This is a genomic window from Streptomyces sp. NPDC057428, from assembly GCF_042803195.1.
Classification (GTDB): domain Bacteria; phylum Actinomycetota; class Actinomycetes; order Streptomycetales; family Streptomycetaceae; genus Streptomyces.
On record NZ_JBHVCT010000056.1, the window covers coordinates 1 to 45,651 of the forward strand.

Annotated in this window: 49 protein-coding genes, 1 pseudogene and 1 riboswitch; of the genes and pseudogenes, 28 read left to right on the forward strand and 22 right to left on the reverse strand. The window is 72.1% G+C overall.

The features are described 5' to 3' along the window. Positions 1-275: 275 nt before the first annotated feature. The 8 genes and pseudogenes from ACFU5K_RS21130 (at position 276) to ACFU5K_RS21165 (ending at position 5,243) form a co-directional block, all read left to right on the forward strand. Positions 276-1,235, forward strand: coding sequence for a 5-dehydro-4-deoxyglucarate dehydratase (locus ACFU5K_RS21130; RefSeq protein WP_384063879.1), 960 nt, complete (start codon positions 276-278; stop codon positions 1,233-1,235). Continuing rightward, entirely contained in the window at positions 1,232-2,416 is a 1,185-nt protein-coding gene (locus ACFU5K_RS21135) for a hypothetical protein (RefSeq protein WP_384063882.1), read from the forward strand. The genes ACFU5K_RS21130 and ACFU5K_RS21135 overlap by 4 nt, the downstream gene beginning before the upstream one ends. A 283-nt stretch (positions 2,417-2,699) precedes the next feature. Continuing rightward, positions 2,700-3,193, forward strand: a pseudogene (locus ACFU5K_RS21140) (dihydrodipicolinate synthase family protein); the annotation flags it as partial. A gap of 27 nt (positions 3,194-3,220) precedes the next feature. Then, complete coding sequence (locus ACFU5K_RS21145; protein ID WP_384063990.1) at positions 3,221-3,364, forward strand: hypothetical protein; 144 nt, start codon at positions 3,221-3,223, stop codon at positions 3,362-3,364. Positions 3,365-3,463: 99 nt separating this feature from the next. Next, entirely contained in the window at positions 3,464-3,595 is a 132-nt protein-coding gene (locus ACFU5K_RS21150; RefSeq protein ID WP_384063982.1) for a Hint domain-containing homing endonuclease, read from the forward strand. Positions 3,596-4,034: 439 nt separating this feature from the next. Continuing rightward, positions 4,035-4,256 (forward strand): hypothetical protein, encoded by a 222-nt coding sequence (locus ACFU5K_RS21155; protein WP_384063993.1) that lies wholly within the window; start codon positions 4,035-4,037, stop codon positions 4,254-4,256. A gap of 304 nt (positions 4,257-4,560) precedes the next feature. Continuing rightward, a complete protein-coding gene (locus tag ACFU5K_RS21160) occupies positions 4,561-4,836 on the forward strand; it encodes a hypothetical protein (protein WP_384063884.1) in 276 nt (91 codons plus the stop codon). Continuing rightward, positions 4,833-5,243: a type II toxin-antitoxin system VapC family toxin gene (locus ACFU5K_RS21165; RefSeq protein ID WP_189897941.1), complete on the forward strand. Its 411-nt coding sequence runs from the start codon at positions 4,833-4,835 to the stop codon at positions 5,241-5,243. The genes ACFU5K_RS21160 and ACFU5K_RS21165 overlap by 4 nt, the downstream gene beginning before the upstream one ends. Positions 5,244-5,438: 195 nt before the next feature. Here ACFU5K_RS21165 and ACFU5K_RS21170 read toward each other — a convergent pair whose 3' ends face one another. The 3 genes from ACFU5K_RS21170 to ACFU5K_RS21180 form a co-directional block, all read right to left on the reverse strand. Further along, positions 5,439-6,890, reverse strand: coding sequence for a peptidoglycan D,D-transpeptidase FtsI family protein (locus ACFU5K_RS21170; RefSeq protein WP_384063888.1), 1,452 nt, complete (start codon positions 6,888-6,890; stop codon positions 5,439-5,441). A 99-nt stretch (positions 6,891-6,989) separates the two neighbouring features. After that, complete coding sequence (locus tag ACFU5K_RS21175) at positions 6,990-7,463, reverse strand: GNAT family N-acetyltransferase (protein WP_384063891.1); 474 nt, start codon at positions 7,461-7,463, stop codon at positions 6,990-6,992. 4 nt (positions 7,464-7,467) lie between these two features. Continuing rightward, positions 7,468-8,238, reverse strand: a complete 771-nt coding sequence (locus ACFU5K_RS21180) for an IclR family transcriptional regulator (protein WP_384063894.1) — start codon at positions 8,236-8,238, stop codon at positions 7,468-7,470. Between the two features lie 168 nt (positions 8,239-8,406). On the opposite strand from ACFU5K_RS21180, the gene ACFU5K_RS21185 reads away from it, so the two are divergent. Both ACFU5K_RS21185 and ACFU5K_RS21190 read left to right on the forward strand, forming a co-directional pair. Further along, positions 8,407-9,927, forward strand: coding sequence for an aldehyde dehydrogenase (NADP(+)) (locus tag ACFU5K_RS21185; RefSeq protein ID WP_384063897.1), 1,521 nt, complete (start codon positions 8,407-8,409; stop codon positions 9,925-9,927). Beyond that, on the forward strand, positions 9,924-10,538 hold the full coding sequence (locus tag ACFU5K_RS21190; protein ID WP_384063899.1) for a DUF1349 domain-containing protein: 615 nt from the start codon (positions 9,924-9,926) through the stop codon (positions 10,536-10,538). Before ACFU5K_RS21185 ends, ACFU5K_RS21190 begins: the two co-directional genes overlap by 4 nt. 81 nt (positions 10,539-10,619) lie before the next feature. Here the strand turns inward: ACFU5K_RS21190 and ACFU5K_RS21195 are convergent, their stop codons facing one another. Beyond that, positions 10,620-10,829 carry a DUF397 domain-containing protein gene (locus ACFU5K_RS21195; RefSeq protein WP_384063902.1) on the reverse strand — a complete coding sequence of 70 codons (210 nt, stop codon included), beginning with the start codon at positions 10,827-10,829 and terminating at the stop codon, positions 10,620-10,622. Beyond that, on the reverse strand, positions 10,826-11,686 hold the full coding sequence (locus ACFU5K_RS21200; RefSeq protein WP_384063905.1) for a Scr1 family TA system antitoxin-like transcriptional regulator: 861 nt from the start codon (positions 11,684-11,686) through the stop codon (positions 10,826-10,828). Before ACFU5K_RS21200 ends, ACFU5K_RS21195 begins: the two co-directional genes overlap by 4 nt. Before the next feature lie 100 nt (positions 11,687-11,786). On the opposite strand from ACFU5K_RS21200, the gene ACFU5K_RS21205 reads away from it, so the two are divergent. After that, positions 11,787-12,251 (forward strand): ATP-binding protein, encoded by a 465-nt coding sequence (locus ACFU5K_RS21205; protein WP_384063908.1) that lies wholly within the window; start codon positions 11,787-11,789, stop codon positions 12,249-12,251. An 8-nt stretch (positions 12,252-12,259) separates the two neighbouring features. Here the strand turns inward: ACFU5K_RS21205 and ACFU5K_RS21210 are convergent, their stop codons facing one another. Continuing rightward, positions 12,260-12,733, reverse strand: coding sequence for an NUDIX hydrolase (locus ACFU5K_RS21210; RefSeq protein WP_384063911.1), 474 nt, complete (start codon positions 12,731-12,733; stop codon positions 12,260-12,262). 170 nt (positions 12,734-12,903) lie between these two features. On the opposite strand from ACFU5K_RS21210, the gene ACFU5K_RS21215 reads away from it, so the two are divergent. From ACFU5K_RS21215 to ACFU5K_RS21225, 3 genes are all read left to right on the forward strand, one after another. Next, positions 12,904-13,632, forward strand: coding sequence for a DsbA family oxidoreductase (locus ACFU5K_RS21215; RefSeq protein WP_384063914.1), 729 nt, complete (start codon positions 12,904-12,906; stop codon positions 13,630-13,632). Positions 13,633-13,701: 69 nt separating this feature from the next. Then, positions 13,702-14,763 (forward strand): aminotransferase class V-fold PLP-dependent enzyme, encoded by a 1,062-nt coding sequence (locus ACFU5K_RS21220; protein WP_384063916.1) that lies wholly within the window; start codon positions 13,702-13,704, stop codon positions 14,761-14,763. A 251-nt stretch (positions 14,764-15,014) separates the two neighbouring features. Further along, a complete protein-coding gene (locus ACFU5K_RS21225) occupies positions 15,015-15,476 on the forward strand; it encodes a GNAT family N-acetyltransferase (RefSeq protein ID WP_384063985.1) in 462 nt (153 codons plus the stop codon). 65 nt (positions 15,477-15,541) lie between these two features. Here ACFU5K_RS21225 and ACFU5K_RS21230 read toward each other — a convergent pair whose 3' ends face one another. The 6 genes from ACFU5K_RS21230 to ACFU5K_RS21255 form a co-directional block, all read right to left on the reverse strand. Further along, the gene (locus ACFU5K_RS21230) at positions 15,542-16,549 is read right to left on the reverse strand and encodes a VOC family protein (protein WP_384063918.1); all 1,008 of its coding nucleotides are present in this window, start codon (positions 16,547-16,549) and stop codon (positions 15,542-15,544) included. Between the two features lie 127 nt (positions 16,550-16,676). After that, positions 16,677-17,570: an ectoine hydroxylase gene (gene thpD, locus ACFU5K_RS21235; RefSeq protein ID WP_384063921.1), complete on the reverse strand. Its 894-nt coding sequence runs from the start codon at positions 17,568-17,570 to the stop codon at positions 16,677-16,679. A 3-nt stretch (positions 17,571-17,573) separates the two neighbouring features. Beyond that, positions 17,574-17,972 carry an ectoine synthase gene (locus ACFU5K_RS21240; RefSeq protein ID WP_327119886.1) on the reverse strand — a complete coding sequence of 133 codons (399 nt, stop codon included), beginning with the start codon at positions 17,970-17,972 and terminating at the stop codon, positions 17,574-17,576. Positions 17,973-18,035: 63 nt separating this feature from the next. Further along, a complete protein-coding gene (gene ectB / locus ACFU5K_RS21245; protein WP_384063923.1) occupies positions 18,036-19,298 on the reverse strand; it encodes a diaminobutyrate--2-oxoglutarate transaminase in 1,263 nt (420 codons plus the stop codon). A gap of 96 nt (positions 19,299-19,394) precedes the next feature. Beyond that, complete coding sequence (gene ectA, locus ACFU5K_RS21250) at positions 19,395-19,919, reverse strand: diaminobutyrate acetyltransferase (protein WP_384063925.1); 525 nt, start codon at positions 19,917-19,919, stop codon at positions 19,395-19,397. Positions 19,920-20,253: 334 nt separating this feature from the next. Further along, positions 20,254-21,360, reverse strand: coding sequence for a pyridoxal-phosphate-dependent aminotransferase family protein (locus ACFU5K_RS21255; protein WP_384063928.1), 1,107 nt, complete (start codon positions 21,358-21,360; stop codon positions 20,254-20,256). Positions 21,361-21,463: 103 nt separating this feature from the next. Here ACFU5K_RS21255 and ACFU5K_RS21260 point away from each other — a divergent pair, with 103 nt between their 5' ends. Then, the gene (locus ACFU5K_RS21260; protein WP_384063931.1) at positions 21,464-22,564 is read left to right on the forward strand and encodes an amidohydrolase family protein; all 1,101 of its coding nucleotides are present in this window, start codon (positions 21,464-21,466) and stop codon (positions 22,562-22,564) included. A gap of 320 nt (positions 22,565-22,884) precedes the next feature. Beyond that, positions 22,885-24,018 (forward strand): SCO1860 family LAETG-anchored protein, encoded by a 1,134-nt coding sequence (locus ACFU5K_RS21265; protein WP_384063933.1) that lies wholly within the window; start codon positions 22,885-22,887, stop codon positions 24,016-24,018. An 81-nt stretch (positions 24,019-24,099) separates the two neighbouring features. On the opposite strand, the gene cobC is transcribed toward ACFU5K_RS21265, so the two are convergent. Then, entirely contained in the window at positions 24,100-25,611 is a 1,512-nt protein-coding gene (gene cobC, locus ACFU5K_RS21270; RefSeq protein WP_384063936.1) for an Rv2231c family pyridoxal phosphate-dependent protein CobC, read from the reverse strand. A gap of 79 nt (positions 25,612-25,690) precedes the next feature. Here cobC and ACFU5K_RS21275 point away from each other — a divergent pair, with 79 nt between their 5' ends. Further along, positions 25,691-26,413, forward strand: coding sequence for a ZIP family metal transporter (locus ACFU5K_RS21275; RefSeq protein ID WP_384063939.1), 723 nt, complete (start codon positions 25,691-25,693; stop codon positions 26,411-26,413). 50 nt (positions 26,414-26,463) lie between these two features. On the opposite strand, the gene ACFU5K_RS21280 is transcribed toward ACFU5K_RS21275, so the two are convergent. The 7 genes from ACFU5K_RS21280 to ACFU5K_RS21310 all read right to left on the reverse strand — a co-directional run bounded on the left by ACFU5K_RS21280 (position 26,464) and on the right by ACFU5K_RS21310 (position 34,879). Further along, complete coding sequence (locus ACFU5K_RS21280) at positions 26,464-27,810, reverse strand: cobyrinate a,c-diamide synthase (protein WP_384063941.1); 1,347 nt, start codon at positions 27,808-27,810, stop codon at positions 26,464-26,466. Then, complete coding sequence (gene cobO / locus ACFU5K_RS21285; RefSeq protein WP_384063944.1) at positions 27,804-28,412, reverse strand: cob(I)yrinic acid a,c-diamide adenosyltransferase; 609 nt, start codon at positions 28,410-28,412, stop codon at positions 27,804-27,806. The genes ACFU5K_RS21280 and cobO overlap by 7 nt, the downstream gene beginning before the upstream one ends. Next, positions 28,412-30,433, reverse strand: a complete 2,022-nt coding sequence (locus ACFU5K_RS21290; protein ID WP_384063947.1) for a putative cobaltochelatase — start codon at positions 30,431-30,433, stop codon at positions 28,412-28,414. Before ACFU5K_RS21290 ends, cobO begins: the two co-directional genes overlap by 1 nt. Then, positions 30,430-32,043 carry a cobyric acid synthase gene (locus ACFU5K_RS21295; protein WP_384063948.1) on the reverse strand — a complete coding sequence of 538 codons (1,614 nt, stop codon included), beginning with the start codon at positions 32,041-32,043 and terminating at the stop codon, positions 30,430-30,432. Before ACFU5K_RS21295 ends, ACFU5K_RS21290 begins: the two co-directional genes overlap by 4 nt. Next, positions 32,040-32,984: a cobalamin biosynthesis protein gene (locus ACFU5K_RS21300; RefSeq protein ID WP_384063951.1), complete on the reverse strand. Its 945-nt coding sequence runs from the start codon at positions 32,982-32,984 to the stop codon at positions 32,040-32,042. Before ACFU5K_RS21300 ends, ACFU5K_RS21295 begins: the two co-directional genes overlap by 4 nt. A 128-nt stretch (positions 32,985-33,112) precedes the next feature. Continuing rightward, positions 33,113-33,243, reverse strand: a riboswitch (cobalamin riboswitch). A 148-nt stretch (positions 33,244-33,391) separates the two neighbouring features. Next, the gene (locus ACFU5K_RS21305; RefSeq protein ID WP_384063953.1) at positions 33,392-33,616 is read right to left on the reverse strand and encodes a hypothetical protein; all 225 of its coding nucleotides are present in this window, start codon (positions 33,614-33,616) and stop codon (positions 33,392-33,394) included. A gap of 12 nt (positions 33,617-33,628) precedes the next feature. Next, positions 33,629-34,879 (reverse strand): anion permease, encoded by a 1,251-nt coding sequence (locus ACFU5K_RS21310; protein WP_384063955.1) that lies wholly within the window; start codon positions 34,877-34,879, stop codon positions 33,629-33,631. Positions 34,880-35,134: 255 nt separating this feature from the next. Between ACFU5K_RS21310 and ACFU5K_RS21315 the strand changes: the two genes are divergently transcribed. From ACFU5K_RS21315 to ACFU5K_RS21325, 3 genes are all read left to right on the forward strand, one after another. Continuing rightward, positions 35,135-35,794, forward strand: coding sequence for a class II aldolase/adducin family protein (locus tag ACFU5K_RS21315; protein WP_384063958.1), 660 nt, complete (start codon positions 35,135-35,137; stop codon positions 35,792-35,794). A 67-nt stretch (positions 35,795-35,861) separates the two neighbouring features. After that, a complete protein-coding gene (locus tag ACFU5K_RS21320) occupies positions 35,862-36,995 on the forward strand; it encodes an alpha/beta hydrolase (RefSeq protein WP_384063961.1) in 1,134 nt (377 codons plus the stop codon). 185 nt (positions 36,996-37,180) lie between these two features. After that, a complete protein-coding gene (locus tag ACFU5K_RS21325; RefSeq protein ID WP_384063988.1) occupies positions 37,181-38,479 on the forward strand; it encodes a hypothetical protein in 1,299 nt (432 codons plus the stop codon). 28 nt (positions 38,480-38,507) lie between these two features. Here ACFU5K_RS21325 and ACFU5K_RS21330 read toward each other — a convergent pair whose 3' ends face one another. Beyond that, positions 38,508-38,918: a VOC family protein gene (locus ACFU5K_RS21330; RefSeq protein ID WP_384063963.1), complete on the reverse strand. Its 411-nt coding sequence runs from the start codon at positions 38,916-38,918 to the stop codon at positions 38,508-38,510. 410 nt (positions 38,919-39,328) lie between these two features. Here ACFU5K_RS21330 and ACFU5K_RS21335 point away from each other — a divergent pair, with 410 nt between their 5' ends. From ACFU5K_RS21335 to ACFU5K_RS21345, 3 genes are all read left to right on the forward strand, one after another. Then, the gene (locus ACFU5K_RS21335) at positions 39,329-40,927 is read left to right on the forward strand and encodes an ABC-F family ATP-binding cassette domain-containing protein (RefSeq protein ID WP_384063965.1); all 1,599 of its coding nucleotides are present in this window, start codon (positions 39,329-39,331) and stop codon (positions 40,925-40,927) included. 359 nt (positions 40,928-41,286) lie between these two features. Beyond that, the gene (locus tag ACFU5K_RS21340) at positions 41,287-41,508 is read left to right on the forward strand and encodes a helix-turn-helix domain-containing protein (RefSeq protein WP_006123601.1); all 222 of its coding nucleotides are present in this window, start codon (positions 41,287-41,289) and stop codon (positions 41,506-41,508) included. 149 nt (positions 41,509-41,657) lie between these two features. Beyond that, positions 41,658-42,449 carry an enoyl-CoA hydratase/isomerase family protein gene (locus ACFU5K_RS21345; protein WP_384063968.1) on the forward strand — a complete coding sequence of 264 codons (792 nt, stop codon included), beginning with the start codon at positions 41,658-41,660 and terminating at the stop codon, positions 42,447-42,449. Between the two features lie 45 nt (positions 42,450-42,494). On the opposite strand, the gene ACFU5K_RS21350 is transcribed toward ACFU5K_RS21345, so the two are convergent. Beyond that, the gene (locus ACFU5K_RS21350) at positions 42,495-43,196 is read right to left on the reverse strand and encodes a hypothetical protein (protein ID WP_384063970.1); all 702 of its coding nucleotides are present in this window, start codon (positions 43,194-43,196) and stop codon (positions 42,495-42,497) included. A 95-nt stretch (positions 43,197-43,291) separates the two neighbouring features. Between ACFU5K_RS21350 and ACFU5K_RS21355 the strand changes: the two genes are divergently transcribed. Genes ACFU5K_RS21355 through amaP form a run of 5 tightly spaced genes read left to right on the forward strand, consistent with a single transcriptional unit; the run spans position 43,292 to position 45,622 of the window. Then, positions 43,292-43,783 (forward strand): Asp23/Gls24 family envelope stress response protein, encoded by a 492-nt coding sequence (locus tag ACFU5K_RS21355; RefSeq protein ID WP_384063971.1) that lies wholly within the window; start codon positions 43,292-43,294, stop codon positions 43,781-43,783. A gap of 30 nt (positions 43,784-43,813) precedes the next feature. Further along, complete coding sequence (locus ACFU5K_RS21360) at positions 43,814-44,005, forward strand: hypothetical protein (RefSeq protein WP_329036125.1); 192 nt, start codon at positions 43,814-43,816, stop codon at positions 44,003-44,005. Then, on the forward strand, positions 44,002-44,355 hold the full coding sequence (locus tag ACFU5K_RS21365) for an Asp23/Gls24 family envelope stress response protein (protein WP_384063974.1): 354 nt from the start codon (positions 44,002-44,004) through the stop codon (positions 44,353-44,355). The genes ACFU5K_RS21360 and ACFU5K_RS21365 overlap by 4 nt, the downstream gene beginning before the upstream one ends. Then, positions 44,352-45,038 (forward strand): DUF6286 domain-containing protein, encoded by a 687-nt coding sequence (locus ACFU5K_RS21370; protein WP_384063976.1) that lies wholly within the window; start codon positions 44,352-44,354, stop codon positions 45,036-45,038. Before ACFU5K_RS21365 ends, ACFU5K_RS21370 begins: the two co-directional genes overlap by 4 nt. Before the next feature lie 5 nt (positions 45,039-45,043). Next, positions 45,044-45,622 (forward strand): alkaline shock response membrane anchor protein AmaP, encoded by a 579-nt coding sequence (amaP, locus tag ACFU5K_RS21375; RefSeq protein ID WP_384063979.1) that lies wholly within the window; start codon positions 45,044-45,046, stop codon positions 45,620-45,622. The last annotated feature ends 29 nt before the right edge of the window (positions 45,623-45,651 follow it).

A 45,651-nucleotide genomic window follows, 5' to 3' on the forward strand; every position in this document is an offset into this window, starting at 1 on the left:
CCGTGCTGCCGGGCGTACGGGCAGCACGACACGCCGTGGCACGCGGCATGACGCAACCGCTCGACGTATCTGATCCGTGGACGACATTCACATGCGTGGACACGCTAAGAAGTTTCGGCCGATCGCGTCAAGTGTCGCGCCGACTCCGCCGGTTCGCCCTGGGGTTGGGTGTTCCTGTCTTGACCTGCGCCGCGAGGCTGCCTTAGCGTGGCGGCGTTCAGAAATATGGACATCGATCATAGTTGTGCACGCCTGAATCTGCTCAGGGAGCGCCCGTGACCTCAGCCCCCCTCGCCGCCCGGCTCACCGACGCCGCCGGGCCGCTCTTCTTCCCCGTCACCGCGTACGGGCCGGACGGCTCCGTCGACCTCGACGTCTTCCGTGCGCACGTGCGCAAGGGCGTCGATGCCGGAGCGGCGGCCGTCTTCGCCTGCTGCGGTACGGGCGAGTTCCACGCGCTGACCCCCGAGGAGTTCCAGCTCGTCGTCGCCGCGGCCGTCGAGGAGACCGCTGGGCAGGTGCCCGTCGTCGCGGGGGCCGGCTACGGGACGGCGCTCGGGGTCCGCTACGCGAAGCTCGCCGAGGAGGCGGGCGCGGACGGGCTCCTGGCCATGCCCCCCTACCTCGTCGTCGCCGGTCAGGAGGGACTGCTGGCCCACTACGCCGCGCTCGCGGCCGCCACCTCCCTGGAGACGATCGTCTACCAGCGGGACAACGCCGTCTTCACCCCGGAGACCGTCGTCGCCCTGGCCCGGATCCCCGGGATCATCGGCCTCAAGGACGGCTGCGGCGACCTGGACCTGATGCAGCGCATCGTCAGCGCCGTACGCACGGGGCTGCCGGGCGAGGACTTCCTGTACTTCAACGGGCTGCCCACCGCGGAGCTGACCGGGCTCGCCTATCGGGGTATCGGCGTCACCCTCTACTCCTCCGCCGTCTTCGCCTTCGCCCCGGACATCGCACTCGCCTTCTACCGGGCGCTGGAATCGGGGGACGACGACCTGGCCGACGGACTCCTCGACCACTTCTACCGGCCGCTGGTCGAACTGCGGGCCAAAGGCCACGGTTACGCGGTGTCCCTCGTGAAGGCCGGCGTCCGGCTGGAGGGCCTGGACGTCGGGCCTGTGCGTACCCCGCTCACCGAACCCCCGGCCGCCCACGTCGGGGAGCTGGGCGCGATCATCGCGAACGGCCGCGCCCTGCTGGAGAAGTACTCGGCACGGGAGGCGAAGTGAGGGCCTCCGCCTTCGTCTACCCCTGGGACGTCGTCGGGGATCCGCGCGCCGGAGCCCGGCTGGCCGGGCTCGGCGTCGAGCAGGTGACTCTCGCCTCGGCCTACCACTCCACCAGGGCCCTGACGCCGCGGCATCCCGGGCGGAGGATCGTCACGGCCGAACACGCGGCGGTGCTCTACCGGCCCGACACGGCCCGCTGGGCGGGGCGCGAACTGCGCCCGTTCCCGCAGTCCTGGGTGCCGGGTGACGACCCGTACGCCGAGGCGGCCGAAGCCCTGACGGACGCCGGGCTCCAGGTGCACTCCTGGGTGGTCCTCGCCCACAACTCGCGGCTGGGGGCCGAGCACCCCGACACCTCGGTCGTCAACGCCTACGGGGACCGTTACCCCTGGGCCCCCTGCATCGCCCGGCCGGCCGTCCGCGACTACCTGGTGGAGCTGGCGGCGGAGGCCGCCGTACGCCCCGGGACGGCGGGCACCGAACTCGAGTCCTGCGGCTGGTACGGCTTCGCGCACCTGCACGCCCACGACAAGACCACCGGGGTCGCTCTCGGGGACGCCGCGCAGTACCTGATGTCCCTCTGCTTCTGCACCGACTGCCGGACCGGTTACGGCTCCGCCGGGCTGGACGCCGACGAGCTGCGGGCCGCGGTGCGACGGGCCATGGAACCGGTCTGGGCCGGCCCGGGGGCCGACGGGTCCGGATGGACGGCGGTCGAGAAGCTGCTCGGCCCCGCCCTCGCCGACGCCACCCTGCGGTGGCGCGGGCACGCCGCCCGGAGTCTCCAGGAGGCCGTCGTGGCAGCGGTGCGAAGCGCCGCGCCCGGACCCGGCTTCCAGGTCCTGCTGCACGCCGATCCGGCGCCGTACCGCACGGGCGCCAACGCCGGCACGGAGCCCTCGCACATCCTCTCCACGGCGGACGGCGTCGTGCTGCCCTGCACCGGCGGCGACGCGGCCCGCGAAGCGGTCCTGGCCCCCTTCACGGGACTGTCCGGAGTGCTGGCCGCGAACTTCAACGTGGTCACGGGCATGGGCGGCAGCCCCGGCACGCTGGCGGCCGACGCCGCCCACGCGGCCTCGCTCGGCGCGACCGAACTGCGGCTCTACCACGCGGGCCTGGCCTCCGGCCCGGACCTGGAGGCCGTCACAGGCGCCTTGTCCGCGGTTCGCGGCGGCTGATCGCCCGGACAGCCCGCCATCGGGCGCGGGACCCGCCGAGCGACCGGGGACCCGCGCCGCGCCGTTCCCGTGTCCACGGGGCGTCCGGAAGCCCGCCGTGAAGGGCCCGCAGGGAACTCTGACTCCCGTGCGCGAGGCGCTCAAGACGCTCGACGGTACGGGACTCGTCGTCATGAGCCGGTACAAGGGTGCGACCATTCCCCGACGACGAAGACGGGGGTGACGCGGCGTGAAGGACCGGCTGGACCTGACACACCAGCACCTCGACGAAAGGCCGGTCCGCATGGACCTCTCCCCGCTGAAATCGGCCTTCGCAGACGTTGTGGCGATCCCGGTGACCCCGTTCACCGAGGACGGGACCATCGACGTCCCGGCACACCGCGCGCTGCCGCGACGGCTTCTCGACGGCGGCGTCCGCGTCGTCACGCCGAACGGCAACACCGGTGAGTTCCACGCGCTCACCCCTGACGAGCGGCGCACTGTCACCGAGCTCACCATCGAGGAGGCGAGCGGGCGCGCCACCGTGCTGGTGGGCGTCGGCCACGACGTGCCTCCGGCCGTCGCCGCCGCCGAGCACGCCAGGGACACCGGGGCGCAGATGGTGATGGAGCATCAGCCGGTGCACCCGTACGTCTCGCAGGACGGCGGGGTCGACTACCACCGGCCGAGGCCGTGCCGGAACTCGGGGTCGTGCCGTACATCCGCAACCCGCTGCTCGCCGGTGAACGGCTCGCCGAACTCGCCGACAGCTGCCCCAACGTCATCGGCGTCAAGTACGCCGCTGGTCGTACACGTACGACCAGCGTGGCCGTAAAGCCAGCTCGACAGATCCGGACCTGCTTCACGACGGGCGCCCTGGGCTCCTGCGGTGCGACGGCACTCAACGTCGCGTCGAGTCTCGTCGGCGGTCTGGCCGGCAAGATGCTCAGCAAGTACGCCCTCAGGTGAAAGAAGGGCGCCTCTCTCGTCAAGAGGCTTTGGGGCCTCGGCGACAAGCTGATCAGCGGGCTCAAGGACTGGTACAGCAACTCGAAGCTGGCCCGGGCACTGGGCGGTTCCTGCAAGGTCGCCGACAGTTTCACCCCCGGAACACGGGTCCTGATGGCCGACGGCACCTCCAAAGCCATCGAGGACGTCGACATCGGTGATGAGGTCCTTGCCACGGATCCGGAGACGTGAAAGACCGTAGCCCGCAAGGTCACGCGACGGCCCCCGTCCGGACTGCACTGGTCAGCCGGTCAGTGCAGTGACCGGCCGGGTGACCGGCGCGGTCGCCGGAGCGCTTCGAGCGTCGGGTTCGGGTCGGTTGCTCGGGTCGGTCCGCCGAATCGCGGCCAGGAGGTCGGCAAGGTGTTCGAGTTCGGGCAGGAGGCCGGGCGGTCGAGGACCTCGCCCGTTGCGCTGTCGACGCTGGTGCGATGCCCGGTGAGCCTGGCGCGGCGCTCCAGCGTCGAACGTCCTGCCGCCGAGGCGGTGACGTCCGCTGGGCAGGTCGGGGTTGTGAACGCTGGCGACGGACGCGAAGCGGCTGGAACGGTTGCGGAGTACGGGAGTTGGAGCTGTGCGGGCATGCGGGACGGGGCCTTTCGGCAGGAGCGCGGATGCGGTACGGCTCGGGGTGGCGTGGGCAGGCCGAAGGGTCCGGCTCACAGGGGAACGGGGCGCCTCGTACGGGGACGTCCGGGGCGGCGACTGGGCGGCGTTCCTGCGGTGCACGCTGCTGCCTTACGCCTCACCGGGCGGCAGCGAGGTGGGCACGGCGGTGGCCCGGCAGGAGCTGGCCGACCTCCGCGCTCGCGTCGAGGTCCTGGAAGCAGGCACCGGCGAGCCCGCCCGCTGACCCGGCAGCCCAGGTGTGCGTTCAGATTTTCTCTACGAGGTTCAAGGCGGGTCCGCCCGCCAAGACTGGCCGCCGTCGCCGACAAGCCCCGCCGTTTACTCCCATGATCAGGCGCAACTGGAGGCACCAAGCTATCGCCTACGACCGTCCTACGGCCGGATCGCAGGCAAGGGTCGACCAGGGGGCCGACCCTTCACGTGCGTCGCGCAGGCTCACCGAGGGCGCTGGCCGGCACCACGCCAGCGGGGGTGAACCTCTGCCGATCCAGCTGCCCCAGGCCGCAGGGTCGTCCTACACTGCTGGCGTGACCGCTGCATACGACTACGAGGACATGCACCACCTGGTGGACCGGCTCACCCCGACCCAGGTGCGACGCCTGCGCCTGCTCGTCACCCAAGACGAGGAACTGTCCCAGGTCGCCCAGTCACTACCGGCGGTCGACGCGAACGAGGACGAGGAGTCGGTCCCGGCCGGGCTGCTGGCCCTGATCGGCAGCGTGAACGGCCCAGAGGATCTGGCTGAACGGCACGACGACTACATCCGCGAGCGGATGCGCAAGCGCTTCGGCGACTCGGCGTGATCGCCACGGTCCTGGACACCGGACCCCTGGCTGCGGCATTCAACGCGGCCGACCGGCGCCACCCGGAGTGCGCCTCCCTGCTGACGTCGCTGACCGGCCGCCGTCTGCTGCCCAGCCCGGTCATGACCGAGGTCTGCTGGCTCCTGGAGCGCTGGCCCCAGGTCGAAGCGGCGTTCCTCGCCGAGGTCGCACGGGGAACATTCGAGCTGGTCCACCTCACTCCCACCGACCTGACGCGCATGGGTGAGCTGGTCCTCCAGTACGCCGACTTCCCGCTCGGCGGGGTCGACGCCTCGGTCATCGCGGTGGCCGAGCGCTTCGGCGTGGACCGAGTAGCCACCCTCGACCGGCGGCACTTCAGCGTCGTCAAGCCCGCCCACGTCCCCGCGCTGACACTCCTGCCGTAGCTCGATCCGCGGTCTATACCGCTGACGGCAGTACTGACGGCAACAAGCGCGGACACCAGGCGTAGCACACGTACTGGTGTGCTGGCGGGCGCTACGCCGGTACTCGTTCCCAATTGCAATTGGGAAGCGTATAGCGACGCCAGCGCGGACGCGCACTACGACAAGCATGTCCTCCGGCGGGGGACAATGCCCGAGTCAGTCCTTCAGGGCCGCCTTCATCATCTTCTGGGCGATCGGCGCGGCCAGACCGTTGCCGCTGACCTCCGAGCGGGCCGAACCCGAGTCCTCCACGACCACCGCCACGGCGACCTGCTTGCCGGTGGAACGGTCCTTCGCGTACGAGGTGAACCAGGCGTACGGGGTGTTGCTGTTGTCCACGCCGTTCTGCGCGGTTCCCGTCTTGCCCCCCACCTCGGCGCCGGGGATCCGCGCGTTGGTGCCGGTGCCCTTCTCCACGACGGTGACCATGGCGCTGCGGAGCTGTTCGGCCGTGGACGCCTTCACGACCCGCTCGGTGTCGCCGTCGGCGAAGTCCTCCAGGGTGGAACCGTCGGCGTCCGTCACCTTGGAGACCATGTGCGGCGCGGCCAGCTCGCCGCCGTTGGCGAGGGCCGCCGAGACCATGGCCATCTGCATGGGGGTCGCGGTCACCTCGAACTGGCCGATGCCGGTCAGTGCCGTCTGCGCCTTGTCCATGCCGGTCGGGTACACGCTCTGCGCCGCCCGCACCGGCACGTCCAGCTTCTCGGTGTCGAAGCCGAAGGCGTCCGCCATCGCCTTGACCTTGTCCTGGCCGAGGTCGGCCGCAGCCTTCGCGAAGACGTTGTTGCAGGAGTACTGGAGAGCCGTCCGCAGCGTCGCGTTCTCGCAGGGGGCGGAGGCGCTCTCGTTCTTCAGGACCGTGGACGTGCCCGGCAGGGTGTACGGGTTCGGGCTGTCCGTCGGCTGGTCCACCGAGTCGTACAGGCCGTTCTCCAGCGCCGCCGAGGCCACCACCAGCTTGAACGTCGAGCCGGGGGCCAGCGGTTGCCGCAGTGCCCGGTTGACCAGCGGCTTGTCGTCGGCGTCCAGCAGCTTCTGCCAGGCGTCGCCGTCCGAAGTGCCGCTGATGTCGGAGGGGTCGTACGACGGTGAGGAGACCATCCCGAGGATCCGGCCGGACTCCGGGTCCATCGCGACGGCAGCCCCCCGGTCGTCGCCCAGCGCTTCGGCTGCGGCCTTCTGCACGCCGGGGTCGATGGTGGTCAGCACGTCACCCGGGGCCGTCCGCTTCCCGGTGATCAGATCGGTGGGATTCTTGAGCCGGTCGTCGGTGCCGTCGAGCACATGGCTGTAGATGCCCTCCAGTTGGGTCGCGCCGTACGTCTGCGAGCTGTAGCCGGTGACCGACGCGTACAGCTCACCCTCGTCGTAGGTGCGCTTGTAGCGGAGGTCGCCGCCGCTGGTCTCCTTCGAACCGGTGACCGGAGAACCGGCCACGATGATGTCGCCGAGCGGCTGCGCGTACCGCGCGATCGTGTTCCGCCGGTTGTGTTCGTCGTCTGCGAGCGCCTTGGCCTCGTATCCCTGCACCCAGGTCGCGCGCACCAGCAGTGCGAGAACCATGAGCAGGCAGAAGACCGAAGCGCGCCTGATCGTCTTGTTCATCCCGATGAGGGACGAACGAGGCCGTCGGGGCCGTTCCCGTTCGTGTCCCTTCTCACCGCTTTTTCACGTTCGGTCCCAGGACCCCGCAGGGGCCTCCGCTCAGGCGTCGAGCCGCAGGATCGCCTCGTCGGTCTCCTCGCCCCTGGCTTCGGCGTATCCCCGGTCCGTACCGGTCACGGCGAACCCGCACTTCTGCAGGACCCGCAGCGAACCGGCGTTGTCGGCCGCGGCCCGCGCGTGCAGCGGTCGCTCCGGTACGAGGTCGAGCAGCGCCCGCAGCGCGGCGGTCGCCAGCCCGCGGCCCCAGTGCGCCCGGTCGATCCAGAAGGTGACCTCGCGCTCGTCCGGCGGTCCGTACACGCCGGCGCTGCCCACGACCGCTCCGTCGGCGAGCACGGTGCGGATGGTCACGGTGTCGGCGGATCGGATGCGCTGCCAGTGGGCGTTGAACATCGCCCGGTCCGACGGGTCGGCACTGGTGAAGGCGGCCATGCGGACCGCCTCGGGGTCGCTCGTGAACTCGAAGAACAGGGGCAGATCGCCGTCCCGCACCTCGCGCAGGGTGACATGCATGTCGTCAGAGCCTCCGGGTGGCGAGGGTGAGCCGGTCGCGGGCGTCGAAGAGGGCGTCCTTGACCATCTGCTCGTGGGCGGGCGTGAGCCTGGCGACCGGCACCGAGCAGCTGATCGCGTCGCGTGCGGGTGTGCGGTAGGGGATCGCGACGCCGAAGCAGCGCAGTCCGAGGGTGTTCTCCTCGCGGTCCACCGCGTAGCCCTGCTCGCGGACGACGTGCAGCTCCTCGATCAGCTTCTCGCGGTCGGTGAGGGTGTGCTCGGTCAGGGCCGGCAGCGTCTCGGGGAGCATCTTGCGGACCTGCTCGTCGCTGTGGGTGGCCAGCAGGGCCTTGCCGAGCGAGGTGGAGTGGGCGGGCAGCCGGCGGCCGACGCGGGTGAAGGGGCGTAGGTAGTGCTGGGACTGCCGGGTGGCGAGGTAGACCACGTTCGTGCCGTCCAGCCGTGCCAGGTGGATGGTCTCCGTGGTGTCGTCCGAGAGCCGGTCCAGGGTGGGGCGGGCGGAGGCGACGACCTCGTCGCCGTCGATGTACGACGTCCCCACGAGCAGGGCGCGCACGCCGATGCCGTAGCGCGTGCCCGTCGCGTCTGTCTCCACCCAGCCGAGCTCCACGAGCGTGCGCAGGAGCATGTAGAGGCTGGACTTGGGGTAGCCCACGGCCTCCTGCACGGCGGCCAGCGAGTGCATACCGGGGCGCCCCGCGAAGTATTCGAGGAGCTCCACCGTCCGAACAGCGGACTTGACCTGTGCTCCACCAGACTCGGCAACCGACATGCCTCATGCCCCTTCCAGCCGTCCTGTACGGCCTCGCTTGTACGACCCTGCGACTTCTTGCCAACACCGAAGACCCGGAAATAGAGTTCCCGTGTATTCACGATCAGGAACGCTGTTCAGAATACCGAACAACTTCCCTCGTGTGGCAGTGGACCGGAAGGAAACACGGTGGCAGCAGCACCAGTCTGGAGCGTCGACCCCCGTACGGGGAACCCGCGCGAGCAGGTCGCGGTGGAGGCTACAGCGGAGGAGGTCGACCGTGCCGTCCGGGCGGCGCACGCCGTGCGCGGCACGCTGGCCGACCGCACCGTGCGCGCCGCCTTCCTGCGCACCGCAGCGGATCTCCTCGCGGAGGCCCAGGAGCACGTCGTCGAGGCCGCCGACGCGGAGACCGCGCTCGGGCCGGCCCGGCTGACCGGCGAACTCGCCCGCACGGCGGCGCAGTTGCGAGCCTTCGCGGAGGTCGTCGAAGAAGGCGCCTTCCTCGACATCCACATCGACCACGAGGACGGCAGCAGGACCCCGCCCTGGCCGGACCTGCGCCGCTACAAGATCCCGCTCGGCGTCGTCGCCGTCTACGCGGCCAGCAACTTCCCGCTCGCCTTCTCCGTCCCCGGCGGCGACACCGCGAGCGCGCTCGCCGCGGGCTGCCCGGTCGTCGTCAAGGCACACCCCGACCACCCGGCCACCTCCGAGCTCTGCGCGTCGATCCTGCGCAGGGCGGCGGCACGCCACGGCCTGCCCGAGGACGTCCTGACCGTGGTGCACGGCTTCGACGCGGGCGTCGAGCTGGTCAAGCACCCGCTCGTCTCCGCCGCCGGCTTCACCGGCTCGATCCGCGGCGGCCGGGCCCTCTTCGACGCGGCCGCCGCCCGCCCCGCCCCGATCCCCTTCCACGGTGAGCTCGGCTCCCTCAACCCCGTCGTCGTCACCGAGGCCGCCGCCGCCGAGCGCGCGGAGCAGATCGGTGCCGGCCTCGGCGGCTCGATGACCATGGGCGCGGGGCAGTTCTGCACCAAGCCCGGATTCGTGTTCGCACCGTCCGGAGCGGCGGGCGACCAGCTGCTCAAGTCCCTGACCGAGACGGTCAGCTCCACCGGCGCCGGGGTCATGCTCGACCACCGGATGCGCGACGCCTTCGTCCACGGTGTGGCCGAGCGGGCCGCCCTCCCGGACGTCGAGGCCCCGGTCACCCCGGGCGCGGGCGGCGAACACACCGTCTCCCCGGGCTTCCTCACCGTCCCGGCGCAGCGGCTCGCCCAGGAGGGCCCGCACGACGCGCTGCTGGAGGAGTGCTTCGGCCCCGTCACGGTCGTCGCGCGTTACGACTCGGCCGACGAGATCACCTCCGTGCTCTCCCGCCTGCCGGGCAACCTCACGGCCACCCTCCACATCGCCACGGAGGAGGCCGACGGGAGCGCGGCCGCACTGCTGGCCGAGCTCACCCCACTGGCCGGGCGCGTCCTGGTCAACGGCTGGCCGACGGGCGTCGCCGTCGCCCCCGCCCAGCACCACGGCGGCCCCTATCCGGCCACCACGTCCACCTCCACCTCGGTGGGCGCCACCGCGATCGAGCGCTGGCTGCGCCCGGTCAGCTACCAGACGACGCCCGAGGCCCTGCTGCCCCCGGAGCTGCGCGAGGACAACCCGCTGGGGCTGCCGCGCCGGGTGGACGGGCGGAGCGCATGACCACCGTCGAGATCCCCGAACTGCCCTTCGGTCTGGAGCCCTACGGCCCCGACGGCGGCTGGATCTACGAGAACGGCGTGCTGAGCGGCTCCGCCGGCGCGAAGCAGGACCGTTTCGTCCCGCCGGGTGGCGAAACTCTGGAGCCCGCCTCCGACGCGCCGCGCCTGCTGGGCGCGGTGCCGGAGGGTGACTTCCAGCTGATCGCCCGGGTGCGCGTCGGCTTCGCCGCGGCGTTCGACGCGGGCGTGCTCTACCTCCACGTCGGCGAGCGGGACTGGGCGAAGCTCTGCCTCGAACTCTCACCGGAGCGCCCCACGGTCTGCACCGTGGTCACCCGTGGTCAGTCCGACGACGTCAACTCCACCGTCGTGGACGGGGACACGCACTGGCTGCGGCTCAGCCGCACCGGCGGCGCGTTCGCCTTCCACGCCTCCGAGGACGGCGAACGCTGGACCTTCGTCCGCGTCTTCACCCTGGGGGCGGAGCAGGAGCGCGCCGCGGCCCGCATCGGCTTCCTCGCCCAGTCGCCCACGGGTGACGGCTGCGCGGTGTCGTTCGACCGGATCGCCTACCTGCCCACCGGCCCCGCCGACCGGCGCGACGGCAGCTGACCTGCGGTACGCGGGATCGGCACGCTCAGGGGCCCGGAGTCCGAGAGGACCCGGGCCCCTGCGTCGCTCAGCCACAGGCGGTCACCCCGCCCCGGCCGCGTACCGCACGAAGTGCGCCCAGCGGGCCGGGGAGACGATCAGGTGGGGGCGGGTGACGTCCTTGGAGTCGCGGATGAGGATGGAGTGCGGGGTGGTGGCGACCTCGACGCACGCACCACCCTCGTTGGAGCTGTGGGTGCTCCTGACCCAGACGAGGGGCGTCGCCGTGTCCGCAGAGCCATCCATACTCATGCCGCTCCCAGCAACTCCTCGATGGCAGTCAGGGAGTCGGGCGGGTTGAGCGCCTGCGCCCTGATGCTGCCGTAGCGTGCCGCCAGGATACGGACTTCGTCCGGATCGGTGACCAGCCTGCTGACGTTCTGGACCTCCAGATAGGCCACCTGCGTGCGGCCCTTGGGCGTCAGGAGGATGAAGGGGCCGCCCAGACCCGCGTGTTCGTCGATCACGGTGGGCATGACCTGAAGTTCCAGACTGCGCAACCGCCCGAGTTCAAGAAGCTTTTCCAGTTGCCCCCGGTGCACCGCAGCGCCACCGATGGGCCTGCGCAGCACCGATTCCTCGATGATGCACGTCAGAATCGGTGCGGGCCAGCGGGTCAGCAGCTCCTGCCGCCCCAGTCGCGCTGTGACCCTGAGGCCGATCGTCTCCTCATCCAGGAGCGGCTTGCGCATCGCGAACAGGGCACGCGCGTGCTCCTCCGTCTGCAGCAGGCCAGGCACGACATGGCTGCCGTATTCATGGACCTCCACCGCATCCGCCTCCAGCCGCGCGTAGTCCCGGAACCACGCCGGATGCTTCACCCGCGCCCGGGCCTTCGCCCGCGTCACGTCCTCCTTCGCCGCGCGCAGCAGCCCGCCCGCCCCCAGTAACTCGTCCGCCGCGTCCAGGAACTCCGGCTGCGCCGTGCGCCGGCCTCGCTCCAGGGAGCGGATGAGATCCTCGCTGTATCCCAGCCGCTCGCCCAGCTCCCGCTGGGTGAGGTCCGCCCGCTCCCTGAGCAGCCGGATCTGGCTGCCGACCACCCGGAACAGGTCCGACGCCGCTTCGTCCGATCCGTCGTCGTCGCGGACCGCGCTCTCCAGAACCACCGGTACCTCCGGTACCCGCCGCCGTGGGTACCGGTACACGCTCGTCACGTACCGCGATCACCCCCGGTAAGCGTACGGTCACGGGGCCACGCTGAGTGGCGTGAAGAGCGAATCCGTACACCTCGGTATGCAACAGGCAGTGGTTAAGGCCCCGCAGTTCACGCAGCTGCTCAGCGCCACCCGGCGAGGTGCCCGGCTCGGGCGCCTGCTGACGGTGGAGCAGCTCGTCGCCTGGGGGTGGTTCCGTGACGGCGACTCCACCCACGCCGCCGCTCTCGTGGTCGCGGAGCTGGCATCCAACGCCGTACGGCACGGGCGCCTGGAAGGGCGGGGCTTCCGGCTGACGCTCGTGCGGCTGCCGGGCGCTGGGCTCAGGATCGAGGTCACCGACCCGCGCGGGGAGCGCCTCCCCGTCCGTTCCGCGAGTGGTCTCGGAATGGTGGTCGTGGACGCACTCGCGGCGGACTGGGGCGTACGGCCTTTCCCGCCGTCCGGGAAGACCGTGTGGGCCGAGATGTCGCGGGAGGCACCGGGACGCGGCCCCGAACGGCTGGCGGGCGGGTGAGGCGGGGCTCAGTGCCGGACCAGGCCACCGACCGGGACGGCGGCGACATGGCCGGTCGCGGGGACGGCGCGGGCCAGTGCGAGGCCGATGTCGACCAGTGAGGAGCGGCCGAGGCGGGAGACGTCGACCACGGGGGTCCAGGCGGGCTCCACTGTCGCACCGCCGGGCTCCGGACGTAGCCGGCCGCCTGTGACGCGGACCTGGTAGAAGATGCCGATGTTCTGGAGTCCGGGGCGGCCGGACACGTGCCGCTCGGCGGCGGGGACCACCCGGGAGTCGACCCCCAGCAGGCGTTCCACCACAGTATCCAGGCCTGTCTCCTCGGCCACCTCGCGGATCACCGTGTCGAACGGATCCTCCGCGTGCTCGACCCGCCCGCCGGGCAGGGTCCACGTCCTCAGGCCGTCCGGCTGCACGGACTGCGAGAGGAGCACTTGTCCGTCTTCGATGCACACGGCGTACGCCGCCAGTCGCAGGTCCATTCCGGGAGGCTACGCGCCCGCCCGACCGTTCCGGCCCCATCGCCCCACCGTTCGGAGAGACCCGCCGGTCACGGGCCCGCGCACGGGGAATCAGCAGGCCGGGCCGTACGTTGAAGCGGCGACGGAGGCCCCCTCCGCACGGATACCGCAGAGCTGAGAGTAGAAGAGTCATGCGCGTCGAGATCTGGGGCGACATCGCCTGTCCCTGGTGCTACATAGGCAAGGCCCGCTTCGAGAAGGGCCTGGCGGGGTTCGCCCACCGTGACGAGGTCGAGGTGGTCCACCGCTCCTTCGAGCTCGACCCCGGCCGCGCCAAGGGTGACACCGAGAAGGTGATCGACATGCTGGCGAAGAAGTACGGGCGCACCCCCGAGGAGGCCCGGGGCATGGAGGCCAACGTCGCGGCGAACGCGCAGGCAGAAGGGCTCGGCTACCGCAGCGAGGGGCGCGACACCGGCAACACCTTCGACATCCACCGGCTCCTGCACCTCGCCAAGGCCCGCGGGCGCCAGGACGAGCTGCTGAGCCTGGCCTACCGGGCGAACTTCGCCGAGGAGCGCTCGGTCTTCGACGACACGGTGCTGGCCGACCTGGCCGTCGAGGCGGGCCTCGACGCCGACGAGGCGCGCGCGGTGCTGGCCGACCCCGAGGCGTACGCGGACGATGTGCGGGCGGACGAGCGTGAGGCGGCCGAGTTCGGCGCCGACGCTGTGCCCTTCTTCGTGTTCGACCGGCGTTACGGGATCTCCGGCGGCCAGCCGTCCGAGGTCTTCGTGCAGGCGCTGGAGCAGGCGTGGAAGGACCGCGAGGTCAGCGCTCTCATCCCGCTCGGCGAGGACGGCGCCGTCTGTGACACGGACGGGGCCTGCGAGGTCCCCGCGAGCGGCGCCCAGGTATAAGTACTTCTTGGAACCGCCGCTCAACACGGCTTGATTGACGCCGGATTGGGCGGCGGTCAGGCTGGAGGCATGAAGACTCCCGCGATCGACCAGGTCACAGCCGCCGAGTTCGCCCCTGAGACGACCTATCTCAATACCTCCAGCTGCGGGATCCTGCCCCGCCGGGCCGTCCAGGCCGTCAAGGCGCTGGCCGAGGACAACGCGGCGGGCCGTCCGGCCGGTGCGGGCAGTTTCGAGGCGGTGGACGCGGCCAGGTCCGGTTTCGCCCGGCTCGCCGGCGTCGGACCGGACCGGGTCGCCGTCGGCGGCTCCGTCGCCGCCCACGTGGGCATCGTCGCGGCTTCGCTGCCCTCCGGCGCGGAAGTCCTGGCCCCAGAAGGGGAGTTCAGTTCCGTCGTGAGTCCGTTCGCGGTGCGCGGCGATCTGAAGATGAGGTACGTCCCGCTGGATGAGCTGGCCGATGCCGTCCGCCCCGGTACCGCGGTCGTCGCCTTCTCCTGCGTCCAGTCCGCCGACGGCCGGATCGCCGACCTGGACGCGGTCCGCGCGGCCGCCACCGCGCACGGGGCCCGGACGCTCCTCGACGCGAGCCAGTCGGCGGGCTGGCTTCCGCTGGACGCGGGGGCCTGGGACTACACCGTCACCGGCGGCTTCAAGTTCCTGCTGTGCCCACGGGGCACGTCGTTCCTGACCGTGACCGAGGAGGCGCAGCCGGCCCTCCCGTCGCTCTACGCGGGCTGGGTCGCCGCCGAGGACCGCTGGAACAGTACGTACGGCCCGGTCGGGCAACTCGCCGTCGACGCGCGGCGCTTCGACTCCGCGGTGGCGTTCTTCGCCTACCACGGAGCCGAGCAGTCGCTTGGCCTGCTGCACGAGATCGGGGCGGACGCCCTGTATACCCGTGCGACCGGGATGGCCGCCAGGTTCCGCGAAGGGCTGGCGTCGATCGGACACGAGGCGGTGCCCGGCGACTCCGCCGTCGTCGCGGTGCCCGGTCTGGGCGACCGCGAACCGGAACTGGCCACTGCGGGGGTCGTGATCTCCGCCCGGGCGGGGAATCTGCGGGCTTCCTTCCACCTCTACAACACCGAGGCCGACGTCGACCGAGCGCTGGACGTGCTCTCCGGCTGAGCCGGCGGCCGCACCGGGCTCTCGCCGGGTCTCGGGCCGGTGGCGCACGCCGGTCACCCACCTCGCGCCGGCACCCGCCCGGGCCCCAGGAACCGGACACCGCGGCCCGGAAGTCCCAACGGCCCGCGTGGCAGACTGCCGCCGTGGACGACGACACGACGCGGGGCGCGGCCCGAGGCTCGACGGACCGTACGGCGCACGGCATACGGATCAGGCCGGGCGGCCCGGCGGACGCGCCGGCCATCCTGGACATGCTCGACTCCGCGGTGGCCTGGATGAACGCCCGCGGCAACACCGAACAGTGGGGCACGACCCCGTATTCGCGGATACCCGGCGGCACCGAGCGCGTCCAGCGCTACACCACGGTGAACTCGCCGTACGTCGCCGAACTCGACGGCGTACCCGCCGGGGCCCTGGTGCTGGACTCCGGGCCGAGCCCGCAGATGCCGATCGCGGCGGCCGGGGAGCCGGAGCGGTACGTACGCCTGCTGGTCACCGACCGGCGGCACGTGGGTCTGGGGACCGGGGCGGCCCTGCTGGCCCACGCCGTGGAGGAGACCCGGCGGGCGGCTGTCGGCCTGCTGCGGGTCGACTGCTGGGCGGGCGGGGGAGGCGAACTGGTCGCGTACTACGAACGCAACGGCTTCGCGCCCACCGACACCTTCCTGTCCGGGACATGGCCGGGGCAGGTGCTGGCCCGGCGGGTCCGCTGAGACGGCCCGGCGTGCGGCGGGGGCCGGTGTACCCAGCCCCCGCCCGGTTTCCGTGTCGCTGACGGCTACAGGGGTGCGCCGTGCCACTTCCACGAGGTGACACGGTCGCGGCCCGGCAGGTCGGCACGGCCGGTGGACCAGAGCAGCACGGCCCACCGGTCCTCGTCGTCCGGGGCTTCGGGGAAGAGCCGGGCCAGTACCCGGTCGCAGAGGTCCTGGGGCGGGGACCAGGAGAGCGACAGGCCGGAGGCGACGTCGTGGGTGTGCACCAGCGTCTCGACGACGCCCATCGCGGCGAAGCCCTCCGGGTCGGAGAGCCCGAACACGTGGTGGGAGCGCACGTGCGAAGGGGTCGTCCGCACCATCGCGGTGAGCAGGGCGCCACTCGTCTCCAGTGTCTGGAGCAGCCCGGAGGTTCCCGCCTCCGGGTTCGCGAAGATCGAGTTCCGGGGACCGCCCTCGCGCTCGGGCGCGTACCGGTACGGCACCTCGCGGTCCGGCGGAGGTGTACGCCCGCCGAGCTGGACGGCGTACGCGAAGAGGTCGTCGCTCAGATGCTCCACGGTCTCCCAGCAGTCCCACTCCAGCGTTCCCGCCGGGATGTGCCAGTCGTCCGCCGGGGACTCGGCGAGGGTGTCGACCGCCAGCCGCACCGCCAGCGTCACGTCGTCGGCGGTGACCGGCAGCCGGGCTCCGGTCAGCGCGGCGCGCTCCGGCGCACCGAGCTCCACACAGAACTCGTTGCCCTCCGGGTCGGCCAGCGTGGCCCAGCCCCTGCCGTTGGGCTTGCGGTGGTCGCCCACCAGCGTGGCCCCCAGCGCGAGAAGCCGCTCGACCTCCTCGTCGCGGGTCCGGCCCTCGGGGCGCAGGTCCAGGTGGACGCGGTTCTTGGTGCTCTTGGGTTCGGGCACCGTGATGAAGAGCAGCGCGGCACCCGGCGTCTCGACGAGTGCCTCGGGGTCACCGGGCTCGTCGTCGTCGGACACGGAGGAACCGAGCACCGCGGCCCAGAAACCGGCGAGCTCGTAGGCGTCGGCACAGTCGATGGTGATGTGCTGTACGAGAGATGTCATGGGCCCACCCTCTCCGGCACCGGGTGCTCCGGTCCAGCGAGTTGAACGCCCCGGGCGCCGAGGGCGGGGCGGCACGCGGAAGGGGCGGAACGCGATGCGTCCCGCCCCACCTGACCGTCGTACGCGCCTACCCCACCGGGGTGAAGTCGCGCGCCCCGATGAACTCGGGCCGGCGTACCGGAGCCGCGAAGGGCTCCTGCGCCGTGTTGTCCACGCTGTTGAACACGATGAAGACGTTGCTGCGCGCGTACGGGGTGATGTTGTCCCCCGAACCGTGCATGCAGTTGCAGTCGAACCAGGTCGCCGAACCGGCCTTGCCCGTGAAGAGCTTGATGCCGTGCCGGTCGGCCAGTTTCGTCAGCGATTCGTCGGACGGGATGCCGGCGTCCTGCATCTGCAGGGACTTCTTGTAGTTGTCCTTCGGCGTCTCGCCCGCGCAGCCGACGAACGACTTGTGCGAGCCGGGCATGATCATCAGCCCGCCGTTGGTGTCGAAGTTCTCGGTCAGCGCGATCGAGACGGACACGGTCCGCATGTTCGGCAGGCCGTCCTCGGCGTGCCAGGTCTCGAAGTCCGAGTGCCAGTAGAAGCCCGACGCCCCGAAGCCCGGCTTCACGTTGATCCGCGACTGGTGGACGTACACGTCGGATCCGAGGATCTGGCGGGCCCGGCCGACCACGCGCTCGTCGCTGACGAGCTTCGCGAAGACCTCGCTGAGCTTGTGCACCTCGAACACGGATCGCACGCTCTGCGACTTCGGCTCGATGATCGAGCGCTCGTCGGCGCGGACACCGGGGTCCGAGATGAGGCGCTCCAGCTCCGCCTGGTAGACGCCCAGTTCGCCGGGGGTGACGATCTGGTCGACGGTGAGGAACCCGTTCTCCTCGAAGCCCTGGAGATCCTTGACGGAGACAGGTCCCGGCGTGCCCGGCGCGGACCAGATGACCGGGTCCTGGCGGGGAGTGGTCATCTCGGCGGCGCCGCGCGAGGGGTACAGGTCGGTGCGTACGTCGGTGGTCATGGTTCAGCCCTCCTCTGTCAGCAGCGGGTATACACCGTTCTCGTCATGGTCCTCCCGTCCGGTGACGGGGGGGTTGAAGACGCACACGCAGCGGAAGTCGGTCTTCGGCCGCAGCGTGTGGTGCTCGTGTCCGTCCAGCAGGTACATCGTCCCGGGGGAGATCCAGTGCGTCTCGCCGGTCTCGTCGTTGGTGAGTTCGGCCTCGCCCTCGGTGCACAGAACGGCCTCGATGTGGTTCGCGTACCACATCGACGTCTCCGTGCCGGCGTAGAGCACGGTCTCGTGCAGCGAGAAGCCCACCTTCTCCTTGGCGAGCACGATGCGCTTGCTCTCCCAGGTCCCTGAAGCGGACTTGATGTGCCGGTCGGTGTTCTCGATGTCGCTGAAAGATCGGACGATCACGGTGGGATGGTGCCTTTCTCTTCTGTCCTGCTCAGTGGTGTCTTCCGCGGGGGTGTACCCCGCTCAGGCGGTCTCACGGACGGACCTGGCCAGCGTGCGCAGGCCCTCGTCCAGCTCCTCGGGGGTGATGGTGAGCGGCGGCAGCAGCTTCACGACCTCGGACTGCGGGCCGGATGTCTCCAGCAGCAGACCCAGCTCGAACGCGCGTGCGCAGACGGCGGATGCGCGCGCCGGGTCGGTGAACTCCAGGCCCCAGACCAGACCGCGGCCACGGAACTGCGCGGTGGCCTCCTCGCCGCAGATGGCGAGCAGCGTCTGCTCCACCTGCTGGCCACGGGCCAGGGTCTGCTTCTCCATCTGGCCGTCGGCCCAGTACGCGTCCAGCGTGGCGGCGGCGGTGACGAACGCCGGGTTGTTGCCGCGGAAGGTGCCGTTGTGCTCGCCCGGCTCCCAGATGTCCAGCTCGCCCTTGAAGAGGCAGAGCGACATGGGCAGGCCGTAGCCGCTGATCGACTTCGACAGGGTGACGATGTCCGGGACGATGCCGGCCTCCTCGAAGGAGAAGAAGCCGCCGGTACGGCCGCAGCCCATCTGGATGTCGTCGACGATCAGGAGCATGTCCTGGCGGTGGCACAGTTCCTGCAGCGCGCGGAGCCACTCGGCGCGTGCGACGTTGATGCCGCCCTCGCCCTGCACGGTCTCCACGATCACGGCGGCGGGCTTGTTGAGCCCGGATCCCTGGTCCTCCAGGAGCCGCTCGAACCAGAGGAAGTCGGGGACCTTGCCCTCGAAGTAGTTGTCGAAGGGCATCGGGGTGCCGTGCACCAGCGGGATGCCGGCGCCGGCCCTCTTGAAGGCGTTGCCGGTGACGGCGAGTGAGCCGAGCGACATGCCGTGGAAGGCGTTGGTGAAGGAGACGACGGACTCGCGGCCCTTGACCTTACGGGCGAGCTTCAGCGCCGACTCGACGGCGTTCGTGCCGGTCGGGCCGGGGAACATCACCTTGTAGGGCAGGTCTCGGGGGCGCAGGATGACGTTCTCGAACGTCTCCAGGAAGGCCCGTTTGGCAGTGGTCGCCATGTCCAGGCCGTGGGTGATGCCGTCGCGCTCGATGTAGTCGATCAGCGCGCGTTTCAGCACCGGGTTGTTGTGGCCGTAGTTGAGCGATCCGGCACCGGCGAAGAAGTCCAGGTAGGAGTGGCCGTCCTCGTCCGTGAGCCGGGCGCCCTGCGCGCGGTCGAAGACCGCGGGCCAGCTGCGGCAGTAGCTGCGTACTTCCGACTCAAGGCTCTCGAAGACACTCAGTGCGGGCGGGGTGATGGTCACAGCGGATCTCCTGCTCGAGGGGGGTGTGACGGGCGGCGGGTCAGGCATGCCCCGGGAAGCCGCGCCCGGGCGGGGCGCGAGGGGCGACGGGAGGCCCTAGAAGGGGCCGATGCGGTAGAGCACTTCCGGCAGGTGCGTTCCCTCGGGGAACAGCGCGCCGTCGAAGAGCACCTCGTGCGCCACGGGCACGTCGTGCCGCTGGGCGAAGGAGGTGAACAGCCGGTCGGAGGCGGCGTTGTCCGGCGTGATGGTCGTCTCGACGGAGGCAAGGCCCTGCTCGGAGGCGACACGGGCGGTCAGCGCGTCCAGCAGCTTCGCGGCCAGTCCCTTGCCCCGGTGGGCACGGTCGACGGCCACCTGCCAGACGACGAGCGTCTCGGGGCGGTCGGGGCGGATGTACCCGGTCACGAAGGCGATCGGGTCGCCGTTCTCGTCGCGGGCGACCACGGAGGTCGCCGCGAAGTCACGGCACCACAGCAGGTAGCTGTACGAGGAGTTCAGGTCGAGCACCTCGGAGTCGCGGGCGATGCGCCAGATCGCGGCTCCGTCCTCCACTCGTGGGGTGTCGATTCTGAGGAATTCGCTTCGGGCACTTGCAAAATCTGCTGGTGCGGCGGTCATGAGAATTGAATTTACCCAGCAAAAATCAAAATTGCATCGCCGGAAGGGGTTGGGTCAGCGGGAGGGCTGTGTTATCAGGCGGGCGTGGATCGGCTTCGATCGGGCGAAAATTTGTGTGTTCTTGTCCCGAATTTATCGGTCATAACGGAACCGATGTGGGGTTGGTCACATCGTTGTAACCCCCACGACACGCGGCCGGATTGCAGGATCCACCCTGTGCGAACTTCCGCGTTTAAGAATGCGAAGAGCGGGAAGAAGAATGCGGGGAGCTGCCCGGAAAGGCAGCTCCCCTTTCTTTCGGGTCAATTGGGCCGAACGGGTGAAATAAGTGAATTCAGTGGTTGGGCCAGGTTTCCCGGACGGCTTCGCGGGCAGCATGCAGGTCGGTCTCCCGGCCCGCGTCCGCCAGCGCGGCCCCCAGGGCGGCCAGTGAGGACACCACCGCGTCACGGGTCGCCTCCGCGCCGTAGTGGTTGACCCGGATCATCTCCTTGGCGAGCGCCCCGCCGCCCGCGATCAGCGGCAGCGAGGGGTCGGCCGCCAGGGCCCGGGCGACCAGGGCCGAGGCGTCGACACCGGCCGGGGCCCGAAGGGTCGTGGCGACCGGCGCCGCGTCCCGGGCGTCGTGGACGTACGGCGCCAGACCGCCGCCGAGCGCCGTGGCGCCCGCACGGGTGGCCGCCGCCGCCGACGCGTGCCGCGCGGTCACGGCGTCCAGACCGTCCGCATCGATCCGTTCCAGGCAGGCCTCCAGCGCCAGCATCTCCAGCTGTGCGGGGGCGTGCGGCAGCGCCGCGCGGCCGCCGTCGATCCAGCGGGCCTTCCAGTCGAGGAGCGAGAGGTAGGACTGCCGTGGAGCCCGCGGGTTCGCGGCCATCCGCTCCCAGGCCCGCGCGCTCACGGAGACCGCCGAGACGCCGGCCGGCCCGCCCATGGCCTTCTGCGCGCCGATGACGCACAGGTCCACGCCCCAGGCGTCGGGCAGCAGCGGCTCCGCGCCGACCGACGCGACGGCGTCCAGCATGAACAGAGCGCCGTGCGCGCGTACGGCCTCACCGATCTCGGCGACGGGATTGGTGTTCCCGGTCGCCGCCTCGGCGTGCACCAGCGACACGAAGTCGATCTCCGGGTGCTCGGCCAGCGCCCGCTCGACCTGCTCGGCGGTGACCGCGGAGTGGAACGGGACCTCGAGGTCGACGACCTCGGCGCCGCAGTCGCGCAGCCAGTTGCCGAAGGTCTGGCCGTACGGCCCCGTGACGACGTTCAGCGCGGTCGAGCCGGGACGGGCACCGCCCCGGATGCAGCCTTCGAGGGGCAGCAGCGCCTCGCCCTGCATGATGACGACGTCCTGCTCGGTGTCGAGGAGGCCGGCCACCCGCCGCTCGATCGCCGCGAAACGTGCGGCGGTGAGCGGGGCCAGGTCGAGGAACGGGTGCGTCACGGTGGTGCTCTCTTCGGGTCGGCCGGTGCGCGGTCAGCGCCTGCGTCGAGGGTACCCAGCGCCTCCCGGAGCCCCGTCGGGACGGCCTCGTACAGTGCTGTGCATGAGTGATCACGAGGTGGCGCCGGTGCTGCGGATCAAGGGGCGGGTGCTCGTCGGACCCGACGAGGTGAGGGACGGGCTCTGGGCCGTCGACGGTCGCGTCACCTACGAGAGGCCGCCGGGCGCGGACGACGCTGAGACGCTCACCGGGTGGGCGCTGCCGGGCCTGGTGGACGCGCACTGCCACGTCGGACTCGACCACCAGGGGCCCGTCGACGCGGCGACCAGCGAGAAGCAGGCCCTTTGCGACCGGGAGGCCGGCACGCTGCTCATCCGGGACGCGGGATCGCCCTCCGACACCCGGTGGGTGGACGAGCGCGTGGACCTGCCGAAGATCATCAGGGCGGGCCGCCACATCGCCAGGACCCGTCGCTACATCCGTAACTACGCGCACGAGATCGAGCCCGGCGATCTGGTCGCCTACGTCGCACAGGAAGCGCGCCGCGGTGACGGCTGGGTGAAGCTCGTGGGCGACTGGATCGACCGGGACGCCGGGGACCTGACCGCGTGCTGGCCCCGAGGCGAGGTCGAGGCCGCGATCGCCGAGGCGCACCGGCTCGGCGCCAGGGTCACGGCGCACTGCTTCGCCGAGGACTCCCTCCGGGATCTGGTGGAGGCCGGCATCGACTGCATCGAGCACGCGACGGGGCTGACCGAGGACACCGTGCCGCTCTTCGTGGAGCGCGGCGTGGCGATCGTCCCGACCCTGGTGAACATCGCCACGTTCCCGGACATGGCAGCGGGCGGCGAGGCCAAGTTCCCCCGCTGGTCCGCCCATATGCGGCGGCTCCACGCGCGCCGCTACGACACGGTGCGCGCGGCGTACGACGCGGGCATCCCGGTCTTCGCCGGTACGGACGCGGGCGGATCGCTGGCCCACGGGCTGATCGCGGACGAGGTCTCCGAGCTGGTGAAAGCCGGGATCCCGCCGCTGGACGCGCTCTCCGCCACGGCCTGGGGCGCGCGGCGGTGGCTCGGACGCCCGGTGCTGGAGGAGGGCGCCCCCGCCGACCTGGTGCTGTACGACGAGGACCCGAGGGGCGACGTGAGGGTGCTCTCCGCCCCTCGCCACGTGGTGCTCAACGGGAGGGTGACGGGCTGATGGGGGTTGACCCCGGTCGGGGCGTCGTGTTGACCGGCGGTGACTCCTGGTCCCGACTCTCGTTGAAGTATCTCGCCCTCGCGGGTCGTGGAGGGGTGACGGGCTCTCCGGGCGGGCCGGAAGGATGACGCCGAGGAACTCCTGTGCCGCTAGATTCGAACACGTGGGCGAAAACCCCCCTTTGGGGTGAACTGGCGTTAGGTATCCACCAGTTCACTCTTCGTGCGTAAAGATTCACGGAGTCGAGGCCACCGGTGCCCGCGATGTCCCCCATTGGACGGCGCCGGCGGCTCCATGTCTCATGTGGGGGTTCCACCATCTTGAACAGCAACACCTTCCGCCTGGCCGCCCTGGCGGTCGCCGCGGCTCCCGTCGCCCTGCTTGTCGCCGTCCCCGCGCAGGCAGCCACCGCGACGGCCCCGGCCACACCGGGAGGCGGTCACGGCAAAGCGAGCGCGGTCGTGCTGCGCGCCGGGCTGGACGTCTCACTCCTGAACAAGTCGGTCCAGGTTCCGCTCCGGACCAGCCTCAACGAGGTGCACGCGCCGGCGAGCGCGGAGAAGACGGCTCTCAGCGTGGAGCTCGACGGAGCCGAGAAGGGCCGCCCCATCCACCTGCTGAAGGCGGACGTGGCCACGGCGGACGCCACGGTGGACGCGCGGAAGGCCGAGGGGTACACGAACCTGGCCAAGGCCCGCGTCCATGTGCCGGGACTGCCAAGGCTGTCGCTGATCGAGGTCGAGAAGGTCACCTCGAAGGCGACGTGCCGGGTGGGCAGGACGCCGGTCGCGGAGTCCAACGTCCTCGGGCACGTCTCGGTGCTCGGCAAGAGGATCCGGCTGACCTCCGGCGGCACCACGGAGGTCGACGTGCCGGGGGTCGGCGAGGTGACGCTCGACCTGTCGAAGACCGAGACCACCTCGCGGACGGCGGCCGCGACGGCGCTGCGGCTGCGGGTGTCGGTGAACCCGCTCGAGCTGAACGTCGCCGAGGTCGAGGGTGAGGTCACGCTCGCCGAGGCGACGTGTGAGACGCCGAAGGGCGGCGGGTCGCACAACGGGGGCCAGGACAACGGCGGTTCCGGCAACGGCGGTTCCGAGGACGGTGGTTCGCAGAACGGGGGATCGGGCGACGGGGGCGAGGACGGCGGCAGCGGTGGTTCGACGGGCGGCTCCACGACCGGCTCCACGGCCGGTAACGGCGGCTCGGGTGACACGGGGGGTTCCGGTGACACGGGAGGGAGCGGCACGAGCGGGAGCGGCACAGGCGGCAAGGAGGAACCGGTCGACGTGAAGCCGCAGACCGGTGCCGACCCGGTCCAGGCCGCCGGCACGGGCGATCTCGCCGAGACGGGCTCCAGTTCCTCGACGCCGTACATCGCGGGCGGCGCCGCCGTTCTGCTGGCGGTCGGGGCGGGTGCCACCGTCGTCGCGCGCAGGCGGGCCCAGGGCTGACCGTCCCCCACCCGGGCGCTCCCAGGGGAGAGCGGTGTTCGCAGGACGGAACACCGCTCTCCCCTGCGGGGGTGATGGGAGTCAGCCCGCGGCTCTTCGGGGCAAGCCCTGCAAGGCCAGGTCGAGGGCCTGCAGGAACCGGTTGGTCGTGACACGGTCGCGCACGGCGAGCCGCAGCCAGTCGCTGCCCAGCCCCGGGAACGTGTCCCCGCGGCGCGCCGCGAAGCCCCGCGAACGCAGCAGTGCGCGCACCTCGTCCGCGCGCTCCAGCCTCAGCAGCACGAACGGCCCCGCGGCCGGCTCCACGACCGTCAGCTCGCCGAACTCCGCCAGGCCCGCAAGCAGATGCGCGCGGTCCACCGCGATCCGGTCCGCCGCGTCCGCCGCCTCGACCAGCGCGCGCGGGTCCATGCACGCCTCGGCGGCGGCCAGCGCCGGAGAGGACACCGGCCACAGCGGCTGCGCCTCATGCAGCAGGGCGGTCGTCGCGGGATCGGCCAGCACGTAACCGATCCGCAGGCCCGCCAGGCCCCACGTCTTGGTCAGGCTCCGCAGTACGACGAGACCGGGGATGTCCTGACGTGCGCACAGGGCCTCCCGCTCGCCCGGGACGACGTCCATGAACGCCTCGTCCACCACCAGCGTCCGCCCGGGCCGTGCGAGTTCCTCGAGCACCGCGGCGGGATGGAGCACGGAGGTCGGGTTCGTCGGATTGCCGACCATCACCAGGTCCGCGTCCTCGGGCACGGCCGCCGGATCGAGCCGGAAGCCGTCCTCCGGGCGCAGCAGCACCCGCCCCACCTCGTGACCCGCCGCGCGCAGGGCGGCCTCGGGCTCGGTGAACTGGGGATGCACGACGACCGGCCGGCGGGCGGGCAGGGCGCGCGCGATCAGCACGAACGCCTCGGCGGCGCCGGCCGTGAGCAGGACCCGCTCCTCGGGCAGACCGTGCCGAGCGGCCACCGCCGTACGGGCCTGCCGCCCGTCCGGATAGGAGGACAGGGAACCGAGCGAAGCGGCGATGCGCTCGCGCAGCCAGTCCGGGGGTGTGCCGGTCCGGACGTTCACTGCCAGGTCCGTCAGATCCAGGCCGCGTGTCTCCGCGTCACCGTGGTGCCGCAGATCGGGCCCGGTGTTCTCGATGTGCTTCGTGGGGGGGAGCATGGCAGCCATGGTGGACGGCGGGGCGCCATTCGTCGATGCCCGGGTTTTGGACATCGGGTTCCGGCGGGCCACCGCACAGGTCACCGACGCCGACTTCCGCTTGGGTACCAGCAGTTCATCCGCGCTCAGGAGCGCGGCTGCCTCGGCGACCGACCCGGTGGCCACGGCGGCACGGGGTGCGGCCGATGGATGAGGCACCGGCACCGCGGCCAGCTGCTCCGCCGTGTACGGGCGCAGCGGCACGCCCAGCCGCGCCGCCGCGCCGGCGACACCCGGCTCGTCCGCTCTGGTGTCGAGGGTCGCCAGCTCGACCACGTCCGTCGCCGTGAGGCCGGCCGCCTCCAGCGTCCCGCGGATCAGCCCGAGCACCGCCTCCGCGGAGGCGCCCCGGCGGGCACCGACACCCACGACGAGCACGGACCGGGTCAAGAGAGGACGTCCTTCCGGGGGACACGGGTCAGGGGGACTGAAGGTGCGGAGGGTGGGGTCGATCCGCTAGCAAGGGCCCATGGCGGTATTCGTCGCGCTCGGCGCGTTCCTGATGACCCTGGCAGGCGGCTGGGTCGCGCAGCGCGTCAGTGACCGCCGGCACCTCGTGCTCGGCTTCGCCGGTGGTCTGATGCTGGGTGTGGTGGGACTCGATCTGCTGCCCGAGGCGATCGAGGCCGCGGGCGAGCACGTCTTCGGGGTCCCCGCGGCGCTGCTGCTCTTCGTGGGCGGCTTCCTGACGGCCCATGTCGTCGAGCGGTCGCTGGCCGTACGCCAGGCGGCACACGGGGCGAGCGAGGAACGGGTGCCGCAGGTCGGTCTCACTGCGGCGGCCGCCCTGGTGGGCCACAGCCTGATGGACGGCATCGCGCTCGGTGCCGCCTTCCAGATCGGCGGCGGGATCGGAGCGGCCGTCGCACTCGCCGTCATCACCCACGACTTCGCCGACGGCTTCAACACGTACACCATCACCAGCCTCTACGGGAACGCCCGCCGCAAGGCCCTCGTGATGCTGTACGCGGACGCGCTGGCACCGATCCTGGGGGCGGCGACCACCCTGCTGTTCACCCTTCCGGAGGAACTGCTCGGCTGCTATCTCGGCTTCTTCGGCGGAGCTCTCCTCTACCTCGCCGCCGCCGAGATCCTTCCCGAGGCGCACCACGTACACCCCGCCCGCTCCACGCTGCTGTGCACCGTCGCCGGAGTCGGCTTCATCTGGCTGGTGGTCGGCATCGCGGATTGAGCCCGCCTCCGCCACCTCCCACGCCGCCGCACGACGGCGACAGGCCGGTCTCACCCGCCGCACCACTCGACGAAACGCCGGGCGATGCCGGGCTCGGCCGCCCAGTGCGTGTGCAGATAACTCGCGTGCGCGCCACGCTGCACGAAGCCCTCGACGCGCCGCTCCGGCTGGAGCAGTCCCCAGGCCGGAGTCGCCCCGGAGCCGGGCTCCAGCACCGTCCGGTGGAACTCGTGGCCCCGCATCCGGGTCCCGGCGGCGGCCAGCACGCTGTCGGTCACCGCGACGGCCTGCCGGTAGCCGAGCGTCAGCCTCCCGGACATCCGGGCCGACGCGTCCAGCACCCCGCACATCGGGCGCCCGTCCAGCTCGCGGGCGAGATAGAGCAGCCCCGCGCACTCCGCCGCCACCGGTGCGCCCGACAGGGCGAGCCCGGAGACCGCGCGGCGCAGCGGTTCGTTGGCCGACAGCTCCGGCGCGTACACCTCGGGGAAACCACCCCCGATGACCAGCCCCGCCGTGCCGGCGGGCAGCTTCTCGTCGTGCAGCGGATCGAAGACGACGACGTCCGCCCCGGCCGCGTCGAGCAGTTCGGCGTGCTCCGCGTAGGCGAACGTGAACGCCGCCCCGCCCGCCACGGCCACCACGGGCCGGGCGGGCGGCGCGGGATGCCGCTCGGGTTCCCACGCCTCGCCGGGCAGGGCGGGCGCCGACCGGGCCAGCGCCATCAACGCGTCCAGGTCGCAGCCCTCGCGCACCCGCTCGCCCATCGCCCGTACCGCGTCGAGTGCGTCCGCACGGCGCTCGGCCACCGGGACGAGGCCCAGGTGGCGCGACGGTGTCGCCACCTGCGGCGCCCGCCGCAGCACCCCGAGCACGGGAAGCCCCGACTCGTCGAGCGCCTCCCGCAGAAGCGCCTCGTGACGGTCGGAAGCCACCTTGTTGAGGATCACCCCGCCGATCCGCACCTGCGGATCCCAGGAGGCGAAACCGTGCACCAGGGCCGCGACCGAACGCGACTGCGAGGACGCGTCGACGACCAGGACCACGGGTGCCCGCAGGAGCTTGGAGACCTGGGCGGTCGAGGCGAGTTCGCCCTGTCCCGAGGCCCCGTCGTACAGCCCCATCACTCCTTCGACCACGGCCAGATCGCAGCCGCTCGCCCCATGTGTGAACAGCGGGCCGATCAGATCCGGCCCGCACATGTAGGCGTCGAGGTTGCGCCCCGGGCGGCCGGTCGCCAGCGCGTGGTAGCCCGGATCTATGTAGTCGGGCCCCACCTTGTGGGGGGACACGGCGAGGCCACGCTCCGCGAAGGCGGCCATCAGGCCCGTGGCGACCGTGGTCTTGCCGCTGCCCGAGGCGGGCGCGGCGACGACCAGACGAGGAACGCTCACCACTCGATGCCCCTCTGGCCCTTCTGGCCCGTGTCCATCGGGTGCTTGACCTTCGACATCTCGGTCACCAGATCGGCGGCCTCGATCAGCTTCCGCGGCGCGTTGCGCCCCGTGATCACCACGTGCTGCGTCCCCGGACGGTCACGCATCACCTCGACCACCTCGTCGGTGTCGATCCAGCCCCAGTGCATCGGATAGGCGAACTCGTCGAGGACGTAGAGCTTGTACGTCTCGGCGGCCAGGTCACGCTTGACCTGCTCCCACCCCTCGAGCGCCTTCGCCTCGTTGTCGGAGTTGTCGCCGTGCAGGCCGCGCTGGACCCACGACCAGCCCTCACCCATCTTGTGCCAGGCGACGGTGCCGCCCTCGCCGCTCGCACCGAGCACCTTCAGCGCGTTCTCCTCGCCGACCTTCCACTTCGCGGACTTCACGAACTGGAACACCCCGATCGGCCAGCCCTGGTCCCAGGCCCGCAGCGCCAGACCGAAAGCCGCGGTCGACTTGCCCTTGCCGATGCCGGTGTGGACGAACAACAGCGGCCGGTTGCGTCGCTGACGCGTCGTCAGTCCGTCGTCCGGTACGGATACAGGCTGTCCCTGCGGCATTACGCGGCCCTCCTGGCAGCAGTCATGTCCTTGACCAGCCCGGCGATCGAGTCGGCCCGCAGCTCGTCGAGCGTGACCGCGCTGCCCCCCAGATCCCGGGCGAGCTGTGCGGCGAGACCTAGGCGTACGAACCCCGACTCGCAGTCCACGACGACCGACGCGGTGCCCTCGCAGGCGTGCAGCCGCCCGGCCCGAGCCGCCAGCGCCACCGGGTCGATGCCGCCGGTGGCCCGGCCGTCCGTCACCACGACGAGCAGCGGCCGCCGCGACGGATCGCGCAGCCGCTCCACCCGCAGCACGTCGTGCGCCTTGAGCAGTCCTGCGGCCAGCGGGGTGCGCCCGCCGGTCGGCAGTGACTCCAGCCGCGCGGCCGCCGCGTCCACCGACGAGGTCGGCGGCAGCGCCACCTCCGCCTCCTTGCCGCGGAAGGTGACCAGGCCGACTTTGTCCCGGCGCTGATAGGCGTCCAGCAGCAGCGACATCACCGCACCCTTCACCGCGCCCATCCGCTGCCGGGCCGCCATCGACCCGGAGGCGTCCACGACGAACAGCACGAGATTGCCCTCCCGGCCCTCCCGCGTCGCCTGCCGCAGATCGTCACGCCGTACGACCAGACCCCGGCCCGACCGTCCCCGCGCCCGCTGGTGCGGCGCGGCCGCCTGCACGGTGGCCGCCAGGTGCAGCTTCGTCAGCGCCCCCTCGGGCCGACGCGACCCGGTTGTCCGCCCGTGCTCGGTGCGGGCCCGGGAACGCCGCCCGGCGGCGCCCTCTCCCAGCCCCGGCACGCTCAGCACCTTCGTACGGAACGGCTCGCCCGCCCGCACCGGCCGCTGCTCCCCGGCACCGCCGGCGGGCGCGGGCACGTCCCCGCTCTCCGTCTCCTCCCCGCCCGGCGCCTCGGAGCCTTCGCCTTCCGGGCCACCGGTGCCGGGGCCGCTGCCCTGGGGGGGAACGCCGCCGCCGGGGCCATCGGGGTCCGGGTCCTCGTCGCTCCCGTTCCCGTTCCCGTCCGCGTCCGCGTCACGGAGCGTGTCGTCCAGCTTGTCCTCGTCCAGCCCCGGCGCGTCGAACGGATTGCGCCGGCGCCGGTGGGGGAGCGCGAGCAGCGCGGCCTGACGCACGTCGTCGGCCACGACCTCCTCGCGGCCGGCCCACGCGGCGAGCGCGGTCGCGGTGCGGGCCATGACGATGTCGGCCCGCATCCCGTCCACCTCGAACGCGGCGCACGTCGCCGCGATCTGACGCAGCGCGCCGTCCCCGAGCACCACCCGGGGGAGCAGGGCACGCGCGGCGACGATCCGCTCCCGCAGGGCCGTCTCCTCGCCCGCCCACCGTTCGGCGAAACCGGCCGGGTCGTCGTCGTACGCCAGCCGCCGGCGCACGACCTCGACGCGCACGTCCGTCTCGCGCGAGGCGGCCACCTCGACGGTCAGCCCGAAGCGGTCGAGCAACTGCGGCCGGAGCTCGCCCTCCTCGGGGTTCATCGTCCCGACCAGCAGGAACCGCGCCGCGTGCCGCACCGAGACGCCCTCACGCTCGACGTACGAGGCCCCCATGGCGGCCGCGTCGAGCAGCAGGTCCACCAGATGGTCGTGGAGGAGGTTGACCTCGTCCACGTACAGGATCCCGCGGTGCGCGTCGGCGAGGAGGCCCGGCTCGAAGGCCTTCACGCCCTCGGACAGCGCGCGTTCGATGTCGAGCGCTCCGACCAGCCGGTCCTCCGACGCGCCGACCGGAAGCTCCACGGTCCGCGCCGCGCGCGACACACCGGCCTCCGCCTCGTGCGGGCCGTTGGGACACGCCGGATCGGGCGCCCCCGGGTCGCACGAGAACCGGCACCCGGCGACCACGGGGACCTCGGGCATGAGCGCGGCGAGCGCACGCACGGCGGTCGACTTCGCGGTGCCCTTCTCGCCCCTGACGAGCACCCCGCCCACGGCGGGACTGACGGCGTTGAGCAGGAGCCCGAGCCGTAGATCGTCCTGCCCGACGATGGCGGTGAAGGGGTACGGCGTACTCACAGGGCGGCCTCCTCGGTCACGTGTACTTCGGTCCCGGCGTCCGGCACGGCCGGCGCGCCATCGGGGGCGTACGGCCCCGTCGCCGGGGAACGGGCGGGAACCGGCGCGGGCGCGCCCGGCGGCACGAAGGGCAGTCCGGCCGGCGCGCCCTCCTCGATCAGCCGCCACAGGGCGTCCGTGTCCGCGTGCTCCTCGATCAGATCCCCCAGCCGGTCGAGCTGTTCCTCCCGCAGCGCGGCGAAACTCGTGTCCGGAGCCGCGGTGAACCGCCGCCCGGCGGCCCGGGCGACCTCACCCAGGAACGCGCGTCTGAAGGCGTCGCTCTCCAGCGAGCCGTGCCAGTGCGTCCCCCACACCGAGCCCACCCGGCACCCGTCCAGGAAGGGCTCGCCGCCGCCCACGTCGGCGACCCCGTGATGGATCTCGTACCCCTCCACGGGCCTCCCCAGCGCCGACCCCACCGGCCTGCCCAGCACCTTCTCCCGGCCGAAGCGGACCCGCACCGGCAGCAGCCCGAGCCCGTCCACCACACCGGCCCGCGACTCGACGTCGTCCTCGATGCGTTCACCGAGCACCTGGAATCCGCCGCAGATCCCCAGCACGGGCCGGCCCTCGGCAGCCCTGCGCAGCAGCGCCCCGGCCAGACCGCGCTCCCGCAGCCACGCCAGCGCCTTCACGGTGCCCCGCGTGCCGGGCACGATCACGAGGTCCGCGTCGGCGAGTTCCTCCGCGCGGTCCACGAACCGCACGATCACCCCGGGCTCGGCCGCCAGCGCGTCCACATCGGTGAAGTTCGACATCAGCGGTACGGCACACACCGCGACCCGCAGCACGTCCTCACCGTGCGGCGGCGCCACGGCCGACCCGCGCACGGTGCCGCGCATGGAGACCCTCAGGCCGTCCTCCTCGTCGATGCCCAGCCCGTGGGTGTAGGGCAGCACGCCGTAGGTCCGCCGGCCCGTGAGCCCGTGCAGCATGTCGAGGCCGGGCTCCAGCAGCGACACGTCGCCGCGGAACTTGTTGACGAGGTACCCGGCGACCAGCGACTGGTCCTCCGGGCCCAGGAGCGCCGTCGTGCCGAAGAACGAGGCGAACACACCGCCCCTGTCGATGTCGCCGACCACCAGCACGGGGAAGTCCGCGGCCCGCGCGATGCCCATGTTGACGATGTCCGTGCGCCGCAGGTTGATCTCGGCGGGACTGCCCGCCCCTTCGCAGATCACGGCGTCGTACGTGCCCCGCAGCTGCTCCAGGCAGTCCACGACCGTGCCGAGCAGCGTTTCCTGACGCCCGCCGTGGTAGCCGCGGGCGCTCATCTCGCCGACCGGTCTGCCCATCAGGACCACCTGGCTGGAACGGTCGCTGCCGGGCTTCAGCAGCACCGGGTTCATCAGGGCCGACGGCTCAACCCGGGCCGCTTGTGCCTGCATCGCCTGGGCGCGGCCGATCTCCGCCCCCTCCCGGGTGACGAACGAGTTCAGCGACATGTTCTGCGCCTTGAACGGCGCGACCTTCACCCCCCGGCGCACCAGCCACCGGCAGATCCCGGCCGTGACGACGCTCTTGCCCGCGTCCGAGGTGGTTCCGGCCACCAGCAGTCCGCCGCTCATCTGCTTCTCCGTCCCATGGCCAGCCGTCCCGCCGCGCACACGCCGAGGGCCAGCACACTCACCCGGCGCGACAGCCGCACCGCGCGTTCGATGTCGGCGGCCCGTACGTCGCGGCCCGCCGCTCCGTTGAGTACGGGCCGGTGCTCGACCCGCCCGCCGTAGGCGAGGGTTCCGCCCAGGCGCACGCCGAGCGTCCCCGCGAACGCGGCCTCCACCGGGCCCGCGTTGGGGCTCGGGTGCTTGCCGGCGTCCGAGCGCCAGGCCCGGAAGGCCTCGCGCGGACGGCCCCCGGCTGCCACCGCGAGCGCGGCGGTGAGCCGGGCCCCGGGCCAGCCCGCCAGGTCGTCGAGCCGGGCCGACGCCCAGCCGTAGCGCCGGTAGCGGGGCGACTTGTGCCCCACCATGGCGTCGAGGGTGTTCACGGCCCGGAAGCCGATCAGCCCTGGCACCCCGCCGAGCGCGCCCCACACCAGGGCCCCCACGACGGCGTCCGAGGTGTTCTCGGCGACGGACTCGACCACCGCGCGGGCGATCTGCGGCCCGTCCAGCGCCTGCGGGTCGCGGCCGCACAGATGCGGCAGCCGCTCCCGGGCCAGCTCCATGTCCCCGGCGTCCAGGGCTCCGGCGATAGCCCGGGCCTCGCGGCCCAGAGACGTACCCCCGACCACGGACCAGGTGGCGGCGGCGGTCAGTGCCACGGCAGCGGCGGGACGGTCGCGTACGGCGCGGGCGGCCAGTGCGGCGCAGGCTGTGGCACCACCGGCGCAGACGAGCGTGTGCAGGGCGCCCCAGCCCCGGTGGTCGCGCCACAGCCGGCTCTCGGCGCCCATGGCGGCCCGCCCGAAGGCGGCGACGGGATGGCCCCGCCGGGGATCACCGAGCAGCAGGTCGCCGATCAGGCCGGCGGCGGCGCCGTACGCGAAGATGCGGTCGGCTCGCACGGATCAGCGGTCCGTCGCGCCTCGGAGTGATGTCGTCACAGGTGGTGCGGGCACAGAAGCACGGCGGCCGGGCATGGCAGATGTCCTCACTCAGGGTCCGCGCCCTGGTTCGACGTGACCGGCGACGAGAGTCTCCTGGCTTCCGGATCCGCGGGTCCTCCGGCCTTCCAGCCCGCGGTGGCGGGCCGTGACTTCCGTAAGGAGGACTGCTCCCCGGTGACAGTGGCGGGACCGCGCCGGATTCGCACCGGCTTCCTCTCCTGTCGCCGTAAATGGCTCCGGCAGTCCACCACGCCCCGTGAACGCCCGTCAACCTGCCGTTGACCTGCGTGGCTTCAGTGTGGTCGGACGCACACCGGGCCGGACACACGCATGGTGTGTCCGGCCCGGTGGGGTGCCCGAGGGTGTCAGGCGACGATCAGGTAGATCCCGTACGCGACCGCCGCCGCGCACAGGGCGAAGCACGCGTACGCGCCGGTGCGCGCCAGGGCGTTGGAGCCACCGCCGCCCTGAGCCGTCGGCACCCGCTTGGCCAGGCCGGTGATGCCGAGGGTGAAGAGGCCGACCAGCGCGACGGTGATCACGAGGCTGACACCGAAGACGGAAGCGAGGGCTGCCCAGTCGATTTTCATGCGGATCTGTCCTTACACCGTGGCCGGCCGGGCCGGTTCGGCCTGGGTGTCCGGGGCGGGGATGGTGGTCTTGAGCTCCGGGACGACCGCGCCGACGGGCGGCGGGCTGACGGCCGCGATGGCGGTCGTGACGACGCCGGGGGGTTCCTCGGCGGTCGCGTTGACGTTGGTGTGGTCGACCGGCTTGCGGCGCGACAGCATCCAGATCGCTCCGGAGCCGGCGACGAGCAGGACGGCCACCACGGCGACACCCCAGGGGCCCTGCTTCGTCAGCAACTCGGCGCCCGCGCCGACCAGACCGGCGGCCGGCAGTGTCAGGCCCCAGGCGACGCACATCCGGGTGGCGGTGGACCAGCGGACCACGCCTCCCTTGCGTCCGAGACCCGCGCCCATGACCGCACCGGAGACGGCCTGCGTGGTCGAGAGGGAGAAGCCGAGGTGCGAGGAGGCCAGGATGACCGTGGCCGCACTGGTCTGGGCGGCGAAGCCCTGCGGCGGCTGGAGGTCGGTCAGGCCGCTGCCCATGGTGCGGATGATGCGCCAGCCGCCGAGGTAGGTACCCAGGGCGATGGCGATGCCGGCGGAGGCGATGACCCAGACCGGCGGGTTCGAGCCGGGGGAGAGGACGCCGCCGGTGACCAGGGCCAGGGTGATGATGCCCATGGTCTTCTGCGCGTCGTTGGTGCCGTGGGCGAGCGAGACGAGACCGGCCGAGGCGATCTGTCCGGCGCGGTAGCCCTTGGCGGTCGACTTCAGCTGCGCCTCGTCGGTGACCTTCCGGTTGAGGCGGTAGGTGAGCCTCGCCGCCAGCAGGGCGGCGATTCCGGCGACGAGCGGTGCGGCGACCGCGGGCAGCAGGACCTTCGTGACGACGGTGCCGCCGTTGATCGAGGACCAGCCGGCCGACATCACCGCGGCGCCGATGAGACCGCCGAAGAGCGCGTGGGAGGAACTCGAGGGCAGGCCGACCAGCCAGGTCAGCAGATTCCACAGGATGGCGCCGACGAGCGCGGCGAAGATGACCTCGGTTCTGAGGCCGTCCTCGCTGACGATCCCGCCGGAGATCGTCTTGGCGACCTCGACCGAGAGGAACGCGCCGACGAGGTTGAGAACGGCGGACATGGCCACCGCTGTCTTGGGCTTGAGGGCGCCGGTCGAGATGGTCGTGGCCATCGCGTTGGCGGTGTCGTGGAAACCGTTCGTGAAATCGAACACGAGAGCTGTCACGATCACAATCGCGAGCAGCAGCGTGATGTGTTCCATTTACCCAGGCAATCGTTCGACGTCATTGGCACGTGGAACGTAAGCAACCTTGGTGAACGGAAGGTGAACTGGGCAGGGCGGCATGGTGTCCCCAAGCGTTTGCGGAGGTTCCGCTTGTGTGCGTACGAGGTGGGGTGGACGGGCGTCGCCGGTGCGGCGCCCGGTCTCGGGCAGGCCCGCAGGGTCCGTCTCATCCCATTTGCCCCGTTGGGGAGACGTCGGTCACTCGCCCGCCCGGGGTCCTAGGATCTGCGCATGGACGACGGCCATCAGGACGCGATCGGGCAGGCATGGGAGGGCGTCGTCGCGACGGCGCGCAGGACGGCGGCGGAGGGACTGGTGGTCGGCACCTCGGGCAACGTGTCGGCCCGGGTCGGTGACATCGTCCTGGTCACCCCCAGCGGGGTGCCCTACGACCGGCTTGGACCGGGGGACGCGGTCGGTGTCGACCTCGACGGACGGCAGGTCCTCGGGGAGCTCGTCCCGACCAGTGAGCTCCCGCTGCACCTCGCCGTCTACCGCGACAGCTCCGCGGGTGCCGTCGTCCACACCCACGCCGTCCACGCGACCGCAGTCTCCACGCTCGTCAACGAGGTGCCACTCGTCCACTACGCCGCGGCCATGCTCGGCGGCCCGGTCCGCACCGCCCCCTACGCGCGCTACGGCACGCGCGAGCTGGCCGACAACATGCTGGACGCCCTGCGCGACCGCACGGGATGCCTGCTGCGGAACCACGGGACCGTGACGTACGGGGACACCCTCGACCAGGCCTACGACCGGACCGCCCAGCTCGAATGGATGTGCCGGCTCTGGCTCACCGCGAGCTCCGTGCCCGGCCACCGCCCGAGCCTGCTCTCCCCGGCCCAGCTGCAGGACGTGCAGACCGCCCTGGAGGGATACGGCCAGCCCGGCTGAGCCCGGGCACGCACCGTACGGACCCCGCCCGCTGGCAGTGCGGCCCCCGGCCCGGGACACTGAGGGCGTGCGCCCGGCAACAGCAGCGGCAGCGGCCGCCACCACGATCCTGGGAGCCGGCGCGGCAGCGGTCGCCGCCGGCCGGTACGCGAGCGACGCCGCCCTGGGGGCGCCGTCGCCGCCGCGTCCGTTCCCCTCCGACCGTCGTATGACCGTGCACGCCACGGCGGCCGGGCAGGTGACACTGACCCGCTCCTTCGCAGCCCTGCGCCCCGGCGTCTACGGCCTGACCGCACGGGACGTCCACGCGGTCGTCGGCCCGGTCGTCGACCAGGCGGCCGACGGCTCGGCTGACACCGTCGTACGGCGGCTGGAGCGTGTGAACCTCGGAAGCCTGAAGCCGGGCGCCCGGGTCCGCCTCACCCCGGAGGTCCACCGCGGCGATCCGCTCGCCGCCCTCGGCCTCGCGTACAAGGAGGTCGAGGTCCCCGGAGAGCTCGGTGCCCTGCCGGCCTGGTTCGTCCCCGGCGCCCGCGACACCTGGGTCATCACGGTCCACGGCCTCGGCACCACGAGGGAGCACCCGCTGAACGTGCTGGGCTACCTCCACGCCCAGCAGCTCCCCGTGCTCGACCTCGCCTACCGCGGCGACCCCGGCGCCCCGCGTTCCCCGGGCGGACTCGGGCACCTCGGCGAATCCGAATGGCGCGACCTCGACGCGGCCATCCGCTACGCCGTGCGTTACGGGGCCGAGAGCGTCATCCTGCACGGCTGGTCCTCGGGCGCCACGATGGCCCTGCACGCCGCCGTCGGCTCCGCCCTCCGTGACCGTATCCGCGGCCTCGTGCTCGACTCGCCGGTGATGGACTGGAAGGCCACTCTGCGTGCCCTCGCGCGGGCCCGGGGCATCCCGGCCGGACTGCTGCCGCTCGCCGTCCGGGCTGCGCAGGGTCAGACCGGCCTCCGCGGGGCCCCGCTGCTGGACACCTCGGTGCCCTTCGCCCTGCACTGCCCCACTCTCGTCTTCCACGGCCCCGACGACACCCTGGCCCCGTGGCGACCGTCGCAGGAGCTTGCCGCCCGCCGCCCCGACCTGGTGACGCTGCACCCTGTACCGCACGCTCCGCATGCGGCGATGTGGAACGCGGACCCGGCCGGCTACGAGGAGGCGCTCAGGCGCTTCCTCACGCCCCTGATGTGAGCTGATGGGCCGGAACGGCCCGGTTGGTGACCCCGTCGGAAAGCTCCCCGAACCCCGGTCGTGCGGCTTCCGTTTGGGCTTTCGGCCCGTCAGAGGCAAGACTGCTCCCCGTGACGTCCCGTACCCCGCGCGACTCCAGGCTGCGACTTGTCCGCCCGCGACCCCAGGCGACCGCCCGCAAGGCAGTGACGACCCGGCGCACCAGGCCGGCCCCCCGCCCGCCCGAGGGCACACCGCCCCCCGCGGAGCTGGCGCGGCAGGCCAGGGCCGTACTCGCCGACGCCGTCCGGATCGCCCTGTGGGCGGCGGACGGCGCGAGCGCGGGAACCGCCCCCCTCGCCGCCGGCGCCCTGGAACGGGCCGCGGCGGCGCTGGAGCTCCCGCCGGCCCAGGTGAGGACCGGATGGGACCGCGCCAGGCTGGCCGGGCTCATCGAGCTCCACGGCGACACCGCGCGGCCCGGCTGGCGGCTGCGCGCGTGGGACCGTGACGATTCCGCGGTGCTCCGCGGCTGGGTGGCACTCTTCGACGCCTGGTCGCTCGTCCACGCCTCGCCCGACGGCATCGAGGCCACCGCCGTGGCGGAGGCCGTCGAGGCCGTGCCCCAGGTGCTCTCGCTCCTGCAGCTCTCGGCGGGCCCCGTCGCCGTGCCCGCGCTCCTGGACCTGCTCGGCCAGCGGGTCGCGGAACTGCACGACGAGCGCTGCGAGGTGACGTCAGGCCCGCCGGAGCAGTCCGCCCCCACCGACGGGAGCCCGACCGAGCTGAACGCGCTGCTGCTGGACTGGGCCCTGGAAGGGCTCGCGTCCGTCGGCGCCCTCACCCTCGGCACCGGACAGGCCACCCTCACACCCCTGGGCAACTGGGCGGTCTGGGTCAAGCTGGAGCAGATCTGCGTCGCCGCCCAGAGCCCGGCCGGCAACATCGAGCAGTCGGCGGCCGACATGCTGCTCGGCTGCGCGCGGCTCACCCCGGGACCGGCCCGCGCCGAGTACCGGGCCTGGCTCGCCGCGCGTACGGTCGGCAGCGCCGTCACCGAGCTCCTGGCCGTCGCCCGGGGCGAGGACGCCCTGCTGCGCGGCCTCGCCTTCGAGGCGCTGCGCGTCGTCGGAGCCCCCGCCGAGCCCGTCGTACGCTCCGTCGTCACGGAGGCGCCGCTGCGCCCCTACGCACTGCTGTGGCTCGCGGAGTACGAGGGCTGCGACCCCGACGACGCCCAGGACGTCCTCAGCCGCGAGGAGGCCACCTGGCTCTGGGTGGACACCGCCGCAGCGGTGGCCGACCACGGTGAGACGGGGCTGCTCGTCCGCCACCTCGACTCAGCCGTCCAGGGAACGGTCCCGGCGCTGCTGGACGAGGTGCGGGCCGTGGGACACCCGCGGACGGTCCAGGTGCTGGTCGCCCTGGCGGCGGCCCACCCGGACCCGGCCCTCGCCAAGGCCGTACGCCGCGCGGCGTTCCAGGTGCACACCGGCGGGGAGTGAGGGCGCTGGACGCGCGCTCCGGGGGCGGTCAGCCGGAGGCCCCCGGAGCGTAGGTGCCGAAGCTCCAGACGTTGCCCTCCGGGTCCCGGGCCATGTAGTCCCGCGAGCCGTAGTCCTGGTCGGTGGGCGGCATCAGGATCTCCACGCCGTGCTCCACCGCCCGCGCGTGGTGCTCGTCCACCTCGTCGAGCACCACGTACACCCCGGCGGGTCCGGCGCCGGCCATCGCCGAGGCGAAGACGCCGCCGCGCCCCTTGGAGCCGAGCATCACCCTGCCGTTGCCACAGGCCAGCTCGGCGTGCACGACGCTGCCGTCCTCGCCCTCGTGCACCGCCTCGGCCGTGAAGCCCAGGGCCCGGGTGAGCACCTCGATCGCGGCCTTCGCGTCGTCGTAGAGAATCGTCGGATAGATCGTGGGGACGCCGTCCGTGCGTGCCATCAGGCTCGCCCTCCTCGTGCTCGTCTGCGCGGTTTCGCTGTGATCTGCGTCTCAGTCTTCCATCGGTGACCGGCAACAGGGAGGCGGCAGGCGGCGATGTCTGCCGAAGGTGTCGCGGCGGCCGGGGTCCCTAGTGCGGAAACCGGTGGTGAACCGCCATCGCCGCCGTGCCGACGAGGGAGCGTCCGGGAGTCCGGGTTCGCGCCACCCCGGACCCTCTCCTCGATCCGGCCGTCGCAGGCCGTCGATGCCGCCCTTGCCACCGAGCCGTGGCGGGCAAGGAGCATGCGGACCAGCAGGTCGGCACCGCCAGTAGACTGAGTCCCATGGCAATTCTCCTTGTGCATTAGACGGCGTCGAGTCGTGAGCCCGCTGTCCCTCCGCCGTCCATACCGCCCTGGAGTATTTCCGTGATCACCGCCTCCGGCATCGAGCTGCGCGCCGGCGCCCGCATCCTCATCGAGTCCGCCTCCTTCCGTATCGCCAAGGGCGACCGCATCGGCCTCGTCGGGCGCAACGGCGCCGGCAAGACCACCCTCACCAAGTGCCTGGCCGGGGAGGGGACACCGGCCGGCGGCACCATCACCAGAGGCGGGGAGGTCGGCTACCTTCCGCAGGACCCCCGCACCGGTGACCTCGAGGTCCTGGCCCGCGACCGCATTCTCTCGGCCCGCGGGCTCGACGAGATCCTGCGCAAGATGCGGGAGAACGAAGAGCGGATGGCGAACGGCAAGGGTGCCACCCGCGAAAAGGCCATGAAGCGGTACGAGCGCCTGGAGACGGAGTTCCTGACGAAGGGCGGATACGCCGCCGAGGCCGAGGCCGCCACCATCGCCGCCGCGCTCAGCCTGCCCGACCGGGTGCTCGGCCAGCCCCTGCACACCCTGTCCGGTGGTCAGCGCCGCCGTGTCGAGCTCGCCCGCATCCTCTTCTCGGATGCCGACACCCTGCTCCTGGACGAGCCCACCAACCACCTGGACGCGGACTCGATCGTCTGGCTGCGGGACTACCTCAAGACCTATCGTGGCGGCTTCATCGTGATCTCCCACGACGTCGAGCTCGTCGAGACGGTGGTCAACAAGGTGTTCTACCTGGACGCCAACCGCGCCCAGATCGACATCTACAACATGGGCTGGAAGCTCTACCAGCAGCAGCGCGAGGCCGACGAGAAGCGCCGCAAGCGCGAGCGCCAGAACGCCGAGAAGAAGGCCGCGACCCTCAACGCCCAGGCCGACAAGATGCGCGCGAAGGCCACCAAGACCGTCGCCGCCCAGAACATGGCCAAGCGTGCCGACCGGCTCCTCGCCGGACTCGACGCCGTCAGGGTCTCGGACAAGGTCGCCAAGCTGCGCTTCCCCGACCCCTCGCCGTGCGGCAAGACCCCGCTGATGGCGGAGGGCCTGTCCAAGTCCTACGGATCGCTCGAGATCTTCACCGATGTGGACCTCGCCATCGACAAGGGATCCCGGGTCGTCATTCTCGGCCTCAACGGTGCCGGGAAGACCACTCTGCTCCGTCTCCTGGGCGGCGCGGAGAAGCCCGACACCGGCGAGATCATCCAGGGCCACGGCCTCAAGCTCGGCTACTACGCGCAGGAGCACGAGACCCTGGACCCGGAGCGCACGGTCCTGGAGAACATGCGCTCCGCGGCGCCCGACCTCGACCTCGTCGCGGTCCGCAAGACGCTCGGTTCGTTCCTGTTCTCGGGGGATGACGTGGACAAGCCCGCCGGAGTGCTCTCCGGTGGCGAGAAGACCCGGCTCGCGCTGGCCACGCTCGTCGTCTCGTCCGCCAACGTGCTCCTGCTCGACGAGCCCACGAACAACCTCGACCCGGCCAGCCGCGAGGAGATCCTCGGGGCCCTGCGCACCTACAAGGGCGCCGTCGTCCTCGTCACCCACGACGAGGGTGCCGTGGAGGCGCTCCAGCCGGAGCGGATCATCCTGCTGCCCGACGGGGTCGAGGACCTCTGGGGCGCCGACTACCGGGACCTGGTCGCCCTCGCCTGATCCCGCCGAGGGGCCTCCTGATCCCGCTCGGGGCCCGGTGATCCCATGCGTATCGATCATTCGGCCCATCGGTGATCCATCATCTGGGTGAGCGGGTCTCGTACTCCGGCGCGGCGCTCGGTAGATAGCTGCCGGGCGCACTGATTTTCGGCCATTCACCCCGTACGGCCCTGACCTGCCCGTTTCTCGGAATCCCGGTCCCCGTAGGCCCGGAACCGCTCTGGAACATCGAATTCCGCTTGTGGTCGTCCACTTCCGGACGCGTAATCCGGTGCACGTACCTTGCCGAATGGGTGGCCAGGAAGCCCGGGAGGGGTGATCATGAGAAGTCCAGAGCGCACTTCCTTGAGGAGGCACGGGTGGCCGAGACTCTGAAGAAGGGCAGCCGGGTTACCGGCGCCGCGCGTGACAAGCTCGCGGCAGACCTGAAGAAGAAATACGACTCCGGTGCGAGCATCAGGGCGCTGGCCGAGGAAACCGGCCGCTCCTACGGGTTCGTCCACCGGATGCTGAGCGAGTCCGGAGTGACGCTGCGAGGACGCGGCGGAGCGACGCGGGGCAAGAAGGCCGCCTCGGCCTGAGGGTCGTCGGCGGTCAGGGGCGGGCTCACGCCCGGCCCGGAGCTCCACCGGAACATCGGGTGCCACCCGGTCGGCCGACAGGCCGTCCGGGTGGTTACTGTTCAGTTACTTGCCAGTAAGTGCTGACTGCACCCGATCCGGAGGCCTCCATGACCTCGCTCGACTCTGTGTTCGACAAGGACGGCGTACGGCTCACCGTCGATGACGCGGTTGCCACCGTGACGCTCACCAACCCGGCCAAGCGCAACGCTCAGTCTCCCGCTCTGTGGCGGGCGTTGACAGAGGCCGGACGAGCGCTCCCCGGCAGCGTGCGGGTCGTGGTGCTCCGCGGCGAGGGCAAGTCCTTCTCCGCGGGCCTCGACCGGCAGGCGTTCACGCCGGAAGGCTTCGACGGTGAGCCGTCCTTCCTCGACATGGCACGGGGGCCGGAGGCCGAACTCGACGCGACCATCGCCGAGTACCAGGAGGCGTTCACCTGGTGGCGCCGCAACGACATCGTGTCGATCGCGGCCGTCCAGGGCCACTCCATCGGTGCCGGCTTCCAGCTCGCCCTGGCCTGCGATCTGCGGATCGTCGCCGAGGACGTCCAGTTCGCCATGCGCGAGACCAGCCTGGGGCTCGTCCCCGACCTCACGGGCTCGCACCCCCTGGTGCACCTCGTGGGATACGCGCGCGCACTCGAGATCTGTGCCACGGGCCGCTTCGTCCATGCCGAAGAGGCCGAGCGCACCGGCCTCGCCAACCTCGTGGTCCCGGTCGACCAGCTGGAGGCCGCCGCGCACGACCTCGCCGCGGCACTGCTCGCAGCCCCGCGCGACGCGGTCGTCGAGACCAAGGCGCTGCTGAGCGGCGCCGTCACGCGGACCTACGAGGAGCAGCGCGTCGCCGAACGCGCGGCCCAGGGCCGCCGGCTGCGCGACCTCGCCGGCCTCTCGGACTGAATCACCGGTGTGCCCCGCCAGGGCGGACGTCCGGGCGGGGCACGCTCAGTTCTTCCCCACGACGACCGCGGTGACCAGCACGGCCACGGTCGGGTCGCCCTCCACGGCCGTGGCCACCGCCCCTCGCACCCCACGGGCCACATCGAGCGCCCGGTACTCACCGGCCGTCGCCAGCTCGACCCGGACGTGCCCGGCCCCGGTCTGCACCGGGGCGCCCAGCACCCGCGTCAGCGAGACGACGCCGGGGACCCCTGCCGCGGCCGCCCCGGCGGCCCCCTCCGCCTGTGCCGCGTGCAGATCGACGGCGGTCCGGGGCGCAGGCCCGGGTTCCTGCTCCAGCAGATCCGTCACCCGCAGGTCCACCTCGTCGACGACCAGCCCGAGCCGCCGGGCCGCAGCCGTCAGCATCGCCTCGCGCAACGCGTCCGCGGTGTCGGTGAGAGGTCGTCCGGCCGTGGCGGAGAACCCGGCCTCGATCCGCAGCGGTCCGTGCGGCAGAGCGCCGGGAGGACCGGGCACCGGCGGTGGTCCCGGCCGGTCATCCGCGTGGGCCGAGTCGATTCTCAGTACTCCCAGCACCGCGCCTGAACCGGACGAGGCGTCCCGGAGCACCGCCGCCGCCGCCCGCTCGGCGATCCACGAGCCGTCGGAGGGCTCGCCCAGAGGGAGCAACCGGCCCAGGCCGAGCCGCTGGCGTACCGCGGCGGTCCATCCGTCGGCCCTTCGGGGGCTGTCAGCCGTTGTCATTGCTCCACCCTGCCCCATCCACGGCGCGGGATGGGGTAAGCGCACTTACTGTGGGCTACAGAAGTTCACCCCCTGTCCCGAAGGGAAGAGCGGCGATGACCGAGACCCCACAGCGGAACCGGCCCGACAGCCCCGGCAGCACGTCCGGCGGGGACGAGGGAGGGCAGAGCCAGTTCGCCAAGCGCGGCGGAGGGGCCCCGGCCACCCGGGGCCGCACCACGATCGCCGACGGCGTGGTCGAGAAGATCGCCGGACTGGCGGCACGGGACGTGGTCGGTGTCCACGCGATGGGCAGCGGCCTCTCCCGGACGTTCGGCGCCATGCGCGACCGTGTACCCGGTGGCGGCAAGTCGGTCACCCGCGGCGTGAAGGCCGAGGTCGGGGAGTCGCAGACAGCGCTCGACCTGGAGATCGTCGTCGACTACGGCGTGTCGATCCGTGACGTGGCCAGCGAGGTGCGGGAGAACGTCATCGCGGCCGTCGAGCGGATGACCGGCCTCGAGGTCGTCGAGGTCAACATCGCCGTCAGCGACGTCAAGCTGCCCGATGAGGAGGACGAGGACGAGTCCGAGCCACGACTCCAGTAGACCTCCCGCGCGGCAGTTGAGGAGCACACGATGAGCATGGCTGTGGCCGGCCTCCTGGCCGGCATGGCTCTCGGATTCGCCGGGTACTTCGGCGGCTTCGGGGCCTTTCTGCTGGTGGCCGCTCTGGGGGCGATCGGCTTCATCGCCGGTCGCTTCGCGGACGGCGACCTGGAACCCGGCGACTTCTTCCGCAGTCGCGATCGCGGCGACCGGCGAAGGTGACGGCGGTGACAGGCCGGGTCGCCGCCGCGGAGCGGGGGGAGACCCGGATCGCTGACCGGGTCGTCGCGAAGATCGCCGCGCAGGCGGCGAAGGAGGCCGTCGGCGTGCGGGCACCGGGCGCCGCCGCGCCGCGCGCCACCGTCACGGTGCACCGCGATACCGCCCGGGTCCGCGTGAGCCTCGACCTCGGTTACCCCGGCGACATCGGCCGTCAGTGCGGCGAGGTGCGTCGGCGGGTGGCCGAGCGGGTAAGAGCACTGGCGGGAATGGAGGTGCCCGAAGTGGCGGTGCAGGTCGAGCGGCTGCATCTGCCGGGAGCGGGCATCGCACCGGAGGGGAGCACCCGATGAGCGAGCCTCACGACCCGGAGAACAGCACGCAGCGACTGCCCACGGTCGAGTCGGGGGATGACGGCGGCGTACTCGCCACGGAACAGTCCGCGTCCGGCTCGTCCTACGAACCCACCGCCGCACCTGACCGGCCCGGCGGCCGGGCGGGCCGTTTCTGGGCCCAGCGCAGGATTCCCGCCGTCCTCGTGGCGCTGGTCGTCCTCGGGGGCGCCGGAATCCTGCTCTACGACATCGTGGCGGTACGGGCCGGCCGCCCGGCCATGCAGTGGCGGCGTACGCTCGCCGACGACCTTGCGAGTCGTCACCTCGACGACGTATGGGTACTGACGGGCTCCGCCGTGGCGGCCGCGCTGGGGCTCTGGCTGCTCCTCCTCGCCCTCACGCCCGGTCTCCGGGCGCTGCTGCCGATGCGCCGGGATCACGCCGGTGTCCGCGCCGGGCTCGACCGGAAGGCCGCCGCCATGGTGCTGCGCGACCGGGCCGTGGAAGTGCCGGGTGTCCAGTCCGTGCGGGTGAAGATGAAGCGCCGCAAGGCGACCGTGCGGGCTCAGTCGCACTTCCGTGAGCTCGACGACATCAGGACCGACCTGGACACCGTCCTGGGCCAGGCCGTCCGTGACCTCGGCCTGGCCCGGCAGCCCGGTCTGTCCGTCCGCGTCCGCCGACCGGCGAAGAAGGGGTGAAGCGCGTGATCGGAAAGTGCAACCGCATACTGACCGGCCTGGCCGGACTCGTGCTCCTCGTCGTCGGCGGGGGCGTCCTCGTCGCGGGGCTCGGCCTCTCCCTGCCGTCCTGGTGGCCGTACGACGGCAGGAACGACGTACTGCTGAGCAGGGGTGACCGCTACCGGTGGCGGGACGAGGGCTGGTGGTGGCCCACCGTCATCGCTGTCCTCGCCGTCCTGGTGGTCCTCGCGCTCTGGTGGCTGCTCGCCCAGATGCGCCGCGGGCGCCTCGCGGAGATCCTGGTGGACAGCGGCGACGGCGAGGGCGCGCTGCTGCGCGGCAAGGCGCTGGAAGGTGTCCTGGGCGGCGAGGCGGCCTCGCTGGACGGGGTGTCCGACGCCAAGGCCACGCTGACCGGCCGGCGGACCGCACCGCGGGCCCGGCTACGGGTGCTGCTGGAGCCGCACGCGGCTCCGGGGCCGACACTGCGGGACATCTCCGAGGGTGCCCTCGCTCACGCCCGGGCCTCGGCGGGCCTCGACGAGCTCCCGGCCGAGGTCCGGCTCAAGGCGGTCAAGCACCGTGCGGAGCGGGTGAACTGACGTACCGCCGGCGCGGGCCCGGCAAACGC

Bases quoted from the DNA above. Each gene is read 5' to 3' on its own strand.
- ACFU5K_RS21170 (WP_384063888.1), bottom strand. From the start codon at position 6,890: ATGAACAAGACGATCAGGCGCGCTTCGGTCTTCTGCCTGCTCATGGTT.
- ACFU5K_RS21175 (WP_384063891.1), bottom strand. From the start codon at position 7,463: ATGCATGTCACCCTGCGCGAGGTGCGGGACGGCGATCTGCCCCTGTTC.
- ACFU5K_RS21180 (WP_384063894.1), bottom strand. From the start codon at position 8,238: ATGTCGGTTGCCGAGTCTGGTGGAGCACAGGTCAAGTCCGCTGTTCGG.
- ACFU5K_RS21190 (WP_384063899.1), top strand. From the start codon at position 9,924: ATGACCACCGTCGAGATCCCCGAACTGCCCTTCGGTCTGGAGCCCTAC.
- ACFU5K_RS21195 (WP_384063902.1), bottom strand. From the start codon at position 10,829: ATGAGTATGGATGGCTCTGCGGACACGGCGACGCCCCTCGTCTGGGTC.
- ACFU5K_RS21210 (WP_384063911.1), bottom strand. From the start codon at position 12,733: ATGGACCTGCGACTGGCGGCGTACGCCGTGTGCATCGAAGACGGACAA.
- ACFU5K_RS21215 (WP_384063914.1), top strand. From the start codon at position 12,904: ATGCGCGTCGAGATCTGGGGCGACATCGCCTGTCCCTGGTGCTACATA.
- ACFU5K_RS21220 (WP_384063916.1), top strand. From the start codon at position 13,702: ATGAAGACTCCCGCGATCGACCAGGTCACAGCCGCCGAGTTCGCCCCT.
- ACFU5K_RS21225 (WP_384063985.1), top strand. From the start codon at position 15,015: ATGCTCGACTCCGCGGTGGCCTGGATGAACGCCCGCGGCAACACCGAA.
- ACFU5K_RS21230 (WP_384063918.1), bottom strand. From the start codon at position 16,549: ATGACATCTCTCGTACAGCACATCACCATCGACTGTGCCGACGCCTAC.
- thpD (WP_384063921.1), bottom strand. From the start codon at position 17,570: ATGACCACCGACGTACGCACCGACCTGTACCCCTCGCGCGGCGCCGCC.
- ectA (WP_384063925.1), bottom strand. From the start codon at position 19,919: ATGACCGCCGCACCAGCAGATTTTGCAAGTGCCCGAAGCGAATTCCTC.
- ACFU5K_RS21260 (WP_384063931.1), top strand. From the start codon at position 21,464: ATGAGTGATCACGAGGTGGCGCCGGTGCTGCGGATCAAGGGGCGGGTG.
- ACFU5K_RS21275 (WP_384063939.1), top strand. From the start codon at position 25,691: ATGGCGGTATTCGTCGCGCTCGGCGCGTTCCTGATGACCCTGGCAGGC.
- cobO (WP_384063944.1), bottom strand. From the start codon at position 28,412: ATGCCGCAGGGACAGCCTGTATCCGTACCGGACGACGGACTGACGACG.
- ACFU5K_RS21295 (WP_384063948.1), bottom strand. From the start codon at position 32,043: ATGAGCGGCGGACTGCTGGTGGCCGGAACCACCTCGGACGCGGGCAAG.
- ACFU5K_RS21305 (WP_384063953.1), bottom strand. From the start codon at position 33,616: ATGAAAATCGACTGGGCAGCCCTCGCTTCCGTCTTCGGTGTCAGCCTC.
- ACFU5K_RS21310 (WP_384063955.1), bottom strand. From the start codon at position 34,879: ATGGAACACATCACGCTGCTGCTCGCGATTGTGATCGTGACAGCTCTC.
- ACFU5K_RS21315 (WP_384063958.1), top strand. From the start codon at position 35,135: ATGGACGACGGCCATCAGGACGCGATCGGGCAGGCATGGGAGGGCGTC.
- ACFU5K_RS21330 (WP_384063963.1), bottom strand. From the start codon at position 38,918: ATGGCACGCACGGACGGCGTCCCCACGATCTATCCGACGATTCTCTAC.
- ACFU5K_RS21345 (WP_384063968.1), top strand. From the start codon at position 41,658: ATGACCTCGCTCGACTCTGTGTTCGACAAGGACGGCGTACGGCTCACC.
- ACFU5K_RS21350 (WP_384063970.1), bottom strand. From the start codon at position 43,196: ATGACAACGGCTGACAGCCCCCGAAGGGCCGACGGATGGACCGCCGCG.
- ACFU5K_RS21355 (WP_384063971.1), top strand. From the start codon at position 43,292: ATGACCGAGACCCCACAGCGGAACCGGCCCGACAGCCCCGGCAGCACG.
- ACFU5K_RS21360 (WP_329036125.1), top strand. From the start codon at position 43,814: ATGAGCATGGCTGTGGCCGGCCTCCTGGCCGGCATGGCTCTCGGATTC.
- ACFU5K_RS21370 (WP_384063976.1), top strand. From the start codon at position 44,352: ATGAGCGAGCCTCACGACCCGGAGAACAGCACGCAGCGACTGCCCACG.